This is a genomic window from Stenotrophomonas sp. P5_A9, assembly GCF_056400525.1.
Genome location: NZ_JBFULC010000021.1, coordinates 1 through 57671, shown reverse-complemented (window position 1 = coordinate 57671; position 57671 = coordinate 1). Strand labels below are relative to the sequence as shown.

General features: G+C 66.4%; 45 protein-coding genes and 4 pseudogenes (1 of these 49 running past the window's edge). 32 read left to right on the top strand and 17 right to left on the bottom strand.

Annotated elements, in window-relative coordinates; genetic code table 11:
- From AC1DR7_RS09005 to AC1DR7_RS08995, 3 genes are all read left to right on the top strand, one after another.
- Positions 1-344: the 3' end of an alpha-glucosidase family protein gene (locus tag AC1DR7_RS09005; RefSeq protein ID WP_478050919.1), read on the top strand. Its footprint begins 1270 nt before the window's first position; 344 of the gene's 1614 nt are visible here — the last part of the coding sequence; its start codon lies off the left edge, out of view; its stop codon occupies positions 342-344.
- 318 nt (positions 345-662) lie between these two features.
- Complete coding sequence (locus tag AC1DR7_RS09000; protein WP_457318662.1) at positions 663-1499, top strand: hypothetical protein; 837 nt, start codon at positions 663-665, stop codon at positions 1497-1499.
- 18 nt (positions 1500-1517) lie between these two features.
- Positions 1518-1655 (top strand): hypothetical protein, encoded by a 138-nt coding sequence (locus AC1DR7_RS08995; protein ID WP_457318661.1) that lies wholly within the window; start codon positions 1518-1520, stop codon positions 1653-1655.
- A 69-nt stretch (positions 1656-1724) separates the two neighbouring features.
- On the opposite strand, the gene AC1DR7_RS08990 is transcribed toward AC1DR7_RS08995, so the two are convergent.
- Together AC1DR7_RS08990 and AC1DR7_RS08985 are read right to left on the bottom strand one after the other, a co-directional pair.
- A complete protein-coding gene (locus AC1DR7_RS08990; RefSeq protein ID WP_457318660.1) occupies positions 1725-4472 on the bottom strand; it encodes a TonB-dependent receptor in 2748 nt (915 codons plus the stop codon).
- 298 nt (positions 4473-4770) lie between these two features.
- Positions 4771-4953 (bottom strand): annotated as a pseudogene (locus tag AC1DR7_RS08985) (glycoside hydrolase family 97 C-terminal domain-containing protein); the annotation flags it as partial.
- A 233-nt stretch (positions 4954-5186) separates the two neighbouring features.
- Here AC1DR7_RS08985 and AC1DR7_RS08980 point away from each other — a divergent pair.
- From AC1DR7_RS08980 to AC1DR7_RS08950, 7 genes are all read left to right on the top strand, one after another.
- Positions 5187-7406, top strand: a complete 2220-nt coding sequence (locus tag AC1DR7_RS08980; RefSeq protein ID WP_478076452.1) for a glucosidase family protein — start codon at positions 5187-5189, stop codon at positions 7404-7406.
- Entirely contained in the window at positions 7403-8890 is a 1488-nt protein-coding gene (locus AC1DR7_RS08975; protein ID WP_457318658.1) for an MFS transporter, read from the top strand. Before AC1DR7_RS08980 ends, AC1DR7_RS08975 begins: the two co-directional genes overlap by 4 nt.
- Complete coding sequence (locus AC1DR7_RS08970) at positions 8890-10611, top strand: alpha-amylase family glycosyl hydrolase (protein ID WP_478076451.1); 1722 nt, start codon at positions 8890-8892, stop codon at positions 10609-10611. The genes AC1DR7_RS08975 and AC1DR7_RS08970 overlap by 1 nt, the downstream gene beginning before the upstream one ends.
- A gap of 94 nt (positions 10612-10705) precedes the next feature.
- Complete coding sequence (locus AC1DR7_RS08965) at positions 10706-11197, top strand: GNAT family N-acetyltransferase (RefSeq protein ID WP_256776403.1); 492 nt, start codon at positions 10706-10708, stop codon at positions 11195-11197.
- Between the two features lie 81 nt (positions 11198-11278).
- Positions 11279-11659 (top strand): SseB family protein, encoded by a 381-nt coding sequence (locus AC1DR7_RS08960; protein ID WP_457318656.1) that lies wholly within the window; start codon positions 11279-11281, stop codon positions 11657-11659.
- Between the two features lie 121 nt (positions 11660-11780).
- Positions 11781-13280 carry a DUF7125 family protein gene (locus tag AC1DR7_RS08955; RefSeq protein WP_256776401.1) on the top strand — a complete coding sequence of 500 codons (1500 nt, stop codon included), beginning with the start codon at positions 11781-11783 and terminating at the stop codon, positions 13278-13280.
- Positions 13270-15342, top strand: coding sequence for an ATP-binding protein (locus tag AC1DR7_RS08950; protein ID WP_478050917.1), 2073 nt, complete (start codon positions 13270-13272; stop codon positions 15340-15342). The genes AC1DR7_RS08955 and AC1DR7_RS08950 overlap by 11 nt, the downstream gene beginning before the upstream one ends.
- 69 nt (positions 15343-15411) lie before the next feature.
- On the opposite strand, the gene AC1DR7_RS08945 is transcribed toward AC1DR7_RS08950, so the two are convergent.
- The gene (locus AC1DR7_RS08945; RefSeq protein ID WP_457319489.1) at positions 15412-18990 is read right to left on the bottom strand and encodes an ABC transporter permease/M1 family aminopeptidase; all 3579 of its coding nucleotides are present in this window, start codon (positions 18988-18990) and stop codon (positions 15412-15414) included.
- A 13-nt stretch (positions 18991-19003) separates the two neighbouring features.
- On the bottom strand, positions 19004-19897 hold the full coding sequence (locus tag AC1DR7_RS08940) for an ABC transporter ATP-binding protein (protein ID WP_478076450.1): 894 nt from the start codon (positions 19895-19897) through the stop codon (positions 19004-19006).
- 167 nt (positions 19898-20064) lie between these two features.
- Here AC1DR7_RS08940 and AC1DR7_RS08935 point away from each other — a divergent pair, with 167 nt between their 5' ends.
- Complete coding sequence (locus tag AC1DR7_RS08935; RefSeq protein ID WP_457319487.1) at positions 20065-20385, top strand: hypothetical protein; 321 nt, start codon at positions 20065-20067, stop codon at positions 20383-20385.
- A 6-nt stretch (positions 20386-20391) separates the two neighbouring features.
- Here AC1DR7_RS08935 and AC1DR7_RS08930 read toward each other — a convergent pair whose 3' ends face one another.
- The gene (locus AC1DR7_RS08930; protein WP_256776396.1) at positions 20392-21423 is read right to left on the bottom strand and encodes a LacI family DNA-binding transcriptional regulator; all 1032 of its coding nucleotides are present in this window, start codon (positions 21421-21423) and stop codon (positions 20392-20394) included.
- 308 nt (positions 21424-21731) lie between these two features.
- On the opposite strand from AC1DR7_RS08930, the gene AC1DR7_RS08925 reads away from it, so the two are divergent.
- On the top strand, positions 21732-22298 hold the full coding sequence (locus AC1DR7_RS08925) for a single-stranded DNA-binding protein (RefSeq protein WP_478050916.1): 567 nt from the start codon (positions 21732-21734) through the stop codon (positions 22296-22298).
- 224 nt (positions 22299-22522) lie between these two features.
- Positions 22523-22842 (top strand): annotated as a pseudogene (locus AC1DR7_RS08920) (IS3 family transposase); the annotation flags it as partial.
- Between the two features lie 96 nt (positions 22843-22938).
- Here AC1DR7_RS08920 and AC1DR7_RS08915 read toward each other — a convergent pair.
- Positions 22939-23538: a CGNR zinc finger domain-containing protein gene (locus AC1DR7_RS08915; protein ID WP_457321581.1), complete on the bottom strand. Its 600-nt coding sequence runs from the start codon at positions 23536-23538 to the stop codon at positions 22939-22941.
- Between the two features lie 86 nt (positions 23539-23624).
- Between AC1DR7_RS08915 and AC1DR7_RS08910 the strand changes: the two genes are divergently transcribed.
- The 5 genes from AC1DR7_RS08910 (at position 23625) to AC1DR7_RS08890 (ending at position 29287) form a co-directional block, all read left to right on the top strand.
- Positions 23625-24593 (top strand): alpha/beta fold hydrolase, encoded by a 969-nt coding sequence (locus AC1DR7_RS08910; RefSeq protein WP_478050915.1) that lies wholly within the window; start codon positions 23625-23627, stop codon positions 24591-24593.
- 748 nt (positions 24594-25341) lie between these two features.
- Positions 25342-26238 (top strand): hydroxypyruvate isomerase family protein, encoded by an 897-nt coding sequence (locus tag AC1DR7_RS08905; protein ID WP_457319211.1) that lies wholly within the window; start codon positions 25342-25344, stop codon positions 26236-26238.
- A gap of 30 nt (positions 26239-26268) precedes the next feature.
- Positions 26269-27954, top strand: coding sequence for a GMC oxidoreductase (locus AC1DR7_RS08900; protein WP_478076449.1), 1686 nt, complete (start codon positions 26269-26271; stop codon positions 27952-27954).
- Positions 27954-28529 (top strand): gluconate 2-dehydrogenase subunit 3 family protein, encoded by a 576-nt coding sequence (locus AC1DR7_RS08895; protein WP_457319213.1) that lies wholly within the window; start codon positions 27954-27956, stop codon positions 28527-28529. Before AC1DR7_RS08900 ends, AC1DR7_RS08895 begins: the two co-directional genes overlap by 1 nt.
- A complete protein-coding gene (locus AC1DR7_RS08890) occupies positions 28529-29287 on the top strand; it encodes a 3-keto-disaccharide hydrolase (protein ID WP_457319214.1) in 759 nt (252 codons plus the stop codon). The genes AC1DR7_RS08895 and AC1DR7_RS08890 overlap by 1 nt, the downstream gene beginning before the upstream one ends.
- Positions 29288-29317: 30 nt before the next feature.
- On the opposite strand, the gene AC1DR7_RS08885 is transcribed toward AC1DR7_RS08890, so the two are convergent.
- The 5 genes from AC1DR7_RS08885 to AC1DR7_RS08865 are packed head-to-tail and all read right to left on the bottom strand — an operon-like array spanning position 29318 to position 33949.
- Entirely contained in the window at positions 29318-29614 is a 297-nt protein-coding gene (locus tag AC1DR7_RS08885) for a c-type cytochrome (protein WP_457319215.1), read from the bottom strand.
- Between the two features lie 18 nt (positions 29615-29632).
- Complete coding sequence (locus tag AC1DR7_RS08880; RefSeq protein ID WP_478050914.1) at positions 29633-30496, bottom strand: sugar phosphate isomerase/epimerase family protein; 864 nt, start codon at positions 30494-30496, stop codon at positions 29633-29635.
- 19 nt (positions 30497-30515) lie between these two features.
- Positions 30516-31640 carry a Gfo/Idh/MocA family protein gene (locus AC1DR7_RS08875; RefSeq protein WP_457319217.1) on the bottom strand — a complete coding sequence of 375 codons (1125 nt, stop codon included), beginning with the start codon at positions 31638-31640 and terminating at the stop codon, positions 30516-30518.
- A gap of 12 nt (positions 31641-31652) precedes the next feature.
- Positions 31653-32870 (bottom strand): nucleoside permease, encoded by a 1218-nt coding sequence (locus tag AC1DR7_RS08870; protein WP_457319218.1) that lies wholly within the window; start codon positions 32868-32870, stop codon positions 31653-31655.
- 26 nt (positions 32871-32896) lie between these two features.
- Positions 32897-33949 (bottom strand): sugar phosphate isomerase/epimerase family protein, encoded by a 1053-nt coding sequence (locus tag AC1DR7_RS08865; protein WP_457319219.1) that lies wholly within the window; start codon positions 33947-33949, stop codon positions 32897-32899.
- A gap of 95 nt (positions 33950-34044) precedes the next feature.
- On the opposite strand from AC1DR7_RS08865, the gene AC1DR7_RS08860 reads away from it, so the two are divergent.
- Together AC1DR7_RS08860 and AC1DR7_RS08855 are read left to right on the top strand one after the other, a co-directional pair.
- Positions 34045-35049 (top strand): LacI family DNA-binding transcriptional regulator, encoded by a 1005-nt coding sequence (locus AC1DR7_RS08860; protein ID WP_478051825.1) that lies wholly within the window; start codon positions 34045-34047, stop codon positions 35047-35049.
- 261 nt (positions 35050-35310) lie between these two features.
- The gene (locus tag AC1DR7_RS08855; protein ID WP_256776382.1) at positions 35311-36336 is read left to right on the top strand and encodes an AI-2E family transporter; all 1026 of its coding nucleotides are present in this window, start codon (positions 35311-35313) and stop codon (positions 36334-36336) included.
- Between the two features lie 117 nt (positions 36337-36453).
- Here AC1DR7_RS08855 and AC1DR7_RS08850 read toward each other — a convergent pair whose 3' ends face one another.
- The 3 genes from AC1DR7_RS08850 to AC1DR7_RS08840 form a co-directional block, all read right to left on the bottom strand.
- Positions 36454-38457 (bottom strand): hypothetical protein, encoded by a 2004-nt coding sequence (locus AC1DR7_RS08850; protein ID WP_478051823.1) that lies wholly within the window; start codon positions 38455-38457, stop codon positions 36454-36456.
- A 126-nt stretch (positions 38458-38583) separates the two neighbouring features.
- Positions 38584-39645 carry an MBL fold metallo-hydrolase gene (locus tag AC1DR7_RS08845; RefSeq protein ID WP_478051827.1) on the bottom strand — a complete coding sequence of 354 codons (1062 nt, stop codon included), beginning with the start codon at positions 39643-39645 and terminating at the stop codon, positions 38584-38586.
- Positions 39646-39757: 112 nt separating this feature from the next.
- Positions 39758-40327 carry a TetR/AcrR family transcriptional regulator gene (locus tag AC1DR7_RS08840; protein WP_457318698.1) on the bottom strand — a complete coding sequence of 190 codons (570 nt, stop codon included), beginning with the start codon at positions 40325-40327 and terminating at the stop codon, positions 39758-39760.
- A gap of 161 nt (positions 40328-40488) precedes the next feature.
- Between AC1DR7_RS08840 and AC1DR7_RS08835 the strand changes: the two genes are divergently transcribed.
- From AC1DR7_RS08835 to AC1DR7_RS08810, 6 genes and pseudogenes are all read left to right on the top strand, one after another.
- Positions 40489-40992, top strand: coding sequence for a GNAT family N-acetyltransferase (locus AC1DR7_RS08835; RefSeq protein ID WP_457318697.1), 504 nt, complete (start codon positions 40489-40491; stop codon positions 40990-40992).
- Positions 40993-41079: 87 nt separating this feature from the next.
- A pseudogene (locus tag AC1DR7_RS08830) lies at positions 41080-41475 on the top strand (DUF1801 domain-containing protein); the annotation flags it as partial.
- Between the two features lie 310 nt (positions 41476-41785).
- On the top strand, positions 41786-42922 hold the full coding sequence (locus tag AC1DR7_RS08825) for a metallophosphoesterase (RefSeq protein ID WP_457318696.1): 1137 nt from the start codon (positions 41786-41788) through the stop codon (positions 42920-42922).
- A 228-nt stretch (positions 42923-43150) separates the two neighbouring features.
- Positions 43151-45475 carry a TonB-dependent receptor gene (locus AC1DR7_RS08820; RefSeq protein WP_478052724.1) on the top strand — a complete coding sequence of 775 codons (2325 nt, stop codon included), beginning with the start codon at positions 43151-43153 and terminating at the stop codon, positions 45473-45475.
- Positions 45462-46940: an esterase-like activity of phytase family protein gene (locus AC1DR7_RS08815; RefSeq protein ID WP_457318693.1), complete on the top strand. Its 1479-nt coding sequence runs from the start codon at positions 45462-45464 to the stop codon at positions 46938-46940. Before AC1DR7_RS08820 ends, AC1DR7_RS08815 begins: the two co-directional genes overlap by 14 nt.
- Positions 46941-47043: 103 nt before the next feature.
- On the top strand, positions 47044-47952 hold the full coding sequence (locus AC1DR7_RS08810; protein WP_457318700.1) for an alpha/beta hydrolase: 909 nt from the start codon (positions 47044-47046) through the stop codon (positions 47950-47952).
- 16 nt (positions 47953-47968) lie between these two features.
- On the opposite strand, the gene AC1DR7_RS08805 is transcribed toward AC1DR7_RS08810, so the two are convergent.
- Entirely contained in the window at positions 47969-49381 is a 1413-nt protein-coding gene (locus AC1DR7_RS08805; RefSeq protein ID WP_457318691.1) for a DUF2867 domain-containing protein, read from the bottom strand.
- Positions 49382-49411: 30 nt separating this feature from the next.
- Entirely contained in the window at positions 49412-49726 is a 315-nt protein-coding gene (locus tag AC1DR7_RS08800) for a metalloregulator ArsR/SmtB family transcription factor (RefSeq protein ID WP_128096117.1), read from the bottom strand.
- Positions 49727-49873: 147 nt separating this feature from the next.
- On the opposite strand from AC1DR7_RS08800, the gene AC1DR7_RS08795 reads away from it, so the two are divergent.
- From AC1DR7_RS08795 to AC1DR7_RS08770, 6 genes and pseudogenes are all read left to right on the top strand, one after another.
- Entirely contained in the window at positions 49874-50314 is a 441-nt protein-coding gene (locus AC1DR7_RS08795; protein ID WP_457318690.1) for a YbbD-related protein, read from the top strand.
- A 150-nt stretch (positions 50315-50464) separates the two neighbouring features.
- Positions 50465-50899 carry a pyridoxamine 5'-phosphate oxidase family protein gene (locus AC1DR7_RS08790; protein WP_256776373.1) on the top strand — a complete coding sequence of 145 codons (435 nt, stop codon included), beginning with the start codon at positions 50465-50467 and terminating at the stop codon, positions 50897-50899.
- Between the two features lie 3 nt (positions 50900-50902).
- A complete protein-coding gene (locus AC1DR7_RS08785) occupies positions 50903-51652 on the top strand; it encodes a DUF72 domain-containing protein (RefSeq protein WP_457318689.1) in 750 nt (249 codons plus the stop codon).
- On the top strand, positions 51645-52373 hold the full coding sequence (locus tag AC1DR7_RS08780) for a DNA-formamidopyrimidine glycosylase family protein (RefSeq protein WP_457318688.1): 729 nt from the start codon (positions 51645-51647) through the stop codon (positions 52371-52373). The genes AC1DR7_RS08785 and AC1DR7_RS08780 overlap by 8 nt, the downstream gene beginning before the upstream one ends.
- Positions 52374-52545: 172 nt before the next feature.
- A complete protein-coding gene (locus AC1DR7_RS08775; RefSeq protein WP_457318686.1) occupies positions 52546-53220 on the top strand; it encodes a class I SAM-dependent methyltransferase in 675 nt (224 codons plus the stop codon).
- Between the two features lie 168 nt (positions 53221-53388).
- Positions 53389-54609, top strand: a pseudogene (locus AC1DR7_RS08770) (MFS transporter); the annotation flags it as partial.
- A gap of 189 nt (positions 54610-54798) precedes the next feature.
- On the opposite strand, the gene AC1DR7_RS08765 reads toward AC1DR7_RS08770, so the two are convergent.
- Positions 54799-57000 (bottom strand): TonB-dependent siderophore receptor, encoded by a 2202-nt coding sequence (locus AC1DR7_RS08765; RefSeq protein ID WP_457320784.1) that lies wholly within the window; start codon positions 56998-57000, stop codon positions 54799-54801.
- Between the last annotated feature and the right edge of the window lie 671 nt (positions 57001-57671).

Genomic DNA, 57671 nt, shown 5'->3' with positions numbered 1-57671 from the left:
TTCCGGCCGAACACCGTGCCGCGTCGGTGGCGGTACAGGAACAGGACCCGCATTCGGTGCTCAACGCCTTCCGCCAGTTCCTGGCCTGGCGCCACACCATGCCGGCGCTGCTGGTGGGCGACATCGTGTTCCTGGAGACGGCCGAGCCGGTGCTGATGTTCGAGCGACGCCATGCGGGCGACACCGTGCTGCTGGCCTTCAACCTGTCTGCCGAGCCGGTGCGCGTGGCGTTGCCGGTGGGGCCGTGGCAGACGCTGTCGGTGCCGGGGCCCGATGCCGGCCATGTGGAAGGCAACGAAGTGGTGCTGCCGCCGCAGGCGATGTACTGCGCGCGCCAGGGCTGAGCTTTTCCGGTAGTGGTGGTACGTTCGGGACGGAACCTTCGGGGTTCCGTCCTTTTTTTATGGGGCAGCGGGAAGGTGCAGAGCATTGCCAGGCGCCGCCTTGGGTAGGTACTGACCGTTGGTCGGTACGCTTCTGCGGCGTCAAGAGCAGCCGGGTAGACCCCGGCTCCACAATGGCCACGGTTTGGTGTTGCATCGCGAAGACTGTGATGGGTGAATCAGTTACTGATATCGCCGGATAGATATACAAGTTCTCGCATGGTTTGGCGGATAGGCAGGCGGAAGACTGGAGCCTCGCTCGCGTAATGGGGATTCAGCATGTATTCGACCACCTGCAAAAAACCGGCTCAGCGCCGTTGCCGTTACATCGTCGCTGCCGGCCTGTTGATGCTCGCGTTCAACGGAATCGCCGCGTCGCATGAAGCGGGTGCTGCGCACGTGGTGACCAACCCCACGCTCGACGAAGCCATGCAGGACACCACGGTAATTACCTCGCTGAAGACGCTGCTGGGTAACCATTACGCCGCGTTCCGAAGCCGCTTCGACCAAGTCGCACAACCGGTGCCGCTCAAGGACGGTGGGCTGCTGCTGGATGGGTGGCAGGCCGATGCCTACGACACGCATGCCGCGGTGATTGTGGTTCTGCCTGACGGCGGCCTTCATGCTGCGTACTTCGACAGCGGCACATCGGAGGTCGTTTGCTTTTCTACGCCAGGCGCGCCCTGCCACTATGCCATTGCCATGTGGGCAAAGCGGTTTGACGTTTCGGCATGGAGAAGTGCTGCTCCGTCCTCGCCCGAAGCCTTCTGGGCACCGTTTCATCAATCCGGGCCGAACGCTGAAGAGCAGGTCGCCATGCGGAGCGTAGCAGCGTCAATATGGTCCCGGGAGATGGCGGACAACTGGAACATGAATGCTGGCGTAGGCGATGTGCTGGGTGGCGCCACCAAGCACATCATGGACTGCTCGGCCGCCTTCAGTCTGGTGCCCAAACCTGTGGGGTGGGTTCCCGGTTGGAGCTACGTAGCCAAATCAGCAGGGCAGATTGTGACTTACATCATCGGGGTTTCAGGCAACCGGGCGTATCGAACGTGTGTCGTTTCGGCATCACGCGACTGGCGCAGCTTCATCGAGTGGGCCTCGATTGACCTTTGATTCTTTGAGGCGGCATGCATGTGGGAGTTGATGGGTCAGTTTGCCAGCCTGCTTGCCGATCAGATCGGGCATCTTTTCGCCCGGCGCAGTGTGCGTGTGCTGCTGGTGGTGATCGTAGTGGTGGGTATTGGCAGCACGCTGCTGGTTCACTCTTGACCGCGCACCGCACACATAAAAGAACCCGCCGTGGGAGCGGCGGGTTTTCGGTGCTGCAACAGCGGTCGATCAGAACGTGTAGTTCACGCCCAGCATGTAGGTGCGGCCCCACTCCACGTATTCCAGCGGACGGTCCTTGGTGCCGGCGTAGGTGCGGTACGGCTCGTTGGTCAGGTTGCTTCCCTGCAGCAGCAGCGTCAACCCGTGCAGGCTGCTGCTCTCGGCGAAGGTGTAGCTCACCTGCGCATCGGTCACGTTCTCGCCGACCACGTAACGCAGCGTGCGGTTGCCGTTGAAGTTGCCGATCTCACCGATGAAGTCCGAACGCCGACGCTGGCTGATGCGCGCCTCGAAACCGCTGCGCTCGTAGTAGGCAGTCAGGTTGTACACGCGCTTGGACAGACCGGGCAGGCTGATCGGACCATCACCCACCGATGAGGCGCTTTCCGGATCACGGATGCTGACATCACTGTCGTTGAAGGTGGCACTGGCTTGCACGCCGAAGCCGCGCAGCGACGGCGAGAACATGTCCAATGGGAACGACGCGGTCAGTTCCAGTCCACGCAGCATTCCACCCTTGCCATTCTCCGGTGCGGTGAATGTACCGGTGGTCTGCGCCGGCGGCGAACCCACCGGCGGCGCGTAGTCGGCGACGAACTGCGAGAAGTCGTAGTTGTCCTGGGACTGCGTGTAGATGTAGGTCTTCAGCTGCTTGTAAAACACCGCTGCAGCCACGTACGCCTTCTCGCCGAAGTACTTCTCATAGGACAGATCCAGCGCATTGGCCCGCCATGGATCCAGCAGCGGGTTACCGCCACTGGCGCCGGGCTTGCCGGTAGCCACATCCACGCCGAACTCGAGCGACGAACGCATCTGGTCCACACGCGGGCGTGCCACCTGCTTGGCTGCGGCAAAGCGCAGCGTCTGCTGGTGCGGGAACATGAAAACCAGGTTCATGCTGGGCAGCCAGTCGTTGTACGCCTTGCCGTCGCTGAACGGACGCACGTTGCTGCCGGCCGGCTGCGAGGAGTCCCAGTAATTGGACTGCGAACTCTGGTCGGTGTGCTGCATCTGCACGCCGATATTGCCGCGTACGCCAACGTCGCCGATGTCGGTGTTGATGTTTGCGCGCAACCACGCGGTGGTGATCTTCTCCTGCACCGTCCATGCCTTGGGGACCAGGTAGGACAGGTCGTCGGTCGGCTCGAACACCATGTAACGATCGACCGCCGCCGGCACGTTCCACGACGGGATGTAGCCCATGCCGGCAAAGCCCAGGTTGACCGGCGCGTACTGCAGGTCGCCGGCGATGTTGGCATCGCCCTGGTCGCCGAGCAGGATGTTGCCTTCGGCCTGGGTCTTGTCCTTGCGGCGGTCGGCGTAGTTGACGCCCACGTCCACGTCGGCGAACCACGGCAGCGAATCGGGCAGGGCGAAGGTGGCCTGCAGGCGAGCGCCCTTCAGGCGGTCTTCGACCATCGGCACCTTGCCGTAGCCGGAGCCGTAGATGGTGTTGGTCAGGAACAGCGCATCGGGATTGGCGTAGTTCAGTCCCGGGCTGATCTGCGAGAACCCGTCCGGCTTGACCGCCACGCCGACCGAGTCCAGCTGCGGCATCGGGGTGAGCTGCAGGTTGTTTTCCAGATTCAGTTCGTTGCGCGTGGCCTTGGAGTAGTTCACGTCGGCGACCACCTTGACCCGCTCGAAGTTGAACTCGTTGTTCCAGCCGAACGCGTCGATCTTGTCCTTGCGCTTGTTGTACATGCCGCGCACCAGCGGGTACACGCCGGTGGCCACGCCGCCGGCGAAGGTGCCATCGGCATTGACCTGCGGGTTGGTGATCAGCAGGCCGGGGCTGTAACCGCCGTTGTAGTTGCTGAGGTTGACCTCGAACTGGTTGGCGGTGTCGATCTGCTCGGCTTCGGTGTGGAAGGCATCCAGGGTGCTGGTCCACACGTTGGACGGGCGGAACTGCACGGTGGCCATGACGCCGTCGCGTGTGTTGTTGCCCGTGCGACGCAGCGCCTTGATGCCGTCGGAGAACACCGTGCCCGGGGCCAGGCCGGGGCGGTTGCCCTGGTCGGTCTGCTCGGTGGTCCACGGCTCGTACAGGCCCACCTGGTTTTCCTGGATCGGCATGTCGCTGTGCGCGTAGCCGATCGACACGCCCCAGGTGTTGTCCAGGAACTGGTCGATGTAGCTGGCGCTGAAACGGTTGCCGTACGGGTCGACGTTGGCGGCCTTGCCCAGCGAGCTCTTCTGGTAGCGGCCGCTGATGGCGATCACGCGCTCAGCGAAGCTGAGCGGGCGCACGGTCTGCATGTCGATGGTGCCCGACAGACCCTGGCCGACCAGTGCCGCATCGGGGGTCTTGTACACGGTCACGCCATTGACCAGTTCCGAGGGGTACTGGTCGAATTCGACACTGCGGTTGTCGCCGGTGCTGACCACTTCACGCCCGTTGAGCAGGGTGGTGGCGAAGTCCGGCGACAGGCCGCGCACGCTGATGACCTGTGCACGGCCGGCCACGCGCTGGGCGGCCAGGCCGGGCAGGCGGCCCAGCGATTCGGCGATGCTCACATCGGGCAGTTTGCCGATGTCCTCGGCCGAGATCGCCTCGACCACCGAGGTGGCGTCCTGCTTGATCGCGATCGCGTTCTCGATGCCACGACGGATGCCGGTGACCTGCACCGTGTCCAGATTGGTGGCCGCCGTCCCTGTCGGCGTAGTGGGTTCGGCGGTCTGCGCCGACGCCATCAACGGCGTCAGGGCGACGGCCAGCGCGATACTCAGCGCGCTGCGCTTGCAGTTCAACATTTTCCCCTCCCAGGCAATGTTGCCAATCGATTTTGTAGTTGCCCGGAAGACCCGGGAGCGTCATGGCGCGGTGGCCGTTGACTGCGTGGCTATGGTAGGCAGCGCGCCATCGGCGTGAATCACCCTGCATACGTATTCAATGGCGTTTACAGCGTTGGAATCGGTTACAGGCGCGTTATCGCATTCGTGCTACCGCGTGTGGACCGGTCGTGCTGGTCGTTGGCCGTGTGTGCTTTCTGTCTGGTGTCCTGGGAGCCGGCCAGCGGCCGGCACTACCGGTGATGCGGGCGTTATCGGGTTACAACGGGGTAAAGCGGATCGCCTGGCCGCCGCCGGGCGCCAGCACCAGCGTCAGCGCATCGGCACTGGTCACCTCGCGGGTGTCGCGCACGAAGGCGCACGGGTTGCTGCGGAAATCGGCACCGTCGCCATCGCGGTAGATCTCGGCGCGATAGCGCACGCTCGGCATTTCCCCTCCCAAGGCAGCCGGAACATGGCTCGGACTATAGCCACGCAGATCCTGCCCTTACGCCGCATCGCCATGAATACGTATGCAAAGGGGCGCGCATCCGGGCGCGCCGTCTACCATGGGGCCAGGCACCCTGGGAGGGGGCCGCGAGCGCAACCGTCGGTCAGTGCCATGGCGGTCTGCGTAACTACAACGCGTGCAAAGAGGGAGGGAGGCCGACGGGTGCAAGCCGGTCCGCCGCTTCGATGCTGAAGATGATCTGCCTGACCGCTGCCCTTGGGCTGGCGCTGGGTTCGACCGCAACCGCGGCGGACCTTACCTTTGATGGCCGCACCGTGCGTGCCAGCTCCGCCGCCGGGGGTGGCTTCCAGCTGCATGCGCCGCAGGGCGATGTCGCGATCGCTGCGCAGCCGATGCGCAGCCGCACCGACAGCGTGCTGTTCGATGCGCTGTTCGCGCTGGCCCAGCAGGAAATGGATGCCGACCGCGTCGATGCGATCCGCGACCCGGCCTTCAACCAGGGCAATCAGGTCCCGTGCGACTGCTTCCAGACCGGCGAACGCTGGCCGTACGTGTGGACGCGGGATGTGAGTTTTGCCGCCGACCTGGCACTGTCGCGGCTGGATCCGGTACGGACCCGGCAGTCGCTGCAGTTCAAGCTCTCGGCCGCGCGCGATGGGCATACGCCGGGGCTGTTCGTGGCCCAGGACACCGGCTCGGGCGGCAGTTGGCCGATCAGCAGCGACCGCGTGGTGTGGTTCCTGGCCGCACGCGGGCTGCTCGCTGACCGACCCTTCGCCGACCAGGTCTGGCAGGCGCTGCAGGCCACCCTGGCGCAGGATCGCGCGGCGGTGTTCGACGCACGCATCGGCTTGTATCGCGGCRAGACTTCGTTCCTGGACTGGCGCGAACAGACCTACCCGGACTGGACCCGCCAGGACGTGCGCTTCATCGGCGAGTCGTTCGCGTTGTCCAYCAACGTGCTGCATTACCAGGCCCTGCGCCTGGCCGAGCGGCTGGCGCGCGAGCGCGGCGATGCCCGTGCCAGCGACTACGCCGGTTGGGCCGACGCACTGGCCACGCAGATCAACGCGCGCTTCTGGCGCGAGGACGCCGGCCAGTACATGAGCTACATCGGCGACGCCGCGCACCCGGTGCCCTACGCCAAGTACGACCTGCTGGCGATTTCGCTGGGCGTGCTGGCCGATGTGTTCCCCGCCGACCGCGCCCGCCGCGCGCTGGCCAGTTACCCGGCGGTGGAAGGCGGCAGCCCGGTGGTGTGGCCGCAGGAAGCGCAGCAGCCGATCTACCACAACCGCGCGGTGTGGCCGTTCGTCAGTGCGTACGCGCTGCGCGCCGCACGCCGTCTGGATGACGCCGCCCGCATCCAGCTGGAGATCGAATCACTGATGCGGGGCACCGCTTTGGCCGGCTCCAACATGGAAAACTACGAGATGCGCCGCCTGGCCGTGCATGTCGACGAAGGCGCGTTGAGCGGCCCGGTGGTCAACTCGCCGCGCCAGCTGTGGTCGGTGGCCGGCTATCTGTCGATGGTGCTGGAAGGCGTGTTCGGCGTGGAGGCCGATGGCAGCGTCGCCCCGAAACTACCGACCGCGCTGGTACCGCAGCTGTTCGGCAAGCGCGGCAGCATCGTGCTGGACGACGGCACGACCCGCTACGTGCTCAAGCGCCCGCGCAAGCTGGATGGCGCGTTGCTGGTGGCAAAAAACATCGTACGCAAGAACAACACCGTCACCGTGCAACTAATGGCCGTCCCCGGTAGAGCCGAGCCACGCTCGGCTGCTCCTGCTCCTGCTCCTGCTCCCGCTCCTGTTTCCGCAGCCGCCTACGCCCCCACCACACCCACCGCGCCCAAACCGGTCAAACGCGGCAAGACCTGGTCGATTCCAGTTCCCGCCAGCCACGTGTTGTGGCTGGATGGCCGCGAGGTCACCACCGCCCCGCCGCTCTCCCTCCGCGACGACGGCCACCAGCACTGCCTCAGCCTCACCCGTCGCGAAGGCACGCTGGAATCCCTGCACAGCCCGATGACCTGCGTCGGCCCGCAGCAGCGCCTCACCGGCACGGCCACGTGGCGCTGGTCCGCCACCCAGCCCACCCGCGTGCGCATCCGCCTGCGCTATGACAATCCCAATGGCCCGATCAACACCGGCGTCACCGCGGCGGTGAAGCAGCTGGTCGCCCAGTGCCCGGGCCAGCCGGCGCAGCGTGCCACCGTGGTGATGCCGCACAGCGTGGGGCCGCAGGAGTCCACGGCGGCGGAATTCGACCTGCCCAAGGGCAGCTGCCGCTTCACGCTGGAGGAGGGCTTCAACATGAGCGCGCTGGCGCACTTTGCCACCTACAACGGCGGCAAGGGCGGCCGCGATGGCGTGCTCAACCAGGCCAAGGTCAGCGCGCTGCTGATCGCCCCGATCGCCCCTGCCGCAGAGCCTGCCCGATGAGCCGCCCCGCCAAGCCAACGCTGTCGTTCTGGCAGATCTGGAACATGTGCTTCGGCTTCCTCGGCATCCAGTTCGGGTTCGCGTTGCAGAACGCCAACGCCAGCCGCATCTTCGAGACCCTCGGCGCACCGATGGATGCGGTGCCCGGGCTGTGGATTGCCGCACCGCTGACCGGGCTGCTGGTGCAGCCGGTGATCGGCTACTGGTCCGACCGCACCTGGACGCGCTGGGGGCGACGTCGCCCGTACTTCATGGTCGGCGCGTTGCTCACCACGCTGGCCCTGCTGGTGATGCCCAACTCGCCCACGCTGTGGATTGCCGCCGGCACGCTGTGGGTGCTGGATGCCTCGATCAATGTGTCGATGGAGCCGTTTCGCGCGTTTGTCGGCGACCAGCTTGCCCCGCGCCAGCGGCCCACCGGCTACGCGATGCAGAGTTTCTTCATCGGCATCGGTGCGATCGTGGCCAGCTTCCTGCCCTTCCTCCTGGCCCACTTCGGCGTGGCCAATACCGCCGGGGCAGGGCAGGTGCCGGACACGGTGCGCTATGCGTTCTACGTCGGTGCGGGTGTGCTGCTGGCTGCGATCTGCTGGACGGTGTTCCGCACCCGCGAATACACGCCGACCGAGCTGGCCGGCTTCGCCGATGCCGAACCGCCGGCCGCGCAGCAGTCGTCGCGCAGGGCCGGTCCGCCGCCGTGGGCGCAGAGCGCGCTGTGGCTGCTGACCGGCGTGCTGATGGCTGCGACCATCGCCTGGCAGCGGGGCGACAAGATGCTGTACGTGCTGGCCGGCCTGTGCGCGGCCTACGGCCTGCTGCTGGGCGCCTCGCGCCTGCTGCCGGGCACGCACATGCTGGCGCAGATCGTCGATGACCTGCGCGCGATGCCGCAGACCATGCGGCGGCTGGCGTGGGTGCAGTTCTACTCATGGTTCGCGCTGTTCGCGATGTGGATCTACACCACCGCCGCGGTAGCGGGCACCCACTTCGGCTCCACAGATCCGGCATCGGCGGCGTACAACGAAGGCGCCAACTGGGTGGGCGTACTGTTCGGTGCCTACAATGGTTTCGCCGCGCTGGCTGCGCTGCTCATCCCGCCGATGGTGCGCCTGCTCGGGTTGCGCTGGAGCCACCTGGTCAATCTGTGGCTGGGCGGGCTGGGGCTGATCTCGTTGGCGGTGATCGATGATCCCAAATGGCTGCTGCTGTCGATGGTCGGCGTCGGTTTCGCCTGGGCCTCGATCCTGTCGCTGCCGTATGCGCTGCTGTCCGACAGCGTGCCGGCGGCCAAGATGGGCATTTACATGGGCCTGTTCAATTTCTTCATCGTCATCCCGCAGTTGATCGCCGCCAGCGCGCTGGGCTTCATGCTGCGCACCTGGCTGGGCGGTGATCCGATGCACGTGCTTGCCCTGGGCGGCGCCAGCCTGCTGGTGGCCGGCGTGTGCGTGCTGCGCGTGCCTTCCACACAGGAGCTTGCCTGATGCATGGTTTTTCCCGGGTGTCGCTGGGCCTGTCCGTTGCGCTGTTGTCGGTCCAGGCCATCGCCGCGCCGCGCCCCGAGTACGTGGGCACCACCGAACCGTTCGCCAGCGATGCGGTGTACTTCGTGGTCACCGACCGCTTCGTCAACGGCGACCCGTCCAATGACCACCGCGACCAGGGCGGCACGCACCGCACCTTCGACATCCCGGTGCCATGCCCGGACAAGGTCGACGGCAACATCGGCTACCTCGGCGGTGACTTCAAGGGCGTGCTCGACAACGCCGACTACATCCGCGACCTGGGCTTCGGCGCGGTCTGGATCACCCCGATCGTGGACAACCCCGATGAGGCCTTCACCGGCAGCAAGCCGATCAGCTGCAGCAGCACCCTGACCGATCGCGGCAAGACCGGCTACCACGGCTACTGGGGCATCAACTTCTACAAACTCGATGAGCACCTGCCCAGCGCCAACCTCGATTTTGCCGGGCTTACCCGTGGCCTGCATGCGGCCAGGCTGAAAGTGGTGCTGGACATCGTCGGCAATCACGGCTCGCCGGCCTGGACCATGCCCACGCGCCAGCCGCAGTTCGGGCAGATCTTCGACAAGGACGGCACGCTCATCGCCGACCACCAGAACCTGCCGCCGCAACAGCTGGACCCGGCACACAACCCGCTGCACGCGTTCTACAACAACATCGGCCCGGTCGATAGCAAGAACGGCTCGATCTTCAGCGGCAACCTGGCCGAGCTGTCGGATTTCAACGAGCACAATCCGGCGGTGATGGACTACCTGGTTGGCGCGTACCTGCAGTGGACCGCGCAGGGCKTGGACGCGCTGCGCATCGATACCATCGGCTGGTTGCCGCACCCGTGGTGGCATGCGTTCGTCAGCCGCATCCGCGCGGCGCATCCGGGCATGTTCATGTTCGGCGAGGCTTTCGACTACGACGCCAATACGATTGCCGAGCATACCTGGCCGGCCAACGCCAACGTCAGCGTGCTGGATTTCCCGCTGCGCGGTGCGTTGTCCTCGGTGTTCGGCAAGGAACAGAAGGGCTTTGAAGCCCTGGCCGAGCCGCTGCACCTGGTCGGTGGGCCGTATGCCAATCCGTACGAGCTGATGAGCTTCTACGACAACCACGACATGGCCCGCCTGGACGCCACCGACAACGGCTTCATCGACGCGCACAACTGGCTGTTCACCGCGCGCGGCATCCCGGTGCTCTATTACGGGTCGGAAGTGGGGTTCATGCGCAGCCGCGCCGAACACGCCGGCAACCGCGCCTACTTCGGCCAGCAGCGCATCGCCGCCGCCCCGCAGAGCCCGATCTTCGGTCCGCTGCAGCGCATCGCGCAGCTGCGCCAAGCCACACCGGCGCTGCAGCGTGGCCTCCAGGTCAACGAGCGCCTGCAGGGCGATGAAGCGGTGTTCTTCCGCGTGCTGCAGCAGGGCCACACCCACCAGACGGCGCTGGTGCTGCTCAACAAGGGGGATGCCGCGCGCAGCATCGAGGTGAGCCGCTACCTGCAGGCTGGCCAGTGGCGCGATGCCCTGGGCGGGCAGCGCCAGACGGTCAAGCGGACGCTGACGACCGAGGTGCCTGCGCACGGCGTGCGCGTGTTCGTGCTGGATGCGCCGGTGGAGCAGCCTGCGCTGCAGGCCCAGTTGAAGGCAGCGGTGGACGATCAGCAGGCGCGGACCCGGCGCCTGGCGAAATAGCCTGTCACCCGTCCGGTCCGCCGCGTTGCGGTGGGCCGGGCACTACACTCGGCACCGCGACCGCATGCTGCGGTCCTCGCCGAGCACTGTCTACATGTCCCAATTTTCCCTGCGCCCCGCAACGCCGGACGATGCCGAGCGTCTGTTCCACCTGATGCAGTTCTACTACTTTGAAGCGTCTGCCTGGAGTGGCGAGGACGTACGCGCAGACGGCCTGTTTGACTGCGACCTCAACGACGTCCGGGCGTCGGTCCGCGCTGATCCGGCCTGGGCCCGGCTGTTGTTCGTCGACGATGCGCTTGCCGGGTTCGTACTGGTGGACCAGGTGGAGCAGGACGGGCGCCGATGCCCTGAACTGGCCGACCTCTTCGTGCTGCCCAGGCACCGTCGCCAGGGGCTGGCCGCGCATGTCGTCACCGCCCTGGTGCGCCCCGATGGGGGCCAATGGCTGCTCGCGGTGTTCCGTGGCGACGGCGCCGCGTACGCCTACTGGACGCGCGCGCTGCCTCGCATGGGCATGCGTGCCATCGAACTGGCCAGTGATGACCCGACCTTCCATCGGTTCCTGATCGGGGACCCGGGCTGAGGGCTACCGCGCAGGCCCCCTGGCGGCCGGCCGCCCACCGCCGCAACGGTACAATGCGTCACCCCCTGCTGCCCGTCCGCCATGACCGAACTCCCCCCGCAGACCCCGATCGAAGCCCTGCTGCAGACCGCGATGGACGGCCAACTGCCGATCGGGCCGTTCATGAAGGCGTTCGTCGCCTCCGAGGTGGTGCTGCTTACCGGCAGCCTGGTCACCCCCGACGGCAGCGGCTTCGACCCGCTCCTGTTCGACAAGCAGGGCGTGCTGCACGTGGCCGTATTCACCCACATGTCGCGCGTCGGCTTCCATGCCCAGCAGGCCCCGCACACGATCCGCATGCAGATGCTCGAGGTGCTCAAGCGGGTGCCCGGTGGCTACGGGGTGGTGGTCAATCCCGGCACGCGCCTGGGGTTGGAGCTTTCGGCCGCCGGCATCGGCGAGATCCTCAAGGATTTTGCGTAGGCCGCCGCGCGTTTTTACATCGCCCACACCTTGCTTAATGCGATTTCAGTTAGCGAAGCTGATCACACAATTTCTACACAGAAGCGGTTGCTAGACTCGCCCCGTCGAAACTGGCGAACCTATGCAGACACAATCCGCACGCATCACCACCGGCATCCAGGGCCTGGATCAGATCCTCCGTGGCGGCTTCCCGCAGGGGCGGCTGTACCTGCTGGAGGGACCGCCCGGTTCGGGCAAGACCACGCTGTCGCTGCAGTTCCTGCTCGAAGGGCTGCAGCGCGGTGAGCGCTGCCTGTATATCACCCTGTCCGAGACGGCCGAGGAACTGCGCGAGGTTGCCACCGCGCATGGCTGGTCGCTGGAGGGCCTGCACCTGTTCGAACTCGGCTCGGCCGAGGACGCGCTGGGCAACGGACGCCTGCAGTCGGTCCTGCATTCGTGGGAAGTGGAGCTGGATGAAACCGTCAACCTGATCCTGGGCGAAGTGGACCGCATCCGGCCCAATCGCGTGGTGTTCGATTCGCTGTCCGAGTTGCGGCTGCTGGCCCAGGATTCGCTGCGTTACCGCCGCCAGATCCTGGCGTTGAAGCAGTTCTTCGCGCCCAAGAGCGCCACCGTGTTCCTGGTCGATGACCTCACCTCCACCGGTGAGGACCGCGACGGCCAGTTGCACAGCCTGTGCCATGGCGTGATCTCGCTGGAGCGGCTGACCCTGGACTTCGGTCCGGCGCGTCGCCGCCTGCAGGTACAGAAGCTGCGCGGTGTGGACTTCGTCGCCGGCTACCACGACATGGTCATCCGCGAGGGCGGGCTGGAGGTGTTCCCGCGCCTGATCGCCAACCAGCATCATGATTATTTCCAAGGCACCCCGATCGGCAGCGGCGTGGACGAGATCGACAACCTGCTCGGCGGCGGTCCCCTGCGCGGCACCTGCACTCTACTCACCGGCCCGGCCGGCAGCGGTAAAACCAACGTGGCGCTGCAGTACATCTGGGCCGCGTGCGAGCGCGGCGAGAAGTGCTGCATCTTCGAGTTCGACGAGCGCGTCGGTACCCTGCTGAACCGGGCCAAGGCGCTGGATATCGACCTGCACGCGCATCTGGCGTCCGGGCGCCTGGAAATCATGCAGATCGACCCGGCCGACATCTCGCCCGGCGAGTTCTCCTGGAACATCCAGAAGGCGGTCGAGGAGCGCGGCTGCAGCGTCCTGCTGATCGACAGCCTTAATGGCTACGTGGCGGCCATGCCGCAGGAAAAGCAGCTGATGCTGCAGTTGCATGAGATGTTGTCCTATCTCAACCAGAAGGGCGTAGTCACCTTCATGGTGAATCCTCAGCACGGCCTGGTCGGCACCATGTCCACGGGAAGCATCAATGTGTCCTACATCGCCGATGCAGTGATCCTGTTCCGCTTCTTCGAGGCGCAGGGGCGCATTCGCAAGGCGATTTCGGTCATCAAGAACCGCGGTGGCGCGCACGAAGACACCATCCGCGAGCTCAAGATCGATGGCCGCGGCCTGGCGTTGAGCGGTCCGTTGAAGGAGTTCAGGGGCATCCTCACCGGCACTCCGGAATTTGTTGGCGACAGCGCGGAACTGCTGGGCCACCCGTATGCCGGATGACGAAGGCGCAACCAGTATCGTCCACATTGTCGCGCCGTTCGGGCGCGACGCCCAGAGCATTGCCGCAGTGCTGCACAGTGCGGGCCTGGTCACCTGCATCCACACCAACCTGACCGCGCTGGCCGAGGCGCTCGACCAGCGTGCCGGCGTGGTGCTGATCACTGAAGAAGCAGTGGCGACCGGCGCGGACATGCTGCTCGCGCCGCTGTCGGCACAGGAAGCCTGGTCGGACCTGCCCTTCATCCTGCTGCGTTCGCCACGTGCCCATCGGCGTTCGCCGGTGGACGGGCTGCTGCCGCAGTCGATGAACGTGGTCGAGCTGGACCGTCCGCTGGGCAGTATTTCGCTGCTGAGTTCGGTGCAGGGCGCGTTGCGCGCGCGCGAGAAGCAGTACCTGGTGCGCGACCAGATGCAGGCGCTGGCCGACAGCCGGGTCGCGCTGGTGCGCAGTGAATCGGAGCTGCGGCTGATCGCCGATGCGATGCCGGTGCTCATCGCCTTCGTCGACCGCTCCCTGCACTACCGGTTCGCCAACCGCGCCTATGAAACCTGGTTCGATCTGCCGGTCGGCGAGGTGATCGGCAGGCATGTCAGCGAGGTGGTGGGCATCGATGTGTCCGACAGCCGCAATGCGGCGATGGCGCGCGCGCTGCAGGGCGAGGAAGTGGTGTTCGAGGTCAGCTGGCCGCGACGCGATGGGTCGCGGCGCGACAGCGAAGTGCGTTACTCCCCGCGGTTTGTCGCCGACGGCGTGGCCGACGGTTTCCACGTCTTCGTCACCGACATCACCGCCTCCAAGATGGCGCTGGAGACCAGCCAGCAGCACGCCCAGGACCTGGAAGTGATGGTGGCCGAGCGCACCCGCGAACTGGAAGCGCAGATGGCCGCGCGCGAGGCCAGCGAGGCCGCGCTGCGCCAGGCGCAGAAAATGGAAGCCATYGGGCAACTCACCGGCGGCATCGCGCACGATTTCAACAACATGCTTACCGGCATCCTGTCCGCGCTGGACATCGTGCGGATGCGGCTGGAAATGGGCCGGGTGGATGACCTGGAGCGCTTCCTGGATACTGCCACCGCTTCCAGTCAACGCGCCGCCAGCCTTACCCAGCGGCTGCTTGCGTTCTCGCGCCGCCAGTCGCTGGATTCCCGGCCGGTGGAACTCAATGCACTGGTCGGCTCGATCGAGCACTTGCTGCGCAGCACCCTGGGCGAAACCGTCCGCGTCCATACCCGCCTCGCCGCCGCCCCGCTGCATGCTGCGCTGGATACCAACCAGTTTGAAAGCGCCCTGTTGAACCTGGCCATCAATGCACGCGATGCGATGCCGGGCGGTGGTGAACTGGAACTGCGCACCTCCTCGGTGACGATGGGCGAGGGCGAGTCGGCCACCATCCCGGCGGGCGACTACGCCGTGGTGGCCGTAGCCGATACCGGTAGCGGCATGCCCCCGGAAGTGGTCGAACGTGCGTTCGAGCCGTTCTTCACCACCAAGCCGATCGGCAAGGGCACCGGGCTGGGCATGTCGATGGTGTACGGCTTCATGCAGCAGTCCGGCGGCCACATCGCCATCGATTCCCTGCCCGGGCAGGGCACTACCATTTCACTGTATATCCCACTGGTGGAGCCAGCGATCGAGCCGGTGCCCGCCGCCAGCACCCCGACGGTGTCGCTGGGGTCGGGTCAGTCCATCCTGGTGGTTGAAGACGACGCCCAGGTGCGGATGCTGGTCACCGTGGTGCTGGAAGACCTGGGTTATCGGGTGGAAGTGGTCGGCGATGCCGACGGCGCCATCCCCATCCTGGCCTCGTCGCGACGCATCGACCTGCTGGTCACCGACGTTGGCCTGCCCGGCCTCAACGGGCGCCAGCTGGCGGAGATCGCGCGGCAATCCCGACCGGGTCTGCCGGTGTTGTTCATGACCGGCTACGCGGAGAAGGCGCAGGAACGTTCGGCGTTCCTGGAAACCGGCATGGCGATGATCGCCAAGCCGTTCCTGCTTGACGAGTTCAGCGAGGCGGTGCTGCAGTCGATGGCCGAGGCGCAGGTGTCCGCCGCAGGCTGAGCCTGTCGGTGCAGGGCCTGCGTGACGCAGGCCCGTTGCCTTGGGTGTGCGGCCGAGCACGGCTCGGCCCTACAGACTCACCTTGCGCCGATTGTCATCGCTGACCCGGTCGATCAACTTGTTGTACGGATCGAAACCGGCCTCATCCGGCTTGCCATCCACCACCACGGTGACCGTCGGGGACTCGGTGGTGATGTGGTGGCGCTTCAGGTACAGCACCTTCTGGTCGCGCTCCTTGCCCGACGGCGCGTTGGCGAACACGCCCACGTCGACCCAGTCGTCCATCCTTCCGGGCGTTTCCTTGCCGCCGCCGTCGGCATAGCGCTTCTCGGCGTGCAGCGTGAGGGTGACCTCGTACTTGCCGTCATCGCGCTTGCGCGCCTTCGCCTCCAGCAGGCGGTTGTCGTACAGGGTGATCTTCTCGAACAGATCGGTCACCAATGCCTGGCGGTCCGCCGGGGTCTCGGCACGGATGTAGTCCAGCAATTCGCGCGAGGTGGTGTACGGCGGCTGCTGGTAACCCTTGTCCTGCAGGAAACGCTTGAGCGCGCGGTTCAAGGCGTCCTCGCCGATCTCTTCGCGCAGGCGGTAGAACACCAGCGAGCCCTTCTCGTAGTGGATGTACTGCTGGTTCTCCACACGCTCCAGCGGCAGCTCTTCGATGCGTTCGCCACCGCGGCCGGACAGGTAGCGGTCCAGTTCGGTCTTGAGGAACTGCCGCATGTGCTGGCGACCGTAGGCCTTCTCCATCACCATCAATGCCGAGTACTGCGCCAGCGACTCGGACAGCATCGTCGCGCCCTGCACGTTGGCACCGATCACCTGGTGCGCCCACCATTGGTGCGCGATCTCATGGGCGGTCACGTAGAACACGTAGTCGATCTTCTCCGGATCACGCAGATCGGCAATGAAGCCGATCGATTCGGAGTAGGGGATGGTATTGGCGAAGGACTGCGCGAAGCTCTGGTACCCCGGGAATTCGATGATGCGCACCTGGCGGTGCTGGTACGGGGTGAAATTGGCCTCGTAGTAGGCCAGCGACTTCTGCACTGCCTCGATCATGCGGTCCACGTTGTAGCCGTGGCGCGGATCGAAATACACCTCGATCGGGATGTCCTTGTACATGCCGCGCTTGACCTGCCAACGCGCGGACAGGTACGCGTAGAAGTTGAGCATCGGCCGGTCCATGGCATAGCGGAAGCAGCGCCGGCCATTGATCGTCTTCTCCTCCTGCAGGTAGCCCGGTGCCAGCGCGATCTGGTCCGGCGCGGTGCAGATCGTGGTGCGGAAATCGAGCCAGTCCGCGTCGTCGGAGATGTAGGTGTTGGCACGCGCCGTTTCATCTTCCAGCTTGGGCATGCGGGTCGGTTCGCCCAACCCGCGCTTGCGGCGCTCGTTGCGGTCTTCCAGCTGCGCGGCGTCTTCGTAGCCGAACGAGGGCAGCATGCGGCTGTTGAAGAAGCTGCCGTTTTCGACCACGTCGGTGGGGGCCTGCCCGGCGGTGATGCCATCGGGGTGCTGGTCCACGCGGAAGTGCACGCGGCGCTCTTCGCCCGGCTGCAATGGGTTGTTCAAGTGGTAGATGCGGTAGCCCAGATCGACATCATGGAAACCCAGCGTCTGCCCGCCCAGGTCCACGGCAACGAGCTGCCGGTCGTCGCCCATCGCGATATGGATGTCGGTGATGGGGGTGGCGTGGGTGTTGCGCACGGTCCAGTCGGCATCGAGGGTGACCGACCGGGTTTCCGGATGCAGGTCGACCCGGTTGTCCACCGCGACGATGCGCGGCTGCGGCAGGTCGCGGTACTTGGACAGCTCACGCTCGTAACGCGCCTGCAGGTCGCGCTGCTGGTCCGGCGACAGGAATTCGTTGCGGATGTTGGTGTTCCAGTACAGCCAGCCGCCGACCGCCACGAAGCCCACCATGGCCAGCGCCGCGCCCACACCGGCCGGGCCGCGCAGGCGACGGCGGGCCAGGGTGATGCGCTGGCGCAGGCCCGTTCCGACCCCGCGTACCCAGAACGCCGACGCCAGGCACAGCAACGCGGCCAGCAGCAGCGCCCAGTAACTCTGGAACGCCAGCTGCCCGACCAGGAAGTGGCCGAAGCCGTTCATGTCCGAATACGGCGCATTGGGCCAGTTGCCGAAGTTGTACAGGTTCTGGGTGTAGTCCAGCAGGCCGAGCGCGACCTGGCCGATCATCACCACGATCAGCAGCGCGTAGCCGGCAAACTTGTTGTTGGTCAGCACCTGCAGCACCAGCGCCATGCCGCCCATCAGCACGTAAAACACCGAGCCCAGCGCCAGCGTCTGCAGGTACACCAGCGGCTCCAGCCGCGTGTAGCCCTGGCCCAGCTGCAGCAGCATCGACACCGCCGCGCCCACCGCCTGGAAGCAGGCGATCACCACCACCAGCACGGTGAACTTGGCCAGCAGCGGCACCCAGTTGGGCACCGGCATCGCATCGTTGACTTCATTGAGCCGCGCGGTGCGTTCCTTCCACACCAGCTCGCCGGCGTAGAACAGCACGATGATCACCAGCAGCCAGCTGTACGCGCCCTGCAGCAAGGCCAGCATTTCGGCGGTGACCGGATAGATCGGCGTGCCGTACAGCGATTCCTGCGTCAGCGCGCCGGGAATGAAGTTGGCCAGGCCCAGTAGCAGCAGCACCAGGAACGGCACGCTGCGCAGCACGCCGGTGGTATCGAAGCGGACCTGACGCAGGTACTGCTGCCATCCGGTGACCGCACCGAAGGTGGGGCGGATGCGCGGTACCCCCCATTGCGTGGGGCGCACGGTCGCAGGCGTCGGCGCGGCAGGCTTGCGCCCCCAGCGACGCCGCCCGCTGCCACTGCGCTCGGTGCGGAACAGCGCGAAGGTCGCCGTGAACAAGGCGGCGGCAACGCCCAGCCACAGCGCGCGATTGGCCAACAGGTAACCGGCCACCTGCGGCAGCTGGGTGTTGCTCTGTTCGGCCGCCCAGTAGCGCACGGTGCGCCCGACGGCACGCATGCCCATCGGCTCGGCCAGCGTGGCGATCCAGGTGTTGTCGATGTCGCGCAGCAACGAGGCGCTCACCCCGTACAGCACGAAGTAGCCGACCAGGCCGATGTATACCCACAGGATCGAGCGGGTCAGCGCGGCCAGCATCGCCAGCAGTGCGGTGGTGAACACCAGGTTGGGCAGGACGATGAAGGCGAACGTCCACGCGTAGCCCCGCAGCGAGACCGGCCCCATCCGCGCCGGGTCCACCCAGGGCATGAACGGGGCCAGGAACAGGCCCGCGGCGATGATCAGATAGAACAGCAGGCCGGCGCACAGCGCGGCCAGGATGCGCCCGGCCAGGTAGTCGCGGCGTTTGACCGGGCTGGCGAAGATCAGCTCGGCGGTACCCAGCTCGAAATCGCGCAGCAGTGCATTGCTGACGAACAGGGTGGATACCAGCATGCCGAATATGGTGAACACGCCCATGAAGCGGGCAATCACAATCGGCGCGTTGCTGTGCACATTGCCGGTGCCACCGCCGATCTGCACCGCATCGGTGGAGGCCGCGGCGAAGGCCAGCGCGGCGAACAGCAGCGACAACAGCCAGAACAGGGGAGAGCGCAGCTGCTCGCGCAGCTCGAAGCGGAAGAAGGCAGTGATCATGGGCGCGCTCCGGTCAGGCAGCGCGCGACTGCAGGCGCAGCCGCTGGAAATAGACATCTTCAAGGTCAGGGGCGACCGCCTGGAAGCCATCGCCGGGGTTGGTGGCGCTGTGCACGTGGATCACCGGACGCCCGCCGACCAGCCGCGTCGACAGCACCACATGGTTGGCTTCATAGCCGGCCAGTTCGGCGGTATCCACCTGCTTGCGCCAGACCTGCTGGTRCAGCGCCTCGATCGCATCGCTGGGCTTGCCGGTCAGCAGCACCTGCCCCTTGTTCATGATGGCCATGCTCGGGCACAGGTCGGTGACATCTTCCACGATATGGGTGGACAGGATCACCGCGACGTTCTCGCCGATGGCGGCCAGCAGGTTGAGGAAGCGGTTGCGCTCTTCCGGGTCCAGGCCGGCGGTGGGTTCATCCACGATCACCAGGCGGGGATCACCCAGCAGCGCCTGGGCGATGCCGAAGCGCTGGCGCATGCCGCCCGAGTAGGTGCCCAGCTTGCGCTTGCGTGCGTCCCACAGGTTCACCTGCTGCAGCAGCCCGTCCACCACCTCGCGGCGCTGCCCCTTGTGGGTGAGGCCCTTGAGCACGGCGAAGTGCTCCAGCAGATCCAGCGCGCTCACCTTGGGATACACCCCGAAGTCCTGCGGCAGGTAGCCCAGCCGGCGCCGCACCGCATCCTTGTCGCGCAGCACGTCGATGGCCGGCTCGCCGGGAATCTCCAGGGTCACGCTGCCACTGTCGGCCTCCTGCAACGTGGACAGGGTCCGCATCAGCGAGGACTTGCCCGCGCCATTGGGGCCGAGCAGGCCGAACATGCCGCGCGGGATATCGAGCGTCACCCCGTTGAGCGCGTGCACGCCGTTGGCGTAGGTCTTGGACAGCGAGCGGATCTGCAGCATGGGGCGGACACCTTTCCCTGTGTTGAAGAGCGAGTTATGGGCGCAAAGGGAGGACGCTGCATCCGCCGTAAGTCATGGATGGGTGGGCGAGTGGGGGGATGCTGTATGGCACAGAGCGACAATCCCGGGCTACGATCGGCACGGACTTCCCAGCCAACGCCCATCCCATGACCGCCCTCTCATCCTCGTCGCTGGGCAAGCGCCACCTCGATATCGCGGCTGTCATGTGGCTTCTGGGTGTATTGGGAGGCGCCGCCGTAGGCATGGCGTTTTCTCATATGGGCTACGACGGCGAAGGGCTTGCCCTTGCGTTGACATGGCTGGTGAACCTGGGTGTGGCCTGGCACCTTGCGAACGCCGCACAAGCTCAAGGCAGACGACGCTGGGTATGGGGCATGCTTGCCGCGATCTGGCCGGCTGCTTCGATGGGGGTATGTAGCTTTCTGAACTTCAGCCGCTGGTTTGGCTGGAGCAAACCACCTGCTTGAACCCGCTCAACCGCGCCGTGACGATTCCCGCAGCACCTGCTTCACCGCGATGGTCTGCCCGTCCACCGCCTCGCCGTTGATCAGCGCCAGCAGCTTCTCCACCAGCAGCTGCCCGGCCTGCTTGGTGTCCTGCTGCACGGTGGTGAGCGTGGGCGACACCGAGGCCGCCAGCGGAATGTCGTCGAAGCCGGCCAGCGCCACGTCCTGCGGGATGCGCAGGCCCTGCTCACGCAACGCCCGCATGGCGCCGATCGCGATCAGGTCGCTGGCCGCGAACACCCCGTCCACCTGCTCGCCGCGTGCCAGCAACGCGTGGCAGGCATCGAAGCCGTCCTGCTCGGTGGTGATCGCATCGTGCTGCAGGCCGGGCTCGGCGGTGATCCCGCGCGCGGCCATCGCCGCGACATGGCCGCGATAGCGCTCCTCGAATTCCGGGTAATGGCTGGACGCATGGCCGATGAAGGCAATCCGCCGGCAGCCCTGGTCCAGCAGGTGCGCGGTGATATCGAAGCCACCCTGGAAGTTGTCGCTGCCGATCGACACCCCGGGCTGGTCGGGCAGGGCCGCGCCCCAGCGCACGAAATGGGTGCCTTGCTCGACCAGCCGCTGCAGCCGCTCGCGCGACTCGTGGTAATCGCCGTAGCCGAGCAGGATGATCCCGTCGGCCTTGTTGCTGTCTTCGTAATCGGCCTGCCAGTCGGTGGACAGCTGCTGGAATGACACCAGCAGGTCGTAGCCGCGCAGCGCGCAGGCGCGGGTGATCGAGCCGAGCATGGCGTGGAAGAACGGGTTGATCAGCGAGTCGTCGTTGGTCGGGTCCTCGAAGAACAGCAGCGCCAGCGTGCCGGCATTGCGCAGGCGCAGGCTGGAGGCGTTCTTGTCGACCTTGTAGTTCAGCTCCCGGGCGATGCGCAGGATGCGCTCGCGGGTTTCGGGGTTGACCATCGGGCTGCCGCGCAGGGCGCGCGAGACGGTCGGCTGCGACACCCCGGCCAGGTGGGCGATGTCCAGGGAAGTGGCTTTGCCTCGGATGGTCATTGCTGGGGTACGGCGGGGGACGACGATCTGCATGATGCCATGCGCGGCAAGGCCGTGGCCCGGCCGGCGGGCGATGGCGGGATTACGCCAGCGGCCTGTGGAACCCGTCAGCGCCCTTGCCGCCCTTGGCGTGCGGGGGAATCTGGTCGGTTCCGGGCGGAATCCCCACAGGGCCGGGGACGGCGGCGATGGTAAGATGGTGCCTTCTGGACCCCCCCATTTCACCTGGGGCAGCCCCGCGTATCTGCACCCCGCCTTGGGCTGTGATATGACTGCGGCCTGCCCTCGGACAACGGAAGAGCAACCCTATGGCGCGCGGCATCAACAAAGTCATCCTGGTCGGCAACCTCGGCAACGACCCGGACGTGAAGTACACCCAAGGCGGCATGGCGATCACCCGCATCAGCCTGGCCACCACCAGCGTCCGCAAGGACAAGGATGGCAACCAGCAGGAGCGTACCGAATGGCACCGCGTGGTGTTCTTCGGCAAGCTCGGCGAAATCGCCGGTGAGTACCTGCGCAAGGGCAGCTCGGTCTACGTCGAAGGCAGCCTGCGCTACGACAAGTACACCGGCCAGGACGGTGTGGAGAAGTACTCCACCGACATCATCGCCGACGAAATGCAGATGCTGGGCGGCCGCGGTGAAGGCGGCGGCGGTGGCGGTGCTGCTGCCGGCGGTGGCAACTACGGTGGCGGCGAGCGTCCGCAGCGCCAGCAAGCCCCGCGCCAGGAGTACGGCGGCGGCGGCGGTGGTGGCGGCGGTCAGCGCCAGGGCGGGCAGGGTGGCGGTTATGGCCAGCAGCGTCCGCAGCAGGCACCGGCGCAGTCGGCGCCGCCGATGGACGACTTCGCTGACGACGATATTCCGTTCTGATTTTTAGCTGCAGAATTATGTAGACAAGGCCCCGGTAAGTACCTGTACTTACCGGGGTTTCTGCTATTTGCGGCCGCGGCTCTCCCATGTGCTGATCTCGTTTCCATCTTCCATTTGTAGAGGATGTAAACGATGGCACCAGAATTCCGTGTTCGGCTTGGTCTGTTCGCGTCCGGTGAACGCTCCCCGGTGCTTCCAGATCGGGAAGCATTTCCGCTCTTTTTGATACGCATCGGGATGCGTTCGGGGGCGAGCCGATCTGCAAGATCCTGCAGATTTCCCGTCTGGGTATCGACGGTATGCGGCGCTTCGGCGCGATCCGCAACAGCGCTGTTCGCGTGCGCACGGCGACGACCTCCTCGCTCCTCAGATCGAGCGTGTCTGGCAGTCCAACATGCAAGTCCACGGCGCGGTGAAGGTCTGGCGTCAACTGGCTCGCGAGGGAACGGCGGTGGCGCGTTGTACCGTCGAGGGACTGATGCGCCGCCTTGGATTGCAAGGTGTGAGGCCAGGCAAGACCGTGCGCACGACCATCAGTGACAGCTGGAACCCATCGGCTATATCCGGCCTGCCGAAGCCGAGGCAAACTACTATCGGCAACTAGCCAGTCAAGCCGCCGCGGTGGTGGCCTGACGTAAACCTACTGGCCTCCACCGAACCCGGGGGGATTCAGTTTGCGAGACCGGAACGCCGCCACTTTCATCCGGTTCCCGCACAGCGCCATGCTGCACCAACGGCGCTTTCGCGACTTGGTCGTGTCATGGAACAGCAGTGTGCAGTCATGCGCTTCACACTCGCGTACGTGCTGCAGGTCGCCACCGGCGAGGAGCCGGCTCAGCGCCACTGCGATGGGCTCCAGCAGGCTTTCTGCGCTGTCATCGCGGCGCCGTTCGACCACGCAAGGGCCTGCACCGTCAGTGGACGACTGCAGTTGAACGATCGGTCGGCCAGCCTCCAGCACCCTGTTCACCACCGGTGCCTGGAACGGTCGACCTGCCCGTGCAGCCGCCAGCAGTTCGCGTGCTTCGTCGCGCAGGGCGGCCGCCAGCGCCGCCACGCCCTTCGGAATGGGGACCGCGCCTGCGTCCAGGACGCCCGCCGCGGCCAGCCAGTCGACTGCCGCCTGGTCGCCCTGAAACACGTCCACCATGGCCGTACTGGGGCCGTAGGCCGAGTTGATGAAGTCGAGCGCCAGATCATTGGCCACGAACAGCGCGGGGGATGGAGCTGAGTCGATCATTCGTAACCCCTTTAAATGTTGTTGACAGGTTACCACTGCCGTGCGTAACCTTCAAATCAACTCCAATGTGGTTACATAAAACGCTCATGACTCCTTCGAGTACGCTCGCCCGATTCGGCGCGACGGCTGCCCTGCTCGCCGCCACCGCCACCGCCACCGCGCACGCCCAAGTCCAGTACCGCTACGAACAGGTGGGCGAGGTCAAGGTGTTCTATCGGGAGGCCGGCCCCCGTTCGGGCCCCACCGTGCTCCTGCTGCATGGGTTCGCGGCGTCGTCGTACATGTACCGGGACGTCATCGAGGCGCTGTCGGACAAGTACCACGTCATCGCCCCGGACCTGCCCTCCTTCGGTTACACCGAGGCACCTGCGCGTGGCGCGTATGACTACACCTTCGACACCCTGGCCGCGACCCTGCAGCGCTTCACCGAGCAGCTGAAGCTGGAGCGTTACGCGCTGGTAGTGCACGACTACGGCGCCCCGGTGGTATGGCGTCTTGCCAGCGCGAATCCAGAGCGGATCACCGCCCTGATCTCGCAGAACGGCAACGCGTACGAGGACGGCCTGGCGAAAGGGTGGGATCCGATCCGCGCCTACTGGAACGATCCCAGTGCGCAGAACCGCGCTGCCCTGGCTGAGTTCCCCACGGCCGCTGCGATCAAATGGCAGTACCTGGAAGGCGTGCGCGACCCCAGCCTGGTGGCGCCGGATGGCTACACCCTTGAGGGGCTGCATGTATCCAGGCCCGGCAACGCGGATATCCAGCTGGACCTGCTGCTGGACTACGCCTCCAATGTGCGGCTTTACCCCGCGTTCCAGGCCTACTTCCGGACGCATCGGCCGCCGCTGCTTGCCGTGTGGGGGCGAAACGATCCGTACTTCCTGCCCGCCGGTGCAGAGGCGTGGAAGCGCGACATTCCCGATGCCGAAATCCACTTTTTCGATACCGGGCACTTCGCGCTGGAGACGCATGCGGACGAGATCATTCCGGTAATCCGGGAGTTTCTGGATCGGAGGGTTGGCACGCACCGAAGCGGAGCGCAGTCGGGTCCTTGAACAACAGGAAACGCGCCGGCAGGCAGAATCCCCAACAAACCCAAAACGTTCCGGCCGCTGCACGACGATCCAGATGATTGAGTCAATCCGACCGTCCCGTCCAGAGTTGGAAAGGTGGCGTCGAACGCGTCTCGTTGGGTCGTATGCCAGCAGAGGGGAAGGGTGCGATTTGGCTTCCAGCTATTGCGGGTGTTCCCAGTGGATAGGGGGCAAGGATGTCAATAAGTTTATCTGGTAGGCGAAGTTGTTGACACTCGCGAGGCAGTAGTACGCTGGGTGCATTGCATGCCAGCGCAGGTGGCAGTTGTTTACCTTTTTGGTAGGCACAACCCTTTCAAGCAAAACGCACCGGTACGTCCCGGCAGAGCTTCAAGAAAATCCCCGTTCTTACGGGGATTTTTTGTGGGTCTTCGCCTGTTCACAGGGAGCAACGCAGATCGATCAACGGCTCGGTCAACGCAGATCGATCAACGGCTCGGGCAACGCAGGCGACCTTGAAACCGGATTTGTGTGCGCGGGAAGACCGTACGCACACCCGTAGAGCCGACCGTTGGTCGGCTTCTCCCAGCGCTCAACGATACCGACGTAAGCCCTAAGGTCGAGCCAAACGTCCGTGGGCTTTGTGCTCTGCAGCATGGGTTTTAGTGCACTGCGTCTTGCAAAAAAAAGACGCGCTCCTCTATGGTGCAATCGATTGCATTAAATCGAATCGTCAGCGTGTCATACCGGTTGGGAGGCCGGAAAGTGGATGCCTATCCATTTGATCGGACCAGGCCCAGCCCCGGGGCTCACACGGCGCCATGCGCTGCGCATGGCGGTGATCGGGAGCGTTGGCTTGGGGGTTGCGGGCGTTTTGCCTGCGTTCGCAGCCACCGCGCCGCTCAAGGGCAACCTGAAGCACTCCGTCGCCCGCTGGACGTTCCCGCAGCAATCGATTGCCCAGCTCTGCCAGACGGTGAAGGCCATCGGGTTCGCCGCCATCGATCTGGTGGGGCCGGCGGACTGGCCCACGCTGAAGGCCCATGGCGTGGACAGCGCGATGTGCAACGGCGCAGAGCTGGGCCTGACCAAGGGCTTTGCCGGCCGCGAGTTCCACGAGGAGCTGGTCGAGCGCTACACGCAGCACATCGACCTGGTGGCCGATGCCGGCTACCGCAACCTCATCTGCTTCTCCGGCAACCGCAACCGCATGGACCCCCAGGAGGGCATGGCCCATGCCGAGGCAGGGCTCAAACGCATCCTTGGGCACGCCGAGAAGCGCGGCGTCGTGCTGGTGATGGAGCTGCTGAACTCCAAGGTCGATCATCCCGACTACCTGTGCGACCACACCGCATGGGGCGTGGAGCTGTGCCAACGGCTCGGCTCGGATCATTTTGGTCTGTTGTACGACATCTACCACATGCAGATCATGGAGGGCGACATCATCGCCACCATTGGCAAGCATCACGCGTGCTTCAAGCACTACCACACCGCAGGCGTGCCTGGCCGGCACGAGATCGGAGATCAACAGGAGCTCCACTATCCCGCCATCTGTCGCGCGATCCGCGACACCGGTTTCGATGGCTATCTGGCGCAGGAATTCATGCCTGCGGCGCCGGATCCCGTCGGCTCGCTGCGCGAGGCGATCCGCCTCTGCGACGTCTGAAACGCTATCCACCAAGGTGAAGTAGAACCCATGGCAGACAATCACTACGACGCTATCGTCGTTGGCTCCGGCATCAGTGGCGGTTGGGCGGCAAAGGAACTGACCGAGAAAGGCCTCAAGGTCCTGATGCTGGAACGCGGACGCAACATCGAGCACGTCAAGGACTACGTCAACGCGATGAAGGAGCCGTGGGATTTTCCACACCGCAACCGGCCAACCCAAGCGATGAAGGCCGACTACCCGGTGTTGATGCGCGACTACGCGCTTGCCGAGAACCTCGAGGGAATGTGGGCCAACGAAAAGGAATCGCCGTACATCGAAACCAAGCGGTTCGACTGGTTCCGCGGTTATCACGTCGGCGGTCGCTCGCTGATGTGGGGGCGGCAGAGCTATCGTTTCTCCGACCTGGATTTCGAGGCGAACCTCAAGGACGGCATCGCCACCGATTGGCCGATCCGGTATGCCGACATCGCACCCTGGTACGACCATGTGGAGAAGTTCGCGGGCATTGCCGGTACCCGGGAGGGGCTGGATGTGCTGCCCGATGGCGAGTTCCTGCCGCCGATCCCGCTGAATATCGTCGAGAAGGATGTGGCCGCGAGGATCCGGAAAGCCTTTGGCGGAACGCGGCATATGATCCACTCGCGCACCGCCAACATCACCCAGCCCATGCCCGAACAGGGCCGGGTCAATTGCCAGTACCGCAACAAGTGCATCCTGGGCTGCCCCTTTGGTGCCTATTTCTCGACCCAGTCGGCGACGSTGCCGGCGGCCATGAAGACCGGCAACCTCACATTGCGGCCGTTTTCGATCGTCAAGGACGTGCTCTATGACAAGGACCGCAAGCGTGCGCGCGGCGTGGAAGTCATCGACGCCGAGACCGGCCAGACCTACCAGTACACGGCCAAGGTCATCTTCCTCAATGCGTCGTCCTTCAATTCGACCTGGCTGCTGATGAACTCGGCGACCGATGTCTGGGACGGTGGGCTGGGCTCCTCGTCCGGCGAGCTTGGGCACAACGTGATGGACCATCACTTCGGCGCGGGCGCCTCCGGCCGGGTCGACGGGTATGAAGACAAGTACTACTTCGGCCGTCGTCCCTGCGGCTTCTACATTCCGCGTTTCCGCAACGTCGCTGCGGACAAGCGCGGCTACCTGCGCGGGTTCGGTTACCAGGGCGGTGCCAGCCGTAACGGGTGGTCACGCGAGATCGCCGAGCTCAACATCGGTGTCGACCTGAAGGAGGCGTTGACCGTTCCCGGTGACTGGCGCATCGGCATGACCGGCTTCGGCGAAATGCTGCCGCACCACGACAATACGATCCGCTTGGACGCCGAGCGCAAGGACAAGTGGGGCCTGCCGGTATTGGCGATGGACGTGTCCATGCGCGACAACGAGAAGGCTATGCGCAAGGACATGGCCGCCGATGCTGCCGAGATGCTGGAGGCCGCCGGTGTCAGGGACGTGGAAATGCACGACAACGACTACGCGCCGGGCAAAGGCATCCACGAAATGGGGACCGCGCGCATGGGGCGTGATCGCAGCAACTCGGTGCTCAACCAGCACAACCAGGTCTGGGATGCGCCCAATGTCTATGTGACCGACGGTGCCTGCATGACCTCCAGCGCCTGCGTGAATCCTTCGCTGACCTACATGGCGCTGACGGCGCGGGCCGCCGACCATGCCGTGCGCGAACTGAAAGCGGGGAACCTCTGATGGATCGCCGCGAACTCCTGAAGATGATCGTCGCCGCCACCGGCGCGGCCATGGTCGGCCTGCCCGCGCTCGTCCAGGGACAGGCGCCCGCCGCAGGGGCGAAGACGCCTTTCTCCGACGCCGATGTGGGCACGTTGGATGAAATCGCCGAGACCATCCTGCCGCGCACGGCAACGCCGGGGGCGAAGGACGCCGGTGCCGGTCTGTTCATGGCGCGGTTCGTTGCCGACTGCTACACGCCCCGGCAGCAGGCGACGTTCCGCGCAGGGCTGGCCGATATCGACAAGCGCGCTGGCGGCCGGTTCGCGTCGCTCGCGCCGCAGTCCCGTGCCGAGCTCCTGCGCGCGCTGGATGCAGAGGCCAGGAAACACGCGGTCGACGTGACCGAGACCGGCACCGCCGCGGAAGGAGAAGCGATGCCGCATTACTTCACCATGATCAAGCAGCTCGCCATCTTCGGCTTCTTCACCTCGAAGGTCGGCGCGACCGACGTGCTGCGCTACGTCGCAGTACCGGGCCGCTACGACGGCGACCTGCCCTATGTGCCTGGCACGCCCGCCTGGGGGACCAGCTGATGAACCGCAACACGTTGATCAGGCTTCTCCAGGTTGCAGCTGGCCTGCTGGCCACGGCCTCCGTGTTTGCACAGGCCGAGACCGATCCCGCGCGCGATCCAGCGAAGACCGAGGTGTGGACGCCCGTGCCTGCAGTCGTGTCCACGCCTCAAGGGAGGGCGCCCTCCGACGCGATCGTGCTGTTCGACGGCGACGATGTCTCCGCCTGGGAGTCGGAGCAGGGCGGACGCGTACCTTGGCGTGTAGCCAATGGCGCACTCACAGTGGTTCCGGGCAGCAAGGGCATCCGCACCCGGCAGCGCTTCTGCGACATCCAACTGCATGTCGAGTGGCGCACGCCCACCGAGACGAAGGGATTCGACGGTCAGAACCGGGGCAACAGCGGCATCTTCCTGCAGGAACTGTACGAGCTGCAGGTGCTGGACAGCTACAACAACCCGACCTACGCCAACGGCCAGGCCGGCTCGATCTACAAGCAGGCCATGCCACGGGTGAATGCCTCGCGTGCGCCGGGGCAGTGGCAGGCTTACGACATCGTCTGGAGGGCGCCGCGATTCTCGGCAGGCGGCGGACTCACCTCACCGGCCCGCATCACCGTGCTGCACAACGGCGTGCTGGTGCAGGACGACACCGTCATCTCGGGCAGGACCGAGTACATCGGCGCACCGTCGTACGCGCCGCATGGGTGCGCGCCGCTCTACCTGCAGGAACACGATGCCAAGGTCAGCTACCGCAACATCTGGGTACGCGAACTCTGACGGCGCAGGGCCGGCGCCAACGCCGGCCTGCTACTTCGCCAGGAAACTGGCGATGTCATCGATCTCCTGCTTTGACAAGTGGGAGAAGGGCGGCATCAACCCGCCGCCCTTGCTGATCTTCTCCTTGATCTGCACAGGCGTCATCCGCTTGCCGATGTCGGTGAGCGCGGGGAATGCGCCGGGCATGCCCGCGCGATCCGCGCCGTGGCAGGCCGTGCAGTGGGCCGCATACAGCGTCGCGCCCGCAGCCGGGTCGTCCTTGGACCACGCCGATGGCGCATGCGTTACCGCCCAAAGGGCCAGCGTCAGTGTCAGGGTCGTTTTCAAGCAGGGCTCCTTTGCGGGCTAGCGCGGTGCGCGGGCGGGCGGGCTGACGGTCAGGTGTTCGCGCAGGTAATCGGCACCGGTCTTGATGACCTTGGCAGGATCACGGGGTTGGTCGTGCTCGATGATGTACCACTGCACGCCGGCATCCGCTGCGGCGGGCAGGATCGCGTTCCAGTCGAGCACGCCCTGACCGACCGCGGCGAAACCGCCTTCGTCTTCGGCCTGGCCTTTGGGCGCATTGTCCTTGGCATGCACTGCGAACAGCCGGCCGCGGAACTTGCCCAGCATCACCGCCGGGTCGTAGCCGGCGCGCGCCACCCAGGCAAGATCCAGCTCGGTCTGCAGGTCAGACCCGGCGGCGGCGAACAACAGGTCCAGACCGGTCCTGCCATTGAAGTCGACCAGCTCGAAGTCGTGATTGTGGTAGGCCAGGCGCATGCCCTCGCCCCGTACCTGTTTGGAGATCCGGCCCAGTTCCTGGCCCAGTGCGGTCCAGCCCGCGGCGTCCGTCGGCCGATCTTTCGCGTCCAGGTAAGGCACCACCAGCGTGGTGTTGCCGATCGACCGGTTGAAGGCCACCACGCCGGCCAGGTCCTTGCGCAGCTCGGCCAGGGGCACGTGCGACGAAATCGCCTTGATCGCGTATCGGTCCAGCAGCTGCTTGAGTTCGGCGGCGCTGACGCCCTGCGTGCCCACCGTTTCCACCGCACCCACGCCCGCGTCATGGACGATCTTCAGCTGCTGGTCCAGCGAGCCGGCGTTGCGCAACGAGTACATCTGCACCGCGATGGGCGCTCGCGGGGCGACGACGTCGTGCGCGAAGGCGGGCAGGGCAGCGAGCAGCAGGGCGAGAATTGCAGTTCCGCGAACAGAGGTGTTCATCAAGAGGGTCTCCCGGGATTCAGCCGATGGTGGTCCAGGCGCGTGTCCTGGCCGATGCAATGACGCGGTCGACGATCAGCGCCGAGCGCACGCCGTCTTCGAAGGTGGGCAGGCCCTGCGGGTGCTCACCTTCGATGGCGCGATAGGTGTCGGCGACAAACGCCTCGAAACACTGGCCGTAGCCCTGCGCATGCCCGGCGGGCAACACCGACAGCCGGCGTTGCTCGGCACTGCCGGCGCCCGGCCCACGGACGAAGACTTCCTCGCGCTGGTCGGGCAGGCCGATCCACAGCCGCTCGGCGTCTTCCTGGTTGAATGCCACGCTGGCCCTGGCACCGTCGATCTCGAACCAGAGGCGATTACGACGCCCGGCCGATACCTGGCTGACCGTCAACGATGCCAATGTGCCGGCGCCAGTGCGGAACATCGCCGCCGCCACGTCCTCGCTCGCAACCGCCTGCATCGCGCCACCGGCCGCCGCTGTGGTGAAGCTCTGCCCGGTGTCGGTGCTGCGCTCGGCGATCACGGTGGCGAAGGCCGCGCTGACGTCGACGAAACGCTCGCCGCTGACCCATTCCACCAGGTCGCACCAATGCGAGCCGATGTCGGCGAACACGCGCGACGCGCCGCCCAGCGCCGGGTCCACGCGCCAGTTGTTGCTGGCCGGGTCCAGCAGCCAGTCCTGCAGGTAGCTGCCGTGGATGAGGTGCAGCGGCCCCAGTTCGCCCTGCGCGATGCGTGCTCGTGCCTCGCGCACCACCGGGTGGTAGCGGTAGACGAAGGGCACCGTGGCGACCAGCCCGTTCGAGGCGGCCAGTGCAGCCAGGGCCTGGGCGTCTTCCAGCGTCGTCGCCAGCGGCTTTTCGCAGACCACGTGCTTGCCGGCTTCCAGTGCCGCCTGCGCCATGGCGCGGTGCAGATGGTTGGGCGTGCAGACGTGCACCACCTGCACCTGTGGATCGGCGACCACCTCTTCGATGTCCCGATAGGCATGCGCAACACCCCACGCCTGCGCCACGTCGCGTGCGCGTTGCGGTGACGAGGCGGCCACGCCACGGATCTCCGCACCGGCCAGCAGCGCCGCGCGGCGATGTACGGCGCCGATCATGCCGGTACCGACGATGGCAATTCCAAGCTTGGGCATCGGGTGCGGTCCTCAGGGGGTGGAAGGGGCGACCGCGACCACCGGCCGGTCGCGGAAGAGCAGCAGGAAGGCGACCAACACGACCAGCGCGACACCTGCCGGGAACAGCCAGATCTTCTGCCAGTCCGGGCCCGCCGCCGTGGTGTAGTGCTCCACCACCGCGCCGGACAGGAACGTGCCGATCAGCATGCCAACGCCGTAAGTGGCCAGGGTGATGAAGCCCTGCGCGCTGCTGCGTGCGGCAGGGCCGGCATGCGCATCGGTGTAGATCTGCCCGGTGACGAAAAAGAAGTCGTAGCAGATGCCATGCAGCACGATGCCGATCACCAGCAGGGAGAAACCGCCGCCCGCATCGCCAAAGGCGAACAGGACGTAGCGCACCACCCACGCGGCCATGCCCACCGCCAGCATGGTCTTGACCCCCAGCCGCACGAACAGGAACGGCATGGCCAGCATCAGCAGGACCTCGGACACCTGGCCCAGCGATTGCAGGCCGGCGGCGCTGCGTACGCCCAGATCGTTGAGATACGGATTGGTGAAGTTGTAGTAGAACGCCAGCGGGACGCAGATGGCGATGGAGGAAAGGAAGAAGACCAGGTAGGCGCGCGACTTCAGCAGTCGCAGCGAATCCAGCCCCAGGATCTGCCCGAGACCGGCATCGCGCTGTTGCGCCAGCGGCGGCGTGTGCGGCAGGGTGAAGGCATACAGGCCCAGGGCCAGCGACGCCATCGCGGCCATCTGGAACGTCAGCTCCAGCCGGTGTGCCTGTTCCCAGCCCAGCCAGCCGATCAGCACGCCCGCCACGATCCAGCCGACGCTGCCGGCCACCCGCACCAGCGGGAACTGTTTCTCAGGCGATTGCATGTGCCGCATCGCCACGCTGTTGGCCAATGCCAGCGTCGGCATGAACAGCAGCATGTAGCCCATGACGCAGGCGAAGAACATGCGGAAGTCGGTTGCCGTGGACGCCAGCCACATCAGCACCGCGCCGGCCAGATGCAGCACCGCGAGAATGCGCTGCGCCGCGAAGTAGCGGTCGGCGATCAGGCCGACCAGGAACGGCGCGACGATGGCGCCGATGGACTGGCTGAGGAAGGCCGTCGCCACCTGGCTCGCAGTGGCCTGCAACGGCCCCTGCACCAGGTACGTTCCCAGGGTCACGAACCACGCGCCCCAGATGAAGAACTGCAGAAACATCATCGCGCCCAAGCGCGACATGGTGTGCCTCATGGCTTGCCCTCCCAGGCAGTGATGGCTCAGATCCCCAGCATGCGGCGCAGTGATCCAGGATCGGTGCCGCTGTCGGCAAAGTCGTCGAAGGCGCGCTCGGTCACGTGGATGATGTGGTCGCGAATGAAGGCGGCGCCTTCGCGTGCGCCGTCTTCCGGGTGCTTCAGGCAGCACTCCCACTCCAGCACCGCCCAGCCGGGGAAATCGTATTGGGCGAATTTGGAGAAGATCGCCTTGAAGTCGATCTGGCCGTCCCCGAGCGAGCGGAACCGCCCCGGACGATCGATCCAGTCCTGGTATCCGCCGTAGACGCCACTGCGCGCACTGGCGTGATACTCCGCGTCCTTGACGTGGAAGATGCCGATGCGCGCGTGGTAGCGGTCGATGAAGCCGAGGTAGTCCATCTGCTGAAGCAGCAGGTGGCTGGGGTCGTACAGGATCTTTGCGCGGGGGTGATGGTCCACCACGTCGAGGAAGCGCTCGAAGGTCGCGCCGTCGTGCAGGTCCTCGCCCGGGTGGATCTCGAAGCACAGGTCCACGCCGCAGGCGTCGAACGCATCCAGGATGGGACGCCAGCGGCGGCCGAGTTCGGCGAAGGCTTCGTCCACCAGCCCCGGCGGGCGTTGCGGCCAGGGATAGAAGTAGGGCCAGGCCAGCGCGCCGGAGAAGGTGGCGTGCGCCGCCAGCCCAAGACGCTCGCTGGCCTTGGCCGCGAGCATCAACTGCTCCACCGCCCAGGCTTGGCGGGCAGCCGGATCGCCACGCTTGTCCGGCGGCGCGAACCCATCGAACAGGCTGTCATAAGCGGGATGGACCGCGACCAGCTGCCCTTGCAGGTGGGTGGACAGCTCGGTGATCTGCAGGCCATGCCCGGCCAGCATGCCGGCGATGTCGTCGCAGTAGGCCTGGCTGCGCGCCGCCTCGGCCAGATCGAACAGGTGGGGCGCGCTGGTGGGTACTTGTACGCCAGAATAGCCCAGCCCCGCGGCCCAGCCGGACAGCGTGTCCAGCCGATCAAAAGGAGGTGTGTCGCCGATGAACTGCGCCAGGAACAGCGCTGGACCCTTGAGCGTTTTCAAGAGGATTCGCCCTCGATGCAATCGATTGCATTATCCTAGCAGGGGCATTTGAAAGACCCGTTGTGCACTGCACAGCGGAAGGAAGAGGTAACGCCATGGCCACCATCTACGACATTGCAAAGCACGTCGGCGTCTCGGCCGGCACGGTGTCGCGCGCGCTGTCCCGACCGGAGAAAGTGCTGCCGGCCACGCGCACGCGCATCGAGCAGGCCGCCGCCGCCTTGGGCTATGTCCCCAACACGGTGGCCAGAACGCTCAAGACCCAGCGCAGCGGCAAGATACTGGTCACCGTGCCGGACATCGCCAACCCGTTCTTCGCCCAGATCCTGCAGGGCGCGGAGGACGCGGCGCAGGCCGTTGGCTACGCTGTACTGCTGGGCGATACCCAGAACCTGCCCGAGCGCGAGGAGCGCTACGCGCAGATGCTCCGGCGCAACGAGGCCGACGGCCTGATCGTGCTGGGGCATCGCCTCCCGCCTACGGCACGTGACATCGTCCAGCAGCAGGGCATTGCCGCGCCGGTGGTCAACGGCTGCGAGTTCGATCCCGCGCTGGGCATCCCCAGCGTCCACATCGACAACGCGGCCGCCGCGCGCGCGGTGATGGACCACTTGTATGGCCTGGGACACGAGCGCATCGCCGTCGTGGGGGGGCCGCCGGACAATCCCCTGCACCAGCAGCGACTGGAAGGGGTTCGGGCAGCCGGCAAGGCGCGCGGTCGCCTGCGTCACCTGAGCGTTGTCCCGGGTGACTTCTCCGTGGAATCCGGGCATGCAGCCGGGGTGGCGCTGTTGACCAGCGCGACGGTGCCGACCGCCGTGTTCTGCTTCAGCGACCAGATGGCGCTGGGCGTCCTGGCCGCCTGCCGGGACAGGGGCATCCGCGTACCGCAGGACCTGTCCATCGTCGGCTTCGACGACCTGGCGTCTTCCCAATACCTCACGCCGCCGTTGACGACCATCCGGCAACCCATGCGGGAGATCGGCGAGCGTTCGGTCAAGCTGCTGCTCGCCATCATCGAACGGATTGATGTGCCGCTCCAGCAAACGCTGGATTTCAGCATGATGGTACGGGGCTCGACTGCCGCGCCCCGGGAGTAGGGGACGGCAGGCCAAACCGGTAGAGCCACCCCATGGGTGGCTGCACGTGGAATTGGATCGGCACCGCAGCCACCCATGGGGTGGCTCTACAATCGGTTCGCGCTCGCCTCTTCCGGCGCCGCGCGCATCGGCGGGCGCCGGCACGGTGCAGGCCCTGCCTCCGCAGTCCGGCACGCGCGTTCCTTGAACAGCACTTTCAGGTTGCCCGCAGCGGCCGGTGCCGCATCCACTACCATGGGCCACCTGCCAGGATGCGCCGCCATGTCCCTTGTGATCCCCACCTTGCCCAAGCCCCCCACCGCCCGCATCGCGGCCTGGTTGCTGATGTTGCTGGGGATGTGGCTGGCACTCAAGCTGGGCCTGGTGGTGACGCTGCTGTCGGGGCTGCTGGTGTTCCACCTGACCCATCTGCTGGCCTCCACCGTTGAGGGCAAGTTGCCGCCAGGGCGCGCGCGTGCCTACTCGGTGATCGTGCTGTCGGCGCTGATCATCGGCGTGCTGGCACTGGCCGCGATCGGCATCGCCTCGTTCTTCCGCACCGAAACCGGCGGACCCGATGCGCTGCTGATGCGCCTCATGGACATCCTCAATACCTCCCGCCACCAGGTGCCGGCGCTGCTGCAGCCCTACATTCCCGAGGACCTGCAGGCGCTGCGCACGGCGGTGAACGACTGGGCCGCCACCCACCGCCAGCAGCTCGGCATCGCCGGCACGTCGGTAGTGCAGATCAGCGTGCGGGTGCTGATCGGCATGGTGCTGGGCGCGATGATCGCGCTATACGACGAACTGCCGCTGCCGAAGATGGGGCCGCTGGCGCAGGAACTGATCGGGCGCACCTCGCGGCTGGCCACCGCGTTCCGCCAGGTGGTATTTGCGCAGGTGAAGATCTCGCTGCTCAACACGCTGTTCACCGCGATCTTCCTGCTGGTGGTGCTGCCGCTGTTCGGCGTGCATGTGCCGCTGTCCAAGACGCTGGTGCTGATCACCTTCCTGGCTGGCCTGCTGCCGGTGGTGGGCAACATCATCTCCAACACGGTGATCACCATCGTCGCGCTGTCGGTGTCGTTCTACGTGGCGATGGCCGCGCTGTTGTACCTGGTGGTCATCCACAAGCTGGAGTACTTCCTCAACGCGCGCATCGTCGGCGGTGAGATCCAGGCGCGCGCGTGGGAGCTGCTGCTGGCGATGCTGGTGATGGAGGCCGCGTTCGGTCTGCCGGGGTTGGTGGCTGCGCCGGTGTTCTACGCGTATATCAAGCGCGAATTGCTGGACCAGCGCTGGATTTGAGGAAGGCCGGCCACGCAGGGCGTGGCGCTACCGTGCAGGCGGCGCCGCATGGCCTGGCGGTAGCGAACGTGAGGTAACGACACGCGGTAGCCAACACCGCGGCACGCGTGGATGGATTTACCGAGGGACCGGCCGCCCCGGCGTGATCGCCTTGCTGCGCCGGTACTCCGCACGGCTGGTCTGGTAACGCGCGATGCTCTGCCCCAGCTCATCCAGCGCGCCGGCCGGCATCCACAACTGCTGCGTGCCACGGGTCATCGCGGTGTACGCCGCGCGCACCGGGTTGTGCGCGTAGCCACGGCCGAAGCCGGTGCGGAAGCAGCACATCGACATCGCCACCTGCGCGAACTCGGTGTTCTTGGCGTGCTCGACCAGCATCAACTGCAGTGGGGCCTCGTGGAAGGCGGCCAGGCGCTGGGTCAGTTCGATGAAGCGGTCGCGGTTGTAGCCGCGCATGAACATGCGCGGGATCTGCGGCATGTCCTGTTCGTTGCACTCGGCCAACAGCGCTTCCCAGCGCTGGCTGCTGCCGCCGTGCGAGGTCATTTCGCGATAGGCCTCTTCGCCGCGGTTCACCTCGCGGCCCACGCTGGACAGTGTGTCCGGATGCACGCCAAAGGTGACCCCCGCTGCCGCCAGCCGCTGCGCTTCTTCCAGCAGCCGCCACGGATTGCCGTAGACGCGCGCGCCACTACCGGGCACATCGTCCCATGCGAGGTAGGTTCTGGCCAGTGTCGGCTGGTCGGGCGAACCGGCGAATGGCCCGTCGAAATAGCCGGTGGCATCCAGCGCCACGGTCTCGTTGACCAGTTGCTCGACCATCGGGCCCTGGCGCACCGAATGCACGATCTCCAGTTTCATGCCGGTGGCAAAGCGCGGTGAGCGTCCGACCAGGCGCTGGTTGGGATCGCCCAGGCTGATCACCGAGCCTTCGTAGCCGGACAGCAGTGCCTTCCATGCCGGGCTCATGTCGTGGCCTTCGTCGATCAGCAGGGTGCCCCAGGTGGCCGGGATCTTCGCCCCGTGCAGCGCCAGCCATTTGCCGATGTGGTCGACGTTGAGGCTGAGCAGCGTGGCTTTCTGCAGCACCGGATCGAACATGCAGCGCCACACATGCTCGGCCGCCGCGATGTAAGGACCTGCATCGATCATCGCCCACGGCAGCGCGCGCACGAAGTGGCGCGGCTCCAGGCGTTCGCCCGGCGAGCGGCACCAGCTCGCGATGCCGTCGAAGGCCACGCGCAGCACGCTGGTCGGCGGTTGGTTGCCGATCGGCTGCAGGCCGATGCGCTGGGCGATATCGCGGAAAGAGGCCTTGCTGATCTGGAAGGTCGGGCGATAGGCGGTACCGAGGATGCCCTGGCGGAACGCGCTGCCGGCAACCTGGTTGGCGAAGCTGATCTGCGAGAGGATTTCCACCGGCAGCGCACCGCTCAGCCGGCGCCGGAAGGCCTGCACCTGGCTGGGGCGCGGGGCGATGTAGGTGTAGCGCCGGGTCGCGCTGTCCAGCAGCTGGAGGATCAGGTGGGTCTTGCCGGCGCCCGCATAGGCGTCCAGGTCGATGTGCTCATCGTCGTTGGCCACGATCGCGCGCAGCGCGCGGGCCTGTTCGGCGGTGTAATCGTGGGTGCGCTCGACGTAGGCGGGCGCCTGCAGGGCGTCGCCGCCGGTCGCGTCCTGGGCGTCCGGGTCCACCGCCGCATCGGTGTAGAAGCGGATCGTGTGCGGCTCCAGCGTGGTGCGGCAGGCAGCCTGGAACGGGTCCACCGGGTAGTCGTCCGGCGACAGCTGGCAGAACTGCTGCACCACCGCCTCCGGGCCCAGCACCACGCCCTGCAGGGCCAGCGCCTCCAGCCAGTCGTTCAGGCGCGTCGGCAGGCGGGGCGCCAGCGCATGGAACTGCGCGGCGGCAGCGTCCGGATGCGCGGCAAACAGCCCGCACGCCTGCTCGATCAGCCGGGTCAGTGCAGCGCTGTGATGGGTTTTGCCCTGGCACAGCGCGGCGGCGAACAGCCCGGCACGCTCCAGCGCGGTGGCCGGGATCTGCGCACCTTCAAGAAACGCAGCAACCGCTGAGGAGGTCAGCGGCAGGAAATACACAGATTGGGTCGGCAGGGGCATTGCAGGGGGGATCGGACGGCTGCCGGCAAGGTAGCAGATGCACCCCGGCTGCGCGCAGAACGGGGCGTCCTGTCGCAGGCGAGCGCGGCGTTGACGGTGTGCCGGCCCTGCGCTGACCCACCGCGGTCACATCGCGCTGCCCACCGGCGCGGTGCGGCGTGCTTCCTGCGCGGCCTTTACCTGGCGCCACCATGGCGTGCCTGGCTGCGGTGCATCCAGGTCCAGGCGCTCGCCCATGCCCGGCGTGGCCAGCGCGATCGAACGCTGTGCGGCCAGTGCGCTGACCCGTTCGAACGGCTCGTCCCATTGGTGCAGGGCCAGGTCGAAGGTGCCGTTGTGGATGGGCAGCAGCCAGCGCCCGCGCAGGTCTTGATGGGCCTGCACGGTCTGTTCGGGCTGCATGTGCACGAACGGCCACTTGGCATCGTAGGCGCCGGTTTCGATGAAGGTGACATCGAACGGCCCGTAGCGCTCGCCGATGCGTTTGAAGCCATCGAAATAGCCGGTGTCGCCGCTGAAGAACAGGCGCAGTCCGTCATCGAGGATCACCCAGGACGCCCACAGCGTGCGATCGCGGTCGCGCAGGCCGCGACCGGAGAAATGCTGGGCTGGCGTTGCGGCAAAGCGCACCCCGTCCACCTCGGTTTCCTGCCACCAGTCCAGCTGGCGCACGCGCTCGCGCGGTACGCCCCAGGCGATCAGCCGGTCGCCGACGCCCAGCGGGGTGAGGAACACGTCGGCCCGGGTGGCCAGGTACTTGATGGTGGCGCGGTCGAGGTGGTCGTAATGGTCGTGCGAGAGCACTACGCCGCGGATGGGCGGCAGCGCATGCAGCGCGATCGGGGGCGCGTGGAAACGCTTGGGGCCCATCCACTGCACCGGTGAGGCGCGCTTGGAGAACACCGGATCGGTCAGCCACCAGCCGCCGCGCAGTTTCACCAGCAGGGTCGAATGGCCCAAGCGGTACAGGCTGTGCTCGGGCGCCTGGGCCAGTTCGGCGGCGGTGATCGCACGCACCGGCGGCGCCTGCGGGGGCGTGGTGCCGGCAGGGCGGTCGAACAGGAACTCCCACAGCAGTTTGAGCGTACCGGTCACGGTTTCCTTCGGCTTGGGGGCGGCGTTGGTGAAGTGGCCGCCGTGCATCTGCGGCGAGGCGTCATGGTTGGCGATAGGCAAGGTCAGGGTCATCCCGAGAATTACGGTGAGGGTGAAGGCGACGGCAAGCAGGGGGAGGGCTCTCATGCGCCACCTTCAGGCTTATGAGTGTTCAGGCACTCATTTATTGGGTCAAAGCTACGAATCAACGTTGGATGCCTTTCCAGAACAGGTCGAAGCCGGCCTGCTGCAACTGCTGCCGCTGGTCGGGTGCGGCGGCCATCGCTTCCAGCGTGGTCTCCAGCAGGTTGATCAGCACCCGGCCCAGGTAGAACGGCAGGCGCTGCGGATCGATGTGGTCGGCCAGGCGGGTTTCCAGCGACTGCAGCATGCTGCCGAAGAGGCCGGCGCACTGGGTGCGGGTCTGTTCGCTGATGCGCTCGGACACCTTCAGCTGGCGCAGCGCCATGCGGTCCACCGGGTAGGCCGAGCCCCAGGCGACCAGCGCGTACCAGGCGTGCTGCAACAGGTCATGGGCATCGGCGTCGGCGGGGAAGTCGGTGGCCAGCGCCTGCGACAGCCGGGTTTCCAGGCGGACGAACAGCGCGTTGAGCAGCGCGTCCTTGGTCTCGAAGTAGGTGAACACCGTGCCTTCGGCGACCTTGGCCGCGCGCGCGATCTGCGCCGTGGACGCGCCAATGCCCTGCGCGGCCACCCGTTGGGCGGCAGCGTCCAGGATTGCATCGCGTTTCTGTTCGCTGAGCGGGCGGGCCATGGGAATGAGTAAGTGAGTGCTTGCTCATTTATAGTCCGGGCGCGGTTGCGCTGCAAGTGCAGGCGAAGGTCTGGCCGGGATCCGTTCAGCCCCGGCGCTTGCCGGCTGTCGGCGAGACACGGGACCATGCCGGCCTGTCTGCCGAGCCTGGAAGCCCCGCGATGCCTTCTGCCCCGATCACGCTGCGCACGCCACGCCTGCTGCTGCGCCGACAGACCGAGGCCGATTTTCCCGCCTACCGGGCGTTCCTGGCCTCGCCCCGTGCGGTGGGCCTGGGCGGTCCCTTCGACCTGCGGGCGGCGTGGGGGATGTTCTGCCACGACCAGGCCTGCTGGCAGTTCTTCGGGCACGGCGCGCTGATGATCGAGCGGACCGACAACGGCCAGTGCATCGGCCAGGTCGGCATCAATGACGGCCCGCTGTTCCCGGAAAAGGAACTCGGCTGGCTGCTGTACGACGGCCACGAGGGAAAAGGCCACGCCACCGAGGCGGCGACGGCGATGCGCGACTGGGCCTTCGACACCCTCGGCCTGGCGACGCTGGTCAGCTGCGTGTCTGCGGACAACCCGTCCTCGGCCGGCGTCGCCCGGCGGCTGGGCGGCGTGCTGGATGCCACTGCCGTGCGTAGCGACCCAGGCGATCAGGTGTACCGCTACCCGCGCTGATTTACAGGCGACTGCCGTCCGGGTGCATTGTCATCGCCTCCGGCGGGGTCTATAACGCGGTCAGGCCCCCTTGCTGGACGCCCCGCGATGCCACTCAACGCCGCCGTTCCCGCTGACGCCACGTCCGCCTCGCAACAGATCGATGCCAGGATCGCCAGCCTCGACGACTGGCGCGGCAAGACCTTGGCGACCCTGCGCCGCATCATCAAACAGGCCGATCCCCAGGTCGTGGAAAGCGTGAAGTGGCGGGGCGTGCCGGTCTGGGAGCACGACGGCATCCTGTGCACCGGAGAAACCTACAAGACCGCGGTGAAGATGACCTTCGCCAAGGGCGCGGCGCTGGACGATCCCACCGGTCTGTTCAATGCCAGCCTCGAGGGCAACACACGGCGGGCGATCGACGTGCATGAAGGCGAGCGGATCGACACGGCGGCGTTGAAGGCGCTGATCCGTGCGGCAGTGGAATTGAATGTGGCCGGCAAGGCCGCGAAGGCGGGACGCGCTGTCGTGCCGACCGGAACGAACAAAGCAGCGGCGAAGAAGACGACGGCAGGAGCCAAGAGCACGCCCGCGGCGAGCAGCGCTCCTGCGGCAAGGAAGGTCGCTGCGACGCGTGCATCGCGTCCGCCCACGCCATAGCGCACTGCGGGGGCGCGACGTCGCCGGCATATGCCTTTCGTTCATATGACAGATGCGCGGTGGCAGGCGCGGACGGTTTCGGCAAAGATGGTGCGCTGCACGTCCGCCGCGAGGCGGGCGCTGCAGTCTCCCCCTGTTGAAACTGGAAGTGCCTGTGCTGAGTGTTGTTGGTGTGCTGCTCGCGTTGTACGTGGTGTGGCGTGTGATCTGGCCGATGCGGATGGCGCTGTCGGTACGTGGCCCGCTTGGATTGCTGGTGGTGGCGCTGGCGTTGCACCATCGCATCGTGGCCCGCTTTGCCGGGACCATGGCGTCGCCGGAGATTCCCAAGGCGGTGATCGCGGTGCTGGCTACCGGCTTTACCGCACTGCTGCTGGGCGCCGTGTTGCTGCTGCTGATCGATGCCGCGCTGCTGGGCGCACGCCTGCTGCGCCGCCCGCGTGGCGTGGCCGCATTGCGCACCGCATGGCTGCGGCCCGGCGCGATGGGCGTGGCACTGCTGTTGTCCGCCTATGGCATCTGGCAGGGCATGGCTGTCCCGCAGACGCGACAGATTGAGGTGGTCATCGATGACCTGCCGCAGGCGTTCGACGGTTACCGCGTGCTGCAGCTGACCGATATCCACGCCAGCCGCCTGCTCACCGGCCGTTGGGTGTCCAAGGTGGTGGCCAACAGCAATGCGCTGAAGCCGGACCTGGTGGTGATCACCGGCGATCTCATCGACGGCAGCGTGGCCGCACGCGCGGCCGATTTCGCCCCGCTGGCGCAGTTGCGTGCCCCCGATGGCGTCATCGCGATCACCGGCAATCACGAGTATTACGCGCAGTACACCGCCTGGATGCAGGCCTTCCGCGCGCAGGGCATGCAGGTGCTGGAAAACAGCCACGTGGCAGTGACGCGCAAGGACGCTGCGCTGACCATCGCCGGGGTGACCGATCCAGTGGCGGCCAACTACGGGCTGCCACTGCCGGACATCACTGCCGCACTCGCCGGTGCCGATCCCGCCGCGCCGGTGATCCTGCTCGACCATCGCCCGGGCGCGGCGCGCGTCAACGCCGCCCACGGAGTGAAGCTGCAGTTGTCCGGGCATACCCACGGTGGCCACATCGTCGGCATGGACCAGCTGGTGAAGCGTGCCAACAACGGCTATGTCTCCGGCCGCTACGAGGTCGATGGCATGACCCTGTATGTCAGCAACGGTGCCGGCCTGTGGCCGGGGTTTCCCGCGCGGATCGGCGTGCCGTCGGAAATCACGTTGATCACGCTGCGGCGGGGCCACGCCACGCATTGACGTCATGCGGGTCGATACCCGTGGAGGTGGTGTTCATGTGCATCGGACGTCAGCGGCACAGGGATGCGATGGGCGCTGGCTGTCATATGACAGTCATGCCGCAGTGAAAGAATTTTAACGACCGGGCAGCAGCCGTCCACCGACTGCCCTGCCGTTTCAATCCCCTCTTTCCCTGCGAGCACCGCGCCGTCCGGCACGGTGGTTCGTGCCTGCCTGAGCGCTTGAACCATGAAGAAGACCCTGTTGGCCGCCGCCGTGATCCTGGCCATGACGCCGGCGGCCTGGGCGGACGATGCTGCCCCGGCGGCGGTGCCGCGTAACGACACTCCCACCGATCTGGACGCGGTGTCGGTGATCGGTCGCGGGCAAGCGCGCCAGGTGCAGCGCATCACCGCGCAGAACCTGGACATCCTGCCGCCGGGCACGAGCCTGCAGAAGGCGATCAACATCCTGCCGGGCGTCAATGCGCAGTCGGCCGATGCGCTGGGCACCAATGAGCAGTCGATGACCCTGAGCCTGCGCGGCTTCAACGCCACGCGGCTGGGTTACACGCTGGACGGCGTGCCGCTCGGCGATGGCGCGTACAACAACTACAACGGCCTCACCATCAACCGCGCGCTGATCAGTGAGAACATGGCCGGTGCGGAACTGGCAGTAGGCATCGGCAGCCTCGGTACGCCGTCCACCAGCAACCTGGGCGGCACGCTCGGCTATACCTCCAACAACCCACTGGCGACGATGGGCGGACGGTTGGTGCAGACCTTCGGCAGCGACAGCAACCGCCGCACCTTCGTCCGCGCCGATACCGGCGAGCACAACGGTTTCTCGGCCTATGTGTCGGGCATGAACGCGGGCTCGGACATGTGGAACGACCAGAGCGCCTACAACCAGTCGACCACCAGGCAGTTCAACGCCAAGGGTGTCTGGAACTTCGGCAACGGCCGCATCGCCGCCTTCGTCGATACCTCGCGCACCTCGCAGGCCGACTATTTCTATCTGTCCAAGAATGAAATGGCGCGCGGACTGGGCTGGGATTGGGGCGGCTATGCGCCGGACTGGAACAAGGCCGTGGCCAAGGCCTACTGCAACACCGCCACCTACGTGAAGGCCAAGTGCGACGCGTCCGGACCGGACCGCGATGCGGACGGGGCGTTCACCGCCGGGCAGATCCTGCGCGACGACAACCTGTACTACCTGTCCGGTGACTTCTTCCCCAGCGATGGCTTCAGCGTGCACGCGCTGGCCTACCACCACGACGACCATGGCGAAGGCCACAACTGGAACAGCGGTGCATGGTCCAACAAGGGCACGCCGCAGGAAGTGCCGATCATCTTCCGCAACACCGTCTACGAGATCGACCGCAACGGTGCCACGCTGTCCTTCGACTGGGACCTGGGCGCGCACCACATCGAAGGTGGCCTCTGGTACGAGCGCAATGAAAGCAGCGCCGAGCGCTATCAGACCGCGGTCACCGGCCCGCGCGACCTGAGCGGCATGAACAGCACCCAGGCCGACGTCGGCGTGTTCGCCCAGCGCACCCGATGGGAAACCAAACAGGTCTATCTCCAGGACACCTGGCGCCTGCTCGACGACCGGCTCACCGTGCAGTTCGGGATCAAGAGCCCGCACGTCACCTCCGACGCGCAGGCGCTGCCGGGCACCGCCAGGACGCCGATCGCGGCCAGCTCCAACAACCAGTTCGCCACCGGGCGGTTGAAGATGCGCAAGTCCGCGCTGCCCAGCGTGGGTGCTAATGTCCGCCTGACCGACAGCCAGGAACTGTTCGCCAGCTATGCCGAGAACATCGCGATGTTCCAGGGCGGCTTCAAGCTTGGGCCGCAGGCGGTGAGCCAGGCCACATGGAATGCGCAGGGCGATCTCAAGCCGGAACAGTCGCGTTCCTTTGAAGCTGGTTACCGCTACGTCGGCGATACCCTGCAGGCCTCGCTGGCCGCCTACACGGTGCGCTTCGACAACCGCCTGCTGCAGTACAACCCCTGCGATTCGCGCCAGCCGGTGGGGCCGAGCTGCGGCAATCGTTTCTACAATGCCGGTGGGGTGGACAGCCGCGGTGCGGAGTTGACCGTGGTGTGGACGCCCAATGAGCACGTCAGCTGGTACAACTCGGCCTCGCTGAACCGCTCGACCTACCGCTCCGATTACGTCCAGGCCGGCGTGGTGCAGCCGATCGACGGCAAGATCCAGACCGACACGCCCAAGCAGATGTTCGCCAGCGAGATCACCTGGCGCGACCACGGCTGGTTTGCCACGCTGCGGGGCAAGTACACCGGCGAGCGCTTCTACACCTACACCAACGACCAGGGCTTTGGCGGGTTCACCGTGTTCGATGCGTCCGGCGGCTACGACTTCGGTCGGATCGGTTTCGCCCAGGGGGTGCGACTGTCGGTCAACGTCACCAACCTGACCGACAAGCGCTATGCCAGCAACCTGGATTCCAGCGTGTTCGCACCGAGCGACCCGACCGGCTCGATCTACGTCTTCCACGCCTCCGCACCGCGCCAGGTGTTCGGGACGGTCGATGTCCGCTTCTGATGGCAGGCCATGGCAGCGCGGCGTGGCGTGGATTGGGCTGCTGGCAGTGATGGCGGGGCCGGTCTTCGCGGCGGCCCCGATGTCTTCCGACGTGTCTTCGGACATGCCGGTACTGGTGGCTTCCGGCGTGCTGCCGGCCGGCACCCTGGATTTTCTCGGCGATACGCTGGGATCGTTTTCGTCGCTGGCCGTAGATGCCGCGCGCTGGAAGCGCACCGCTGACGGCTACCGCGGCGTGCTGTGGACGCTGCCTGATCGCGGCCGCAACGATCCCGATGCCGGCCTGTTCTACGACTACGCCGGGCGCCTGGAACGCCTGCAGCTGCGGATTGAGAAGGGCACGGGGGAGCGCGTCGGCAAGGTGACCCTGACTCCCGACGGCGGGCTGTTGCTGCGTGACTTCAACGGGCAGCCCTTCACCGGCGCGGATCCGGGCGAGCACACCGTGACGCAGAACGGCATCCTGCTGCCATCGCCCGCGCAGGGCGTGGGCGCGGGCAGGATATCGCTGGACGCCGAATCGCTGCAGTTCACCGCCGATGGGCATTTCTACATCGGCGACGAGTACGCCGCGCACGTGTACTACTTCGCCCCCGATGGTCGTCTGCAGGGGGTCATCGTGCCGCCGCCGGCGGTGCAGCCCCGGCGCGAGGGGCGGGTCATGTTCGATTCGCGCCGTGCGCCGGACAGTGGCCGGCGCAACAACCAGGGCGTGGAGGGCATGGGTCTGTCGCCCGACGGACGCCGCCTGTTCGTCGCGCTGCAGAGCGCATTGGTGCAGGACACCGCCACGGGCGACGCCAGCGGCCGCGTCAACACCCGGGTGATGGTCTACGACGTGAGCCGCGATCCGCTGCCCACCCAGCCGATCGGCCACTATGTGCTCCAGCTGCCCACCTATGCGCACGATGGCAAGGGCCGGCAGGACCGCACCGCCGCCCAGAGCGAGCTCCGCGCCCTGGACGACCATCGCTTTCTGCTGCTGGCCCGCGATGGCAACGGGCTGGGCAGCGACTCGCGCGATCCCATCGTCTACAAGTCGGTGCTGCTGGTCGATACCCGCGGTGCCAGCAACCTGGCGGCCAGTGCGTATGAGCAGGGCATCACGTCGGTTCTGGCGCAGCGCGACAGCACCGCGTTGAAGCCCGGCATCGTGCCGGCGCGCAGCCGCGTGCTGTTGGATCTGCTCGACCCGGTGCAGCTGGCCCGCGCCCGGCTGGACATAGACACCGCCCAGGGCGCGCATGCCGCACTGCTGTCGGAGAAGTGGGAGGCGATGGACCTGCTGCCGACGCTGGACCCCAAGCGCCCGGATGAGCGGCTGCTGATGGTGGGCAACGACAACGATTTCATCGCACGCCACTGCGTGATGCAGGGTCACGCCTGCGACAGTGCCTACGACAACGACAATCGGGTGCTGGTGTATCGGTTGACGTTGCCCGCGCCGACGCCTGATCCGCACTGAGCCGCTCGTCAGCTTGGCAAGCGCGCGTGGAATTGCGAGGCTTGCACTTTCAGGTGAAGGGCGGGTGCGGATGAAAGCGATGTACACAGGTCTCGGGGCGATGATGGTGCTGGCCACGGCCAGCGGCTGCGTGACGCAGGGCGATGCGCTGCACCGCGCGCCTGCGGCGGCTCCAGCGGTAACCGGTGTGGTGCTGCCCGATACCGAAAGCTGGAGCGTGCACGACCCGGCCGGACGCGATTACCCGATCTGGGTGGCGTTGCCGGCCAGCTATGCAGCCCACCCCGAGCGGCGCTACCCGGTGCTGTACGTGACCGACGCGCTGTACAGCTTTCCGCTGGTGCGCAGCATCCGCAACCTGGTCGGGCAGGGGGGCAACAACCTGGAGGACTTCATTCTGGTCGGGTTGCCGCCGCAGCAGGGCCTGACCTCCAAGCAGAGCCGCTCGCGCGATTACACCCCGACCCGTCCGGTACGCCGCAACGACGACGACTACAGCGATGACGTGGTCTACGGCGGCGCGGCGCACTATCGCGATTTCCTCGCCGCGCATGTGCTGCCGGCGGTGGACGCGCGTTACCGTACCGACCCGGCGCGGCGCAGTTTCGCCGGTCATTCCTATGGCGGCCTGTTCGGCAGCTTCGTGCTGGTCACGCGGCCGGAGATGTTCCAGACCTACATCCTGTCCAGTCCGTCGCTGTGGTTCGACAACCATGTGATCGACCAGCTCGAGCAGGCCTACGCGCAGCAGCATCGCGCGCTGCCGGCGCGGGTACTGCTGGCGATCGGCAGCTTTGAGACCATCAAGCCCGAGCCGCGCTACTTCACCCGCAACGACATGCTCAAGGACAACCAGGCCTTCGCCGATCGCCTGCGCCAGCGCGGCTACGAAGGGCTGCAGGTGGATACCTCGGTGATCGACGGCGAGGACCATCTCACTGTGTATCCCACGACGTTGACCCGCAGCCTGTTGCAGGTATTCCCGGGCAGCGAGCCGTACGACGGGGGTTGAGCCTCTGCCGGCCGGGTCAGGCCGCCCCGGCCGCCGGCTGCAGCGCCGTTGCCCGCACCAGCTCAGGCGCCAGCGCATGGGCAACGGCCATGCGCAGCATGGCCGGGCTGACATGGCGGCGGTGGACCCGGTTGATGGCTGCCATGTAGAGCCGACCGAAGCGGTTGTGGGCGCGCACCCGGGTTCCGAGTGCGACCACGGCGGCACCATCGAGCAGCAACTGCACACGCACGCACGAGCGGAACCGCAGGTGGCGGTCGTCGGCACCCAGCAGCACCTCGGCACTGCGATCGTCGTTGGAGCGCGACTGCGCATGCACGGGGAAGCGCTGCGCGAACCGTTCGCCGCGGTCATCGGACAGCAGTGACGACACCGGGCATCCCAGCGGCGAGGTGCGCAGCTGCAGCGGCGCGACCAGCACGTTGCGCAGCGCCATCAAGCGGCCCACGCTCGGCGGCGGATTGCACACGAACCCTTCCAGCACCGCCTCCAGCACCGCCGCGGCCGAATGGCTGCCGACACTGCGCGGGGGCAGGGTCAGCGTGGTGTAGTCCTCGTGGTCGAAATCGTCTGCCAGTGCCTGCTTCAGCAGGGAGTCGGTGGGTGCGGAAGCGTCGGTGCGGATGGGATGGGCGGCGGCCCTGCGGCCGATGTAGCCATGGGCCGGCCGCAGCCAGGCCAAGCGGCTGCGTGCACGCCCGACCAGGTCGCGGCTGTACGCGCAAAGACCGGCCAACGCTGTCCGTGCCGGTGAGCGCAACGACAGGCTCACCACCGGCAGCCGCGTCATGTCGGTCTGCGCCAGCAGCTGCTGCAGTGCCGGTGGCAGCGTCTCGGTGAGGCTGGGAATGTCGGCTGCACCGGCGTCGATGCGCGCGCGCTGCTGCGCGGTCAACGCACCGCTGCGCTCGTTGGCATGGCACGACAGCGCGAAGAGCGCCGGGTGGCGCGGATGCCGCGACACGAACTGGTGCCAGGTGCCGCAGCCGAAGCGCACGGTAAACAGGCAGTCCGGCGGGATATCCACGCACCGCAGCGCATGCAGGAACGCGGCGGGATCCTGCTTCAGCTGCGCGTCGGATGCCGTGGAAAACCGCAGTTGCGCACCCCCACTGCCGGCGATGGCGGTGAACATGCGTGGCCCGGCATGGCGATGAAAGGGATGCCCGTGCCCGCCCACCGAGAATGAGTACAGCGAGGAGGCGTCATCGTGCGCCAGGTGCATGCCGCCCAGGCGCGCGGACGGTTCGTCCAGGGCGTCGATGAAACGCGGATGCGCCGCCTGACGGACCCCTGCATCGCGGACCAGCTGGTCGCCGGCACCGATGCCGAGCTGGGCGATCAATGCCACTTCCACCGGGCTGCCTCCGCCACAGGAGGGCAGGCTGACACTGGGGAACGAGTGACTCACACGGGTGGTGTCCAGCATGACGATCTCCTTGTCGTTGGATGGTTCACTTCACGTGGCAGGCTTGCGTCGCGCACGGGCGCGGCTTTCGCGCTGCAGCGGGCCACCGACCGGGCAGACCTCGGCGGCCCACGCGAACAGCGTGTTTGCGAGCCTGTCGGGCACCTGCCGGAAGTAGACGAACTGGCCGCGTTTCTCACGCTCGATCAAGCCGGCGTCCTCCAGGATGCGCAGGTGGCTGGACAGTGCCGGCTTGCTGAAATCGAACCGCTCGCCCAACTCACCTGCACTCAGCTCGCCCCCGTTGAGGTAGGCCAGGATCTGCCGGCGGGCGGTGGAGGCAAGGGCTTCGAAGATGCGGTCCATGGCTGGTAATTAACTAATTCGTTAACTAATGGTTGCCCGGTGGCGCCGCGTTGTCAAGCCGCGTACGACGTCCCGGCGGGCTGCGCGGTACGCGCCTGACGCCGGTTCCGCGCATACTCGGCACGGACACACCACGGAAGGAGTCTGATGCGTACGCTGTCCTTGTCTTGTGCCGTGATCCTCGGCACGGCGTTCGGCGCCGGGTGCACGGGTGAGGTCATGTATGCCGCCTACCCCGATAGGGCCGCCGCGATCCGTCACGACGCGGTAGGACGTGGCTGGATTCCAGCGTGGATCCCCGCCAGCGCGACGGATCTGCGCGAAGCGCATGATCTGGACACCAATGAAAGTGCGTTGAGCTTTGAGACGGGCCCCGAGCGCTGGCTTCCGCCTGGGCAGTGTCGCTTGGTGGCGAAAGATGGGGTGATCCCGAGCGCGTTCCGACTGCACCCGTGGCCGTCGTTGGAGGTCCTACTGGCCCACTATCGCGTGAGCCGCTGCGACGAGCCGGAGGCAGCCACCGAGAGTTTCCTGGCCATACCGCGGGAGGGTGGGCGAGCGCTGTTCTGGCGCGTGCATCGCCGTTGAGAATCGCGTGTGGGCCACCGTCCGAAGTGGTGGGTGACAAGGCGGGGCCACGCCGTGGAACGCACGCGTGAAGGCCACGACAGCATCCCTGCACGGCGCAGTCACCGGCGCGCGCCGACGCTGGAACCCTGTTCCCTGCCTGGATGCGCCATGACCACCCTGACCCTGCCCGAACTGGCCAAGAAGATGGCCAACATCGACTTCACCATGCTGCAGACCCGCGCCGAGAATGGCGAAATCGCCGGACGTCCGATGAGCAACAACGGCGACGTCGACTACGACGGCGACAGCTGGTTCTTCACTACCGAAGACACCGACATGGTCCGGGAGATCCAGCAGGATCCGAAGGTGGCGCTGAGCTTCACCGGCAGCAAGTCACTGCTCGGCAAGCCGCCTTTGTTCGTGGCGGTGCAGGGCAGGGCCACGCTGATCCGCGACAAGGCGATCATGCAGCAGCACTGGGTGAAAGACCTGGAGCGCTGGTTCGAGCAGGGCGTGGACTCGCCCGGGCTGGTGCTGATCCAGGTTGCCGCCAGCCGCATCCACTATTGGGATGGCGAAGACCAGGGCGAGATCCTGCGCTGAGCGATGGCCGGCATGCCCGCCTTGAACGTACCCCGGATCGGTTGCGCCGGATGGTCCATTCCAAGCCGTTATGCCGGCCTGTTCGGCCCGGGCGAGAGCATGCTTGCCCGCTACGCCACGCGGTTCACTGCCGTGGAGATCAACTCCTCGTTCTACCGTCCGCACCAGCGCAAAACGTATGAGCGCTGGGCGGCATCGGTACCCGCGGGGTTCCGGTTCTCGGTGAAGCTGCCGCGCACGGTGTCCCACGACTCGGGACTGGTCGGTGTGGGTGGGCTGCTGGACCGTTTCCTCGATGAAGTAAATGGACTCGGCAACACGCTGGGCAGCCTGCTCCTGCAGTTACCGCCCTCGCTGGCCCTGGATTCGCGACGCGCGGGCAGCTTCTTCCGCGCTCTGCAGCGTCGCAGTCCGGCAGCGGTGGTATGCGAACCGCGCCACGCCAGCTGGTTCACCGCGCAGGCCGACGCACTGCTGCAGCGCTACGGCATCGCACGGGCGGCGGTGGATCCGGCCCGCGTTCCGGCGGCCGGCCAGCCCGGCGGCACGCCGACGTGGCAGTACTGGCGATGGCACGGTTCACCGCGCATGTACTACAGCGACTACACAGACGCTGCCCTGGCCGCGCTGGCCGAGCAGGTGTCAGCCCGGCGCATCGGTGGTCACGCGCCCTGGGTGATCTTCGACAACACCGCGCACGGCTTCGCCGTGGCCAACGCCGTGCGCCTGCAGAAGAGCATGTGCGATGCCTGAAGGTCCTTCCATCCTCATCCTGCGTGAGGCCGCGGCCAAGTTTCGTGGCAAGACGGTGCGCCGCGCCCTGGGCAACAGCAGCCTGGACCTGACCCGCATGGAAGGGCGGCGGGTGCTGGCACTGCGCAGCTTTGGCAAGCACTTCCTGATCCAGTTCAGCGATTTCAGCCTGCGCGTGCACATGCTGATGTTCGGCAGTTACCGCATCGACGAGCGCAAGCCGTCGCCCCCGAGGGCGTCGCTGCAGTTCGACAACGGTGAGTTGAACATCTACGCCTCCTCGCTGAAGTACATCGAGGGTGCATTGGAGGAAACCTACGACTGGCGCGGCGACGTGCTGTCGCCCGAGTGGGATGCGCGCCTGGCCCGGCGCCGCCTCAAGCAGCAACCAGACACCTTGATCTGCGACGCGCTGCTGGACCAGGAGATCTTTGCCGGGGTCGGCAACATCATCAAGAACGAAGTCCTGTTCCGTACCCGGGTGCATCCCGAATCGAAAGTCGGCGACATTCCGCCACGCGTGCTGGGCAAGGTGATCGCGCAGGCGCGTGCGTACAGTTTCGATTTCCTGGAATGGAAGAAGAAATTTGAACTGCGCAGCCATTGGCAGGTGCACACCCAACGCACCTGCCCGCACTGTGGGGGACCGCTGTCCAAGACCTATCCGGGCAAGACCAGGCGGCGCACGTTCTTCTGTCCCAACTGCCAGGTGAAGTACTGACGCCCTCCGGCGGGGCGATGAGAACCCGCCGCCGGTGGTCCTGTAGGATGGATCCGTCCCACGCCGTTACGTGCGTCCTGCGCGGTCTGTTCCCGACCGCCCGCTTCGCTCCATTCTCCGAGTGCTGTTTTCCCCTGTGAAAGCGGTCCTCCCCGTGTCCCACGGAGCGCACATGCCGGGCTATGCCACCCGCGTCCTCACCATCCCGATCGCCGGTCACGATTTCCGCATCCGCGCGCTCAGCGACCTGCAGCAGTTTGCCGATCCGACCGGTCGCGCCCAGCGCGCCGGTATCCATTCCTCGTTGTGGAGTCTGTTCGGGCAGATCTGGCCGGCCGGCCGCGTGCTCGCTGAAACCATGAGCACCTACGACGTGGCCGGCAAGCGCATCCTGGAACTGGGCTGTGGCCTGGGCCTGTCCAGCCTCGTGCTGGCCCGGCGAGGCGCCGACATAGTGGCCAGCGATCACCACCCGCTGGCCGAATCGTTCCTGGCCTACAACGCCGGCCTCAACGATCTGCCGGCCATCCACTATCGCGATCTGCCGTGGGAGCTGCCGGATGCGTCACTGGGCCGCTTCGATCTGATCATCGGCAGCGACGTGCTCTACGAGCGCGGCCATGCCCTGCAGATCGCCACGATGATGCAGCGCCACGCCCGGCCAAGTGCCGAACTGCTGCTCACCGATCCCGGCCGCGGCAACGTCGGTCCGTTCTCGCGTGCGATGGCCACCCAGGGCTATGCGGTGAACGAGTCGTACGGGCTGTTCGATGACGAGGGCGATGCCCCGGGACGTGGCCGGCTGCTGCGCTACACCCGCGACGCGGTGCCGGCATTGGCTGGATGAGCAACGCTGACGGGCGTCCCGTGCGGGCGATGTAGTGGCGATGTGAGTCCGTCGGCGCCCCGCGTGCAGTAGGCTCGGCGGCATCCTGTTGCCGATGTCTTCGCCGATGCTCGACCTTCGTCCCTGCTGTCCACAACCCATCACCGCCGCCGCGCCGGTGGCACCCGCATGAGTGTGCCCGCGCCCCTGGCGCCGGAACGGCGCACCCGCTCGATGATCATCGCCGGGCTGTCCACCGTGGTGGAGTGGTACGACTTCACCCTGTACCTGTACCTGGCCACGGTGCTGTCGCGGGTGTTCTTCGGCGGCGGCGAGAATGCGCTGCTGGCGACACTGGCCGGGTTCGCGGTGTCTTATCTGATGCGTCCACTGGGTGCCTTGTGCTTTGGCCATCTCGGTGATCGCTTCGGGCGGCGCTACATGCTGCTGGCCTCGATGCTGCTGATGACGCTGGCGATGCTGGCCACCGCGCTGCTGCCCACCTTCGACAGCATCGGCGCCAGTGCCGGCGTGCTGCTGTTGCTGCTGCGCTGCCTGATGGCGTTCTCGGTCGGCGGCGAGTACACCGGTGTGGTGGCCTACCTGCTGGAAACCGCACCGACGCACCGACGCGGCCTGGTCACCTCGCTGGCCTCTGCGGCCAGCGAAGTCGGCGCACTGCTGGCGGTGGCGCTGTCGGCGTTGACCGTGGCCCTGTTGAGCACCGCGCAGCTGGACGGCTGGGGCTGGCGCATCCCGTTCTTCGTCGGCGCGGCACTGGCCGGTGCGATCCTGCTGGCACGCTCGACCATGCACGAGTCACCGGAGTTCGAGCGGCAGAAGGCGGCTGGCACCGTACCGACCTCGCCGATCCGCGATACCTGGCGTTTCCATCGCGGCGCGGTGGCGCGCACCTTCGCCATTTCCGCGCTGGGGTCGATCACCTACTACGTCGGCATCACCTATGTGCCGGCGTTCCTGGGCTCGGCAGGCGAGGTCGGTGAATCGGAGGCGCTGTGGTTGTCCACCGTGGCGGCGGTGGCGGTGATCGTGGTGACGCCGCTGGCCGGTGCGCTGTCCGACCGGATCGGGCGGCGCCCGGTGCTGATCGGCTTGGCGCTGCTGTGCGCGCTGCTGCCGTTGAGCATGTTTACGCTGATGGCGGGTGGTCAGACCTTGTTGATCGGCATCGCGGCGGTGGTGCTGGCCTGCCTGGCCGGCGGGGTAAGCGCGGTCGCCGCACCGGCCACGGCCGAACAGTTCCCCGGCGAGGGGCGTCTGAGCGGCCTGGCACTCGGCGTGACCATGGCCACCGCGTTCTTCGGCGGCGCCACGCCGTTGCTGGCCGAACTGCTGGTGCGCCACACCGGCTGGGCCGCAGCGCCCGCTCCACGCAATGCCAGGATCGCCGAGGCGCCGGCCAACGGCCGGCACTCCCGGATCGGTGGCTATCGAGGCGCCGGCCAGCGGCCGGCACTCCCGGATCGTTGGCTATCGAGGAGCCGGCCAGCGGCCGGCACTACCGGGTGCCGGGCCGCCAAAAAAACGGGCCGCCCGCAGGCGACCCGTCCGTTGCAGCAGCGTGTTGGGCGTCCGCCGTCAGAACTTCCAGCGCAGACTGGCCGCCACGAAGCGCGGTTCGCCGTAGTTGTTGTAGTCCAGGTTGGCCCAGTAGGTCTTGTCCAGGGCGTTGCGCACGCTCAGCGTAGCGGTCCAGTTGTCGCTGATGCGGTAGTTGGCGTTGAACTGCACCAGCGCATACGCCGGCTGGTTCACCGTGACCGTGCCGCCGAGCGGGTAGGGGATGTTGTAGCCCTGCACCTTGCTCTGCCACTGCACGCCGCCGCCCACGCTCAGGCGCGCCAGTGCGCCGCGCAGTTGCACCTGGGTGTTGAGCTGCAGCAGGTCTTCGGCCGGGTTGGCGTAGAGCAGGTCGGTGGCCGCGCGRGTGACCTTGACATGGGTGAAGCCGGCATTGACCGTCCAGCCCGGCAGGATCTCGCCGTTGATGTCCATTTCCCAGCCGCGCGCCTTGGTGCCGTTGACGCCGATGTAGGCCGAGCTGCCATCGCTGAGCGAGCCATCGGGCACGCTCATGTCGCGCACGGCGTAGTTGTCCTGCTTGGCCTCGAACACGGCCGCATTGGCGGTCAGGCGGCCCTGGAACCACTGGCTCTTGATGCCGGCTTCAAGGTTGGAGCCCTGCACCGGCGCCAGCAGGTTTTCGTTCCTGTCCTTGTAGTTCTGCGGATTGAAGATCTCGGTGTAGCTGGCATACACCGCAAACTGCGGGGTGATGTCATACACCAGGCCGACGTACGGGGTGACTTCGTCGCTCACCTTGTAGGCGCCGCTGGTGGCGGTGTAGGTGCCGGCCGCGTTGTAGGCGCGGGTCTGGGTCTGCCACCGGCTCAGGCGCGCACCGGCGATCAGCGCCAGCGGATCGGCCAGGCGCAGGCGCGTGGCCAGGTAGACGCCACTCTGCGTGGTCTTGGCCACCCGGCGCGCGCCGGTGCGGGTGTAGGTCACCTCGGAGATGTCGCCATCCCAGTCGTACACGTTGGGGATGTAGTAGCAGCGCTCGTTGCCGCAGCGCGCCCAGTCGGTGGGGTAGTTCAGCGCGACCGTGTTGGTGGTGCCTTCCAGGTCGGCCCACTGCGCGCCGACGGTCACGTCGTGCTCGCGACCGAACAGGTTGAAGGTGCCGGTCAGGTAGGCATCYACGTTGCGGCGGGTGTCTTCCGAATCACCGGCGGCGGTGCGCAGGTAGATGCCCGAGCCGGTCGCCGGATCGGGGTAGCCGGTGCCGTACAGGCGGATGTTCTGCACGTTGCCACGGGTGTAGGCGGTGTTGATCTTCAGCAGCCAGTCTTCGCCGAAGCGCTGCTCGAGGTTGGCGAACACGGTGCTGGTTTCGCGCTGCCAGTAGCTCCACTTCGGCGCCAGGTTGGTCGAGCGCGACAGGTGGGCGAAGTTGCCCTGGCTGTCGAAGAACGGCACGGTGCCCCAGGTGGAGCCGACCGGGTTGTTGTCCTGGGTCTGGTAACCGACGGTGACGGTGGTGCTGTCGGTGATATCGCCTTCCAGCACCGCCATGCCGGCCATCTTGTTTTCTTTGTAGCGGTCGTAATAGAAATCACGGTCGGTGTAGGCGGCAACGACGCGGCTGCGGAAGCGGCCGTCGGCGGTCAGCGGCGCGGTCACGTCGGCCTCCATGCGACGGTAATCCCAGCTGCCGGCACTGACCGAGAACGAGGCGTCGAAGTCCTTGCCCGGGCGCTTGCGCAGCAGGTTGACCGTGGCCGAGGGTACGCCGGCGCCGCTGAGCAGGCCGTTGGCGCCGCGGATCACTTCGACGCGGTCGTAGAAGGCGGTGTCGTATTCCTGGTTGGTCGACCCGCTGTAAGTGGGGATGCCATCGACCTGGAAATCGGTGATGGCAAAGCCGCGCGCGTAGTACAACGGGCGTTGGGTGTCGTAGAAGGACACGCTGACGCCGGTGACGTTGCGCATGACGTCGTTGAGGCTGAACAGCGATTCGTCCTGCAGCCGCTGCAGCCCGATCGAGGTGGCCGACTGCGGGGTTTCCTGCAGGGTCATCGGCAGGCGGGTGGTGCTGGACGGCGCGGCGCGGTCGCCGACGACGCTGACTTTGTCCAGGGTCTTGGCATCGGCATTGCCGCCGGCATCGGCAAGCGCGTCGGCCAGCGCCAGCGGCGAGGCCAGCGACAGGACGGAGAGCAGGGCCAGGCTCAGCGGGGCGTGGCGGAAGGAGCGGGGCGGAAGATCGCGGAAGGTCATGCGCAGGGTCTCGAATCGGTCTCGGAGGGGGAAGCAGCAGGCAGCGGGCACGGCAGGCCGGGCACCGGAAGCGCCTGGCGTTTAGATCCTTCTGAGGGGTGGGTGGAACCCGACGGTGGGTCGGCGCCGTTGCGGCCGTGGGTGGTGAGCAGGGCCCGGCGGCCGTCCTTGGATTCCGGCCAGGCCCGCGCCGGCAGCGCAGGGGGTGTAAATGTAAAGCGTTCTCATTCGCTTTACAATTCCTTAATTCGGGTTGAGCGGGAGAGCCGTGTTATAGGAGTGGAACCGCGGTGCGATGGTTGGAGCCGTGGCTCTTCGCTCGAGATTGCCGCGAGCGTGAGGGCCCCGTAGCAGCCGGTAGGCCCCTGGTGCAAATGTCCCCCGGCCGCAAGCGGCCTCCTCCTTTATTTTGCCCAGGAGCGTTATCTGTTTGGAATCTGGCAGCGTAGGCGTCGAGAGCCGGCGTGGGCCGCCGTAGGAGCCTGGATCTCGACGATCGACTTGTAGCTTGGCGCCCACGCCGGAATCTCCCTTGGTCCGCCCGAACAGTTGCTCGAGGTAGCACTCGAAGTGATAAGACTGGGCAAGCGGGGGAGCTCTCGACCTATCCAGCCTAGCGGAGATTTCCCATGAGCGGAATCGGGATCGATGTGTGCAAAAAATACCTGGAT

What these genes read in the sequence shown, in the direction of transcription:
- AC1DR7_RS08935 (WP_457319487.1), top strand. Translation starts at nt 20,065, where the DNA reads ATGACCGCCCTCTCATCCTCGTCGCTGGGCAAGCGCCACCTCGATATC.
- AC1DR7_RS08820 (WP_478052724.1), top strand. Translation starts at nt 43,151, where the DNA reads ATGAAGAAGACCCTGTTGGCCGCCGCCGTGATCCTGGCCATGACGCCG.
- AC1DR7_RS08880 (WP_478050914.1), bottom strand. Translation starts at nt 30,496, where the DNA reads ATGAACACCTCTGTTCGCGGAACTGCAATTCTCGCCCTGCTGCTCGCT.
- AC1DR7_RS08990 (WP_457318660.1), bottom strand. Translation starts at nt 4,472, where the DNA reads ATGTTGAACTGCAAGCGCAGCGCGCTGAGTATCGCGCTGGCCGTCGCC.
- AC1DR7_RS08775 (WP_457318686.1), top strand. Translation starts at nt 52,546, where the DNA reads ATGCCGGGCTATGCCACCCGCGTCCTCACCATCCCGATCGCCGGTCAC.
- AC1DR7_RS08960 (WP_457318656.1), top strand. Translation starts at nt 11,279, where the DNA reads ATGACCGAACTCCCCCCGCAGACCCCGATCGAAGCCCTGCTGCAGACC.
- AC1DR7_RS08840 (WP_457318698.1), bottom strand. Translation starts at nt 40,327, where the DNA reads ATGGCCCGCCCGCTCAGCGAACAGAAACGCGATGCAATCCTGGACGCT.
- AC1DR7_RS08945 (WP_457319489.1), bottom strand. Translation starts at nt 18,990, where the DNA reads ATGATCACTGCCTTCTTCCGCTTCGAGCTGCGCGAGCAGCTGCGCTCT.
- AC1DR7_RS08860 (WP_478051825.1), top strand. Translation starts at nt 34,045, where the DNA reads ATGGCCACCATCTACGACATTGCAAAGCACGTCGGCGTCTCGGCCGGC.
- AC1DR7_RS08890 (WP_457319214.1), top strand. Translation starts at nt 28,529, where the DNA reads ATGAACCGCAACACGTTGATCAGGCTTCTCCAGGTTGCAGCTGGCCTG.
- AC1DR7_RS08955 (WP_256776401.1), top strand. Translation starts at nt 11,781, where the DNA reads ATGCAGACACAATCCGCACGCATCACCACCGGCATCCAGGGCCTGGAT.
- AC1DR7_RS08995 (WP_457318661.1), top strand. Translation starts at nt 1,518, where the DNA reads ATGTGGGAGTTGATGGGTCAGTTTGCCAGCCTGCTTGCCGATCAGATC.
- AC1DR7_RS08975 (WP_457318658.1), top strand. Translation starts at nt 7,403, where the DNA reads ATGAGCCGCCCCGCCAAGCCAACGCTGTCGTTCTGGCAGATCTGGAAC.
- AC1DR7_RS08905 (WP_457319211.1), top strand. Translation starts at nt 25,342, where the DNA reads ATGCCTATCCATTTGATCGGACCAGGCCCAGCCCCGGGGCTCACACGG.
- AC1DR7_RS08915 (WP_457321581.1), bottom strand. Translation starts at nt 23,538, where the DNA reads ATGATCGACTCAGCTCCATCCCCCGCGCTGTTCGTGGCCAATGATCTG.
- AC1DR7_RS08845 (WP_478051827.1), bottom strand. Translation starts at nt 39,645, where the DNA reads ATGACCCTGACCTTGCCTATCGCCAACCATGACGCCTCGCCGCAGATG.
- AC1DR7_RS08870 (WP_457319218.1), bottom strand. Translation starts at nt 32,870, where the DNA reads ATGAGGCACACCATGTCGCGCTTGGGCGCGATGATGTTTCTGCAGTTC.
- AC1DR7_RS08805 (WP_457318691.1), bottom strand. Translation starts at nt 49,381, where the DNA reads ATGCTGGACACCACCCGTGTGAGTCACTCGTTCCCCAGTGTCAGCCTG.
- AC1DR7_RS08855 (WP_256776382.1), top strand. Translation starts at nt 35,311, where the DNA reads ATGTCCCTTGTGATCCCCACCTTGCCCAAGCCCCCCACCGCCCGCATC.
- AC1DR7_RS08835 (WP_457318697.1), top strand. Translation starts at nt 40,489, where the DNA reads ATGCCTTCTGCCCCGATCACGCTGCGCACGCCACGCCTGCTGCTGCGC.
- AC1DR7_RS08780 (WP_457318688.1), top strand. Translation starts at nt 51,645, where the DNA reads ATGCCTGAAGGTCCTTCCATCCTCATCCTGCGTGAGGCCGCGGCCAAG.
- AC1DR7_RS08785 (WP_457318689.1), top strand. Translation starts at nt 50,903, where the DNA reads ATGGCCGGCATGCCCGCCTTGAACGTACCCCGGATCGGTTGCGCCGGA.
- AC1DR7_RS08875 (WP_457319217.1), bottom strand. Translation starts at nt 31,640, where the DNA reads ATGCCCAAGCTTGGAATTGCCATCGTCGGTACCGGCATGATCGGCGCC.
- AC1DR7_RS08850 (WP_478051823.1), bottom strand. Translation starts at nt 38,457, where the DNA reads ATGCCCCTGCCGACCCAATCTGTGTATTTCCTGCCGCTGACCTCCTCA.
- AC1DR7_RS08795 (WP_457318690.1), top strand. Translation starts at nt 49,874, where the DNA reads ATGCGTACGCTGTCCTTGTCTTGTGCCGTGATCCTCGGCACGGCGTTC.
- AC1DR7_RS09000 (WP_457318662.1), top strand. Translation starts at nt 663, where the DNA reads ATGTATTCGACCACCTGCAAAAAACCGGCTCAGCGCCGTTGCCGTTAC.
- AC1DR7_RS08910 (WP_478050915.1), top strand. Translation starts at nt 23,625, where the DNA reads ATGACTCCTTCGAGTACGCTCGCCCGATTCGGCGCGACGGCTGCCCTG.
- AC1DR7_RS08930 (WP_256776396.1), bottom strand. Translation starts at nt 21,423, where the DNA reads ATGACCATCCGAGGCAAAGCCACTTCCCTGGACATCGCCCACCTGGCC.
- AC1DR7_RS08965 (WP_256776403.1), top strand. Translation starts at nt 10,706, where the DNA reads ATGTCCCAATTTTCCCTGCGCCCCGCAACGCCGGACGATGCCGAGCGT.
- AC1DR7_RS08790 (WP_256776373.1), top strand. Translation starts at nt 50,465, where the DNA reads ATGACCACCCTGACCCTGCCCGAACTGGCCAAGAAGATGGCCAACATC.
- AC1DR7_RS08810 (WP_457318700.1), top strand. Translation starts at nt 47,044, where the DNA reads ATGGTGCTGGCCACGGCCAGCGGCTGCGTGACGCAGGGCGATGCGCTG.
- AC1DR7_RS08925 (WP_478050916.1), top strand. Translation starts at nt 21,732, where the DNA reads ATGGCGCGCGGCATCAACAAAGTCATCCTGGTCGGCAACCTCGGCAAC.
- AC1DR7_RS08815 (WP_457318693.1), top strand. Translation starts at nt 45,462, where the DNA reads ATGTCCGCTTCTGATGGCAGGCCATGGCAGCGCGGCGTGGCGTGGATT.
- AC1DR7_RS08895 (WP_457319213.1), top strand. Translation starts at nt 27,954, where the DNA reads ATGGATCGCCGCGAACTCCTGAAGATGATCGTCGCCGCCACCGGCGCG.
- AC1DR7_RS08800 (WP_128096117.1), bottom strand. Translation starts at nt 49,726, where the DNA reads ATGGACCGCATCTTCGAAGCCCTTGCCTCCACCGCCCGCCGGCAGATC.